This window comes from Streptomyces sp. NPDC005752, from assembly GCF_040630715.1.
Classification (GTDB): Bacteria; Actinomycetota; Actinomycetes; order Streptomycetales; family Streptomycetaceae; genus Streptomyces.
Genome location: NZ_JBEXYB010000025.1, coordinates 1 through 56,414 on the forward strand (window position 1 = coordinate 1; position 56,414 = coordinate 56,414).

At 71.6% G+C, this 56,414-nt stretch carries 53 protein-coding genes and 1 pseudogene (1 of these 54 running past the window's edge); 29 read left to right on the forward strand and 25 right to left on the reverse strand.

Annotation, left to right across the window (positions count from 1 at the left end):
• Together ABZ441_RS21405 and ABZ441_RS21410 are read left to right on the forward strand one after the other, a co-directional pair.
• A partial coding sequence (locus tag ABZ441_RS21405; RefSeq protein ID WP_358976435.1) for an alpha/beta hydrolase occupies positions 1–1,194 on the forward strand: 1,194 nt, incomplete at its 5' end.
• Positions 1,184–1,732 (forward strand): hypothetical protein, encoded by a 549-nt coding sequence (locus ABZ441_RS21410; protein ID WP_358976438.1) that lies wholly within the window; start codon positions 1,184–1,186, stop codon positions 1,730–1,732. The genes ABZ441_RS21405 and ABZ441_RS21410, both read left to right, overlap by 11 nt.
• 241 nt (positions 1,733–1,973) lie before the next feature.
• On the opposite strand, the gene ABZ441_RS21415 is transcribed toward ABZ441_RS21410, so the two are convergent.
• The 3 genes from ABZ441_RS21415 to ABZ441_RS21425 form a co-directional block, all read right to left on the reverse strand.
• Positions 1,974–3,257, reverse strand: coding sequence for a restriction endonuclease (locus ABZ441_RS21415; RefSeq protein WP_358976441.1), 1,284 nt, complete (start codon positions 3,255–3,257; stop codon positions 1,974–1,976).
• Between the two features lie 174 nt (positions 3,258–3,431).
• On the reverse strand, positions 3,432–3,830 hold the full coding sequence (locus tag ABZ441_RS21420; protein ID WP_358976444.1) for a DUF2785 domain-containing protein: 399 nt from the start codon (positions 3,828–3,830) through the stop codon (positions 3,432–3,434).
• A gap of 72 nt (positions 3,831–3,902) precedes the next feature.
• Complete coding sequence (locus ABZ441_RS21425) at positions 3,903–4,268, reverse strand: signal peptidase I (RefSeq protein WP_358976447.1); 366 nt, start codon at positions 4,266–4,268, stop codon at positions 3,903–3,905.
• 42 nt (positions 4,269–4,310) lie between these two features.
• Between ABZ441_RS21425 and ABZ441_RS21430 the strand changes: the two are divergent.
• Positions 4,311–4,409: pseudogene (locus tag ABZ441_RS21430) on the forward strand (VapC toxin family PIN domain ribonuclease); the annotation flags it as partial.
• 13 nt (positions 4,410–4,422) lie between these two features.
• Here ABZ441_RS21430 and ABZ441_RS21435 read toward each other — a convergent pair.
• From ABZ441_RS21435 to ABZ441_RS21445, 3 genes are all read right to left on the reverse strand, one after another.
• The gene (locus ABZ441_RS21435; RefSeq protein ID WP_358976450.1) at positions 4,423–4,593 is read right to left on the reverse strand and encodes a hypothetical protein; all 171 of its coding nucleotides are present in this window, start codon (positions 4,591–4,593) and stop codon (positions 4,423–4,425) included.
• A gap of 122 nt (positions 4,594–4,715) precedes the next feature.
• Positions 4,716–5,234, reverse strand: coding sequence for a DUF664 domain-containing protein (locus ABZ441_RS21440; protein WP_358976755.1), 519 nt, complete (start codon positions 5,232–5,234; stop codon positions 4,716–4,718).
• 93 nt (positions 5,235–5,327) lie between these two features.
• Positions 5,328–6,287: an EamA family transporter gene (locus ABZ441_RS21445; protein WP_358976453.1), complete on the reverse strand. Its 960-nt coding sequence runs from the start codon at positions 6,285–6,287 to the stop codon at positions 5,328–5,330.
• A 141-nt stretch (positions 6,288–6,428) separates the two neighbouring features.
• Here ABZ441_RS21445 and ABZ441_RS21450 point away from each other — a divergent pair, with 141 nt between their 5' ends.
• Positions 6,429–7,352, forward strand: coding sequence for a LysR family transcriptional regulator (locus tag ABZ441_RS21450; RefSeq protein ID WP_358976456.1), 924 nt, complete (start codon positions 6,429–6,431; stop codon positions 7,350–7,352).
• Between the two features lie 36 nt (positions 7,353–7,388).
• On the opposite strand, the gene ABZ441_RS21455 is transcribed toward ABZ441_RS21450, so the two are convergent.
• Positions 7,389–10,160, reverse strand: coding sequence for an FAD-binding and (Fe-S)-binding domain-containing protein (locus tag ABZ441_RS21455; protein ID WP_358976459.1), 2,772 nt, complete (start codon positions 10,158–10,160; stop codon positions 7,389–7,391).
• A 246-nt stretch (positions 10,161–10,406) separates the two neighbouring features.
• Positions 10,407–12,167 (reverse strand): LCP family protein, encoded by a 1,761-nt coding sequence (locus ABZ441_RS21460; RefSeq protein WP_358976462.1) that lies wholly within the window; start codon positions 12,165–12,167, stop codon positions 10,407–10,409.
• A 448-nt stretch (positions 12,168–12,615) separates the two neighbouring features.
• On the opposite strand from ABZ441_RS21460, the gene ABZ441_RS21465 reads away from it, so the two are divergent.
• From ABZ441_RS21465 to serC, 7 genes are all read left to right on the forward strand, one after another.
• Positions 12,616–14,151 carry an ATP-binding protein gene (locus tag ABZ441_RS21465; RefSeq protein ID WP_358976465.1) on the forward strand — a complete coding sequence of 512 codons (1,536 nt, stop codon included), beginning with the start codon at positions 12,616–12,618 and terminating at the stop codon, positions 14,149–14,151.
• Positions 14,148–14,579: a roadblock/LC7 domain-containing protein gene (locus tag ABZ441_RS21470; protein ID WP_358976468.1), complete on the forward strand. Its 432-nt coding sequence runs from the start codon at positions 14,148–14,150 to the stop codon at positions 14,577–14,579. The genes ABZ441_RS21465 and ABZ441_RS21470 overlap by 4 nt, the downstream gene beginning before the upstream one ends.
• Entirely contained in the window at positions 14,576–14,947 is a 372-nt protein-coding gene (locus tag ABZ441_RS21475; RefSeq protein ID WP_205018214.1) for a DUF742 domain-containing protein, read from the forward strand. The genes ABZ441_RS21470 and ABZ441_RS21475 overlap by 4 nt, the downstream gene beginning before the upstream one ends.
• Positions 14,928–15,587, forward strand: a complete 660-nt coding sequence (locus ABZ441_RS21480) for an ATP/GTP-binding protein (RefSeq protein ID WP_358976473.1) — start codon at positions 14,928–14,930, stop codon at positions 15,585–15,587. The genes ABZ441_RS21475 and ABZ441_RS21480 overlap by 20 nt, the downstream gene beginning before the upstream one ends.
• Positions 15,584–16,819, forward strand: coding sequence for a cytochrome P450 (locus ABZ441_RS21485; RefSeq protein WP_358976476.1), 1,236 nt, complete (start codon positions 15,584–15,586; stop codon positions 16,817–16,819). Before ABZ441_RS21480 ends, ABZ441_RS21485 begins: the two co-directional genes overlap by 4 nt.
• A complete protein-coding gene (locus ABZ441_RS21490) occupies positions 16,816–18,024 on the forward strand; it encodes a cytochrome P450 (protein ID WP_358976479.1) in 1,209 nt (402 codons plus the stop codon). Before ABZ441_RS21485 ends, ABZ441_RS21490 begins: the two co-directional genes overlap by 4 nt.
• A 108-nt stretch (positions 18,025–18,132) precedes the next feature.
• The gene (gene serC / locus ABZ441_RS21495) at positions 18,133–19,251 is read left to right on the forward strand and encodes a phosphoserine transaminase (protein ID WP_358976482.1); all 1,119 of its coding nucleotides are present in this window, start codon (positions 18,133–18,135) and stop codon (positions 19,249–19,251) included.
• Between the two features lie 140 nt (positions 19,252–19,391).
• Here serC and ABZ441_RS21500 read toward each other — a convergent pair whose 3' ends face one another.
• Both ABZ441_RS21500 and ABZ441_RS21505 read right to left on the reverse strand, forming a co-directional pair.
• Complete coding sequence (locus tag ABZ441_RS21500) at positions 19,392–21,128, reverse strand: SpoIIE family protein phosphatase (RefSeq protein ID WP_358976485.1); 1,737 nt, start codon at positions 21,126–21,128, stop codon at positions 19,392–19,394.
• Positions 21,129–21,213: 85 nt separating this feature from the next.
• Complete coding sequence (locus ABZ441_RS21505; RefSeq protein ID WP_358976488.1) at positions 21,214–21,774, reverse strand: GNAT family N-acetyltransferase; 561 nt, start codon at positions 21,772–21,774, stop codon at positions 21,214–21,216.
• Positions 21,775–21,889: 115 nt separating this feature from the next.
• Here ABZ441_RS21505 and ABZ441_RS21510 point away from each other — a divergent pair, with 115 nt between their 5' ends.
• Together ABZ441_RS21510 and ABZ441_RS21515 are read left to right on the forward strand one after the other, a co-directional pair.
• Complete coding sequence (locus ABZ441_RS21510) at positions 21,890–22,291, forward strand: PPOX class F420-dependent oxidoreductase (protein ID WP_205018207.1); 402 nt, start codon at positions 21,890–21,892, stop codon at positions 22,289–22,291.
• A gap of 140 nt (positions 22,292–22,431) precedes the next feature.
• Positions 22,432–23,751, forward strand: coding sequence for an LAETG motif-containing sortase-dependent surface protein (locus tag ABZ441_RS21515; protein WP_358976493.1), 1,320 nt, complete (start codon positions 22,432–22,434; stop codon positions 23,749–23,751).
• Positions 23,752–23,891: 140 nt separating this feature from the next.
• Here ABZ441_RS21515 and ABZ441_RS21520 read toward each other — a convergent pair whose 3' ends face one another.
• Positions 23,892–24,884 (reverse strand): WD40 repeat domain-containing protein, encoded by a 993-nt coding sequence (locus ABZ441_RS21520; protein ID WP_358976496.1) that lies wholly within the window; start codon positions 24,882–24,884, stop codon positions 23,892–23,894.
• Here ABZ441_RS21520 and ABZ441_RS21525 point away from each other — a divergent pair.
• On the forward strand, positions 24,883–25,641 hold the full coding sequence (locus tag ABZ441_RS21525) for a GDSL-type esterase/lipase family protein (protein ID WP_358976499.1): 759 nt from the start codon (positions 24,883–24,885) through the stop codon (positions 25,639–25,641). The two genes, ABZ441_RS21520 and ABZ441_RS21525, sit on opposite strands and share 2 nt — an antisense overlap.
• A gap of 18 nt (positions 25,642–25,659) precedes the next feature.
• Here the strand turns inward: ABZ441_RS21525 and ABZ441_RS21530 are convergent, their stop codons facing one another.
• Positions 25,660–26,874, reverse strand: a complete 1,215-nt coding sequence (locus tag ABZ441_RS21530; RefSeq protein WP_358976502.1) for an SUKH-4 family immunity protein — start codon at positions 26,872–26,874, stop codon at positions 25,660–25,662.
• A gap of 167 nt (positions 26,875–27,041) precedes the next feature.
• Between ABZ441_RS21530 and ABZ441_RS21535 the strand changes: the two genes are divergently transcribed.
• On the forward strand, positions 27,042–28,010 hold the full coding sequence (locus tag ABZ441_RS21535; RefSeq protein WP_358976505.1) for an endonuclease/exonuclease/phosphatase family protein: 969 nt from the start codon (positions 27,042–27,044) through the stop codon (positions 28,008–28,010).
• A 33-nt stretch (positions 28,011–28,043) separates the two neighbouring features.
• On the opposite strand, the gene ABZ441_RS21540 is transcribed toward ABZ441_RS21535, so the two are convergent.
• The 3 genes from ABZ441_RS21540 to ABZ441_RS21550 all read right to left on the reverse strand — a co-directional run bounded on the left by ABZ441_RS21540 (position 28,044) and on the right by ABZ441_RS21550 (position 30,905).
• Positions 28,044–28,685 (reverse strand): helix-turn-helix domain-containing protein, encoded by a 642-nt coding sequence (locus tag ABZ441_RS21540; protein ID WP_358976508.1) that lies wholly within the window; start codon positions 28,683–28,685, stop codon positions 28,044–28,046.
• Between the two features lie 267 nt (positions 28,686–28,952).
• Positions 28,953–29,807, reverse strand: coding sequence for a DUF4429 domain-containing protein (locus ABZ441_RS21545; RefSeq protein WP_358976510.1), 855 nt, complete (start codon positions 29,805–29,807; stop codon positions 28,953–28,955).
• A gap of 69 nt (positions 29,808–29,876) precedes the next feature.
• A complete protein-coding gene (locus ABZ441_RS21550) occupies positions 29,877–30,905 on the reverse strand; it encodes an aldo/keto reductase (protein WP_358976513.1) in 1,029 nt (342 codons plus the stop codon).
• Positions 30,906–31,014: 109 nt separating this feature from the next.
• Between ABZ441_RS21550 and ABZ441_RS21555 the strand changes: the two genes are divergently transcribed.
• Complete coding sequence (locus tag ABZ441_RS21555) at positions 31,015–31,626, forward strand: TetR/AcrR family transcriptional regulator (protein WP_358976516.1); 612 nt, start codon at positions 31,015–31,017, stop codon at positions 31,624–31,626.
• On the opposite strand, the gene ABZ441_RS21560 is transcribed toward ABZ441_RS21555, so the two are convergent.
• Positions 31,611–32,624 carry a hypothetical protein gene (locus ABZ441_RS21560; protein WP_358976519.1) on the reverse strand — a complete coding sequence of 338 codons (1,014 nt, stop codon included), beginning with the start codon at positions 32,622–32,624 and terminating at the stop codon, positions 31,611–31,613. The genes ABZ441_RS21555 and ABZ441_RS21560 overlap by 16 nt on opposite strands.
• Positions 32,625–32,783: 159 nt before the next feature.
• Positions 32,784–33,209 (reverse strand): hypothetical protein, encoded by a 426-nt coding sequence (locus ABZ441_RS21565; RefSeq protein WP_358976522.1) that lies wholly within the window; start codon positions 33,207–33,209, stop codon positions 32,784–32,786.
• A 118-nt stretch (positions 33,210–33,327) separates the two neighbouring features.
• On the opposite strand from ABZ441_RS21565, the gene ABZ441_RS21570 reads away from it, so the two are divergent.
• The 4 genes from ABZ441_RS21570 to ABZ441_RS21585 all read left to right on the forward strand — a co-directional run bounded on the left by ABZ441_RS21570 (position 33,328) and on the right by ABZ441_RS21585 (position 36,932).
• On the forward strand, positions 33,328–34,101 hold the full coding sequence (locus ABZ441_RS21570) for a helix-turn-helix transcriptional regulator (RefSeq protein WP_358976757.1): 774 nt from the start codon (positions 33,328–33,330) through the stop codon (positions 34,099–34,101).
• Entirely contained in the window at positions 34,098–34,283 is a 186-nt protein-coding gene (locus tag ABZ441_RS21575) for a DUF397 domain-containing protein (protein ID WP_358976525.1), read from the forward strand. The genes ABZ441_RS21570 and ABZ441_RS21575 overlap by 4 nt, the downstream gene beginning before the upstream one ends.
• Positions 34,284–34,488: 205 nt before the next feature.
• The gene (locus tag ABZ441_RS21580) at positions 34,489–36,183 is read left to right on the forward strand and encodes a histidine kinase (RefSeq protein ID WP_358976760.1); all 1,695 of its coding nucleotides are present in this window, start codon (positions 34,489–34,491) and stop codon (positions 36,181–36,183) included.
• A gap of 95 nt (positions 36,184–36,278) precedes the next feature.
• Complete coding sequence (locus tag ABZ441_RS21585; protein ID WP_358976528.1) at positions 36,279–36,932, forward strand: response regulator transcription factor; 654 nt, start codon at positions 36,279–36,281, stop codon at positions 36,930–36,932.
• Positions 36,933–36,960: 28 nt separating this feature from the next.
• Here the strand turns inward: ABZ441_RS21585 and ABZ441_RS21590 are convergent, their stop codons facing one another.
• Complete coding sequence (locus ABZ441_RS21590; protein ID WP_358976531.1) at positions 36,961–37,458, reverse strand: hypothetical protein; 498 nt, start codon at positions 37,456–37,458, stop codon at positions 36,961–36,963.
• A gap of 243 nt (positions 37,459–37,701) precedes the next feature.
• On the opposite strand from ABZ441_RS21590, the gene ABZ441_RS21595 reads away from it, so the two are divergent.
• From ABZ441_RS21595 to ABZ441_RS21610, 4 genes are all read left to right on the forward strand, one after another.
• Positions 37,702–38,277 (forward strand): hypothetical protein, encoded by a 576-nt coding sequence (locus ABZ441_RS21595; protein ID WP_358976534.1) that lies wholly within the window; start codon positions 37,702–37,704, stop codon positions 38,275–38,277.
• Positions 38,278–38,406: 129 nt separating this feature from the next.
• The gene (nadE, locus tag ABZ441_RS21600; protein ID WP_358976537.1) at positions 38,407–39,237 is read left to right on the forward strand and encodes an ammonia-dependent NAD(+) synthetase; all 831 of its coding nucleotides are present in this window, start codon (positions 38,407–38,409) and stop codon (positions 39,235–39,237) included.
• Between the two features lie 67 nt (positions 39,238–39,304).
• Positions 39,305–40,279: a prolyl aminopeptidase gene (gene pip / locus ABZ441_RS21605; protein WP_358976540.1), complete on the forward strand. Its 975-nt coding sequence runs from the start codon at positions 39,305–39,307 to the stop codon at positions 40,277–40,279.
• A 45-nt stretch (positions 40,280–40,324) separates the two neighbouring features.
• Complete coding sequence (locus tag ABZ441_RS21610) at positions 40,325–41,320, forward strand: aldo/keto reductase (RefSeq protein WP_031093262.1); 996 nt, start codon at positions 40,325–40,327, stop codon at positions 41,318–41,320.
• Between the two features lie 146 nt (positions 41,321–41,466).
• Here the strand turns inward: ABZ441_RS21610 and thpR are convergent, their stop codons facing one another.
• The 3 genes from thpR to ABZ441_RS21625 all read right to left on the reverse strand — a co-directional run bounded on the left by thpR (position 41,467) and on the right by ABZ441_RS21625 (position 44,032).
• On the reverse strand, positions 41,467–42,048 hold the full coding sequence (gene thpR, locus ABZ441_RS21615; RefSeq protein ID WP_358976544.1) for an RNA 2',3'-cyclic phosphodiesterase: 582 nt from the start codon (positions 42,046–42,048) through the stop codon (positions 41,467–41,469).
• 114 nt (positions 42,049–42,162) lie between these two features.
• Positions 42,163–43,497, reverse strand: coding sequence for an MFS transporter (locus tag ABZ441_RS21620; RefSeq protein ID WP_358976547.1), 1,335 nt, complete (start codon positions 43,495–43,497; stop codon positions 42,163–42,165).
• Positions 43,498–43,591: 94 nt separating this feature from the next.
• A complete protein-coding gene (locus ABZ441_RS21625; RefSeq protein WP_205018182.1) occupies positions 43,592–44,032 on the reverse strand; it encodes a MarR family transcriptional regulator in 441 nt (146 codons plus the stop codon).
• Between the two features lie 134 nt (positions 44,033–44,166).
• Here ABZ441_RS21625 and ABZ441_RS21630 point away from each other — a divergent pair, with 134 nt between their 5' ends.
• Entirely contained in the window at positions 44,167–44,382 is a 216-nt protein-coding gene (locus ABZ441_RS21630) for a hypothetical protein (RefSeq protein WP_358976552.1), read from the forward strand.
• A gap of 36 nt (positions 44,383–44,418) precedes the next feature.
• Here the strand turns inward: ABZ441_RS21630 and ABZ441_RS21635 are convergent, their stop codons facing one another.
• Positions 44,419–45,870 (reverse strand): NCS2 family permease, encoded by a 1,452-nt coding sequence (locus tag ABZ441_RS21635; protein WP_358976555.1) that lies wholly within the window; start codon positions 45,868–45,870, stop codon positions 44,419–44,421.
• Positions 45,871–46,058: 188 nt separating this feature from the next.
• On the opposite strand from ABZ441_RS21635, the gene ABZ441_RS21640 reads away from it, so the two are divergent.
• Entirely contained in the window at positions 46,059–46,346 is a 288-nt protein-coding gene (locus ABZ441_RS21640; protein ID WP_358976558.1) for a DUF2530 domain-containing protein, read from the forward strand.
• A 138-nt stretch (positions 46,347–46,484) separates the two neighbouring features.
• Positions 46,485–48,893 (forward strand): HAD-IC family P-type ATPase, encoded by a 2,409-nt coding sequence (locus ABZ441_RS21645; protein ID WP_358976561.1) that lies wholly within the window; start codon positions 46,485–46,487, stop codon positions 48,891–48,893.
• A 23-nt stretch (positions 48,894–48,916) separates the two neighbouring features.
• On the opposite strand, the gene ABZ441_RS21650 is transcribed toward ABZ441_RS21645, so the two are convergent.
• The gene (locus tag ABZ441_RS21650) at positions 48,917–49,780 is read right to left on the reverse strand and encodes a calcium-binding protein (RefSeq protein WP_358976564.1); all 864 of its coding nucleotides are present in this window, start codon (positions 49,778–49,780) and stop codon (positions 48,917–48,919) included.
• Positions 49,781–50,023: 243 nt separating this feature from the next.
• Between ABZ441_RS21650 and ABZ441_RS21655 the strand changes: the two genes are divergently transcribed.
• On the forward strand, positions 50,024–50,287 hold the full coding sequence (locus tag ABZ441_RS21655; RefSeq protein WP_358976567.1) for a hypothetical protein: 264 nt from the start codon (positions 50,024–50,026) through the stop codon (positions 50,285–50,287).
• Positions 50,288–50,305: 18 nt separating this feature from the next.
• Here ABZ441_RS21655 and ABZ441_RS21660 read toward each other — a convergent pair whose 3' ends face one another.
• Entirely contained in the window at positions 50,306–53,497 is a 3,192-nt protein-coding gene (locus ABZ441_RS21660) for a molecular chaperone Hsp90 (protein ID WP_358976570.1), read from the reverse strand.
• Positions 53,498–53,844: 347 nt separating this feature from the next.
• Entirely contained in the window at positions 53,845–54,777 is a 933-nt protein-coding gene (locus ABZ441_RS21665; protein ID WP_358976573.1) for a DUF3027 domain-containing protein, read from the reverse strand.
• 452 nt (positions 54,778–55,229) lie between these two features.
• On the opposite strand from ABZ441_RS21665, the gene ABZ441_RS21670 reads away from it, so the two are divergent.
• On the forward strand, positions 55,230–56,414 hold the 5' portion of the coding sequence (locus ABZ441_RS21670; RefSeq protein WP_358976576.1) for an MFS transporter. The gene runs 249 nt beyond the window's last position; only the first 1,185 of its 1,434 coding nucleotides appear in the window; the start codon lies at positions 55,230–55,232; its stop codon lies off the right edge, out of view.

Below are 56,414 nucleotides of genomic sequence, written 5' to 3' on the forward strand. Positions count from 1 at the left end.
CATGACTGGGCCGACGCGAAATCCGACATGGGCGGGGTCCGCGAGGCGGGTAAGAACTACCTCGACTCCCTGCCGGAACCGCCGAAGGACGGCAGCCCGAAGGACAACGCGGCCTGGTGGAACGGGCTCAGCCCCGAGGAGCAGTCCGCCTACCTCTCCACGAAGCCCGCGTCGGTCGGGGCGCTGGACGGGCTGCCGGCTGAGGACCGGGACGAGGCCAACCGCACGGTGCTGGCAGCGGCCAAGGCCCAGGTGCAGCTTGAGCTCGACAGGATTCCTCCCGAGCCCACGAAGTACTCCCCCAATCCCAACGGCTCCTATCCGGCCGTCATCCAGAACGACAGCTGGAGCAAGTGGAACGAGAAGTACGGCGCCCAGAAGGAACGCGCCGACAGTTCCCTGAAGGGGATGCAGGCGATCGAGGACCGGTTCGACTCCACCGGTGAGAACGGGTTGCCGCCCGCCTACCTCCTGGGTTTCGACACCGAGAAGAACGGCCGGGCGATCGTTGCCAACGGAAACCCCGATACCGCCGATCACACCGCCGTGTACGTCCCCGGCACCACGTCGAACCTCGGTGGCATAGGCGGAGATGTGGAACGAATGACCAACCTCTGGCGGGAATCCGACGCGATGGCCGGAGGGAAAGAGGTGTCCACCGTCACCTGGCTCGGATACGACGCTCCGCAGAGCGTTGTCAAGGATGCACCCTTCCGGCACTACGCCGACGACGGGGCTCCTGCGTTCAACCAGTTCATGGAAGGCCTCAACACGGCCAACACCACGGAGTCGGGCGGCCACCACACGGCAGTCGGCCACTCCTACGGGACGACGCTCATCGGCTCCGCGGCCCGCCAGGGCGACCTGAACGCGGATGACGTGGTGTTCGCGGGGAGCCCCGGTGTGCAGGTGGGCGAGGCGTCGCAGATGGACGTACCCGAGGGGCATGTCTGGAACGAGGAGGCCGAGGACGACCCGGTTCCCGACCTCGGCCGTTTCGGCCACGGCGGCAACCAGTGGCGACTGGGCGGCGGTGTGGCCATCATCCCCAGCGACGAGCTGTTCGGAGCGAACCAGATGGCCACAGGCACCTCGGAGGGACACAGCGAATACTGGGACCCGGGCACGGACAGCCTGAAGAACCAGGCGGCGGTCGTGACGGGCCAGTACGGAAAGGTAACCCTTGAAGAATAAAATCAATGCCGGCGCACTTCTGACCGCCGTCACACTTACCGCACTCACAGGATGCGCCATGACTGACCAGACGGAATCCGGTACGCCGAAGCCGGTCGGAACACGCAGCATCGACGACGTCGATGCCGAAACGAAGGCGATCTCCAGCCAGATCCTCGACGTCATCGCGCTGAAGGGAAAAACGTCCAAGTCAGGCCCGGGCGTGAGCACCTGCGAGGGCGCGGAGCGCGGGAAGCTGTTCCTCATGCGTCACCCGTGGAGCCTCACCGGACCCTCCGACGCTGAACTCATGAAGGCCATGACGCGCCTCAAGGAGGATCTCCCGAAGCACGGCTGGAAGATCACCAACTTCGGCCGGAACAGCAGCAAGGCCAAAAGCCTGGAGTTGACGGCAGATCAAACGGAGAAGAAATTCGCCGTCAATGTCGAATTCTGGGAGAAGGACAGCGGCGGTGACACCAACGAGCCCACCCTGGTCGTCAACGTGGTATCCGCCTGCTACCAGGTACCGGAGGGCGAAGAAGTCGACCGCTACTGACAACACCGCCGGGTAGTGGTTGCTGCCGCTTTCGTCGGGGTCGGCACACCGAACGGGCCGGCACACCGAACGGGTCGCCCCGCCGGGAACAGGGCGGGGCGACCAGGGGCCTGAGAAGGGCGACCGCCACCGGGACGCCGGTCACAGCCGTCGTATGGGCACGGTGTGCCGCACTCGTGGCCCGGCGGTGTGTGCCCCCGCCCCGCTGCGGCCCACGGGACAGCAGACGGCGGCGGACGGTCTACGCGTCGCCGCCGTGCTCGGCGCCGGCCGGCTCGGGCGCCCGTGCGTCCGCTGCCTCCATCAGCCGCAACGCCGGCGGGTTGACGGCTTCGGGCGTCCCCTGGTGGTCGTACCGGAAGAGGGCGATCCCGTGCTGCGAGGCCCAGGCAGAGGCCGGCACGGTGTAGCCGCCCAGTGAGAAGAACAGGGCCTCCCGCTCCTTGGCGGTGGCGACACCGTGGAGTTGCTGGACGGTCGGGCGGCTCGTGGGCCTGCCCTCCATCTTCACCTGGGCCAAGCCCCGTTCGGAGATGACGTCGATCCCCTCGTCGGCGCCGACGGGCGTGGCCACCGCGTCGGCGAAGCCCAGGTAACGCATCCAGTCGACGGCGACGAGTTCGGCATCCCGCGGCGTGCGGATCAGCCGTGGCTCAGGGCGGCCCGTCAGGGGTGCGGCTGGTGCGGACAGGGCCGCCGCCTCCGCTCGGGCGGCGAGGGCGGTCCACAGCTGAGGATTGCCGGGGAAGGAGAAGAGCAGCTCTCCGACCTGGACTCCCCAGCCCTCGGTCACATCACCGGGATCGGGGTCGCACCGGTAGGACGTGCCTCGGTCCGACACGGCCGCCCCGCGGTCGGTGAGGATCAACAGCGCCGGGCGCCTCCTGGGCTCGCCCACCACCGACAGGGCGACGCAGAGGATGCGTTCGTCGACCGCGACATGTCGTCGAGCGAGCCGCTCCGCCTCAGCCTGGACGCGTGGGTCGCGTGCCGCGCCGGTTCGGGAGAGGCAGTAGGTGATCGCCTCCACCTGTGGCGCTCCGCGCTCGGGCAGGCCGTCAAGCAACTCACGTACCGCGCGCCGCTGCGCCTGGGCCGCTTCGGCCGCCTCACGGGCACGGGTCTTCTGCCGCTCCCCCTCGGCGCGCGCGGCCTTCCTCTCGCGGATTCCGGCCTGCCGGGTTGCTTCGGCCTGGTTCCGGGAGGTGTTACGCCGGCCCGCCGGGGTGACGTTGAGTGTCCAGGCGATGATTCCCGCGACAGCGGTAACGGGTAGCGCGAGCAGCGGAACCGTCTCGGAGAACAGCGCACCGATGAACCCGACGAGGAAGGCGACGCCGCCAAGGACCACGAGCAGCAGCTGGATCGTCTCCACCCAGGCATCCACCGGCGGGCGCCGCGTCGCCTTCGCGTCGCCGCCGGCGGCTCGGGCCTCGTCCGGGGTCCGCAGACCCCCGGCCGCCCGGCCGCTTCCCGGGCAGCGCTCGCCTCCCACCTTGTGGGAGGCGATGAGCCCTTTACTCACAGGCAACTGCAGCCTGCAGACCGCGCATGTACCGAGTTGCACTGTTTTCCCCCGTACCCCTTGTTCCGAAGTGAGCAGACTGTAGCGCTCCGGACAGTTGCTGCCGGCGTCTGGCATCACCGGACGGACACCGGCCGTACCGCGGCGACCGGGGCCCCTTGCCGCACGAGTGCGTCACCCCGCGTACGGGGCCACGATCGTGAGCGTTTCGGCGATGGAGTCGAGGACTCCGGCTCGATGGGTGAGCACCCGAGGTGTTCCCGCGGCGGGAGCGCGGAAGCCGCGGTCCGCCAGGACGTAGAGCATGCGCAGGGTGCGCATGGTGTTGGATGCCCAAGCGGGTACCGGCCCTGGCTCACCTGTGCGGAAGGCCTCGGCAATGGGTTCCAGCCACTGCACCGACTGGGCGGTGGTGAGGTCGGGGTGGCTGAGGATCTGAGCGAGGGCGAAGGCCAGGCGGTCGTCTTCCTGCGCATCGAAGACGTGGTCGGTGTCGGCCAGTAGCCGGGAGACCGCCAGTTCTGCCAGCGGGTACGGGTCCAGCCGAGGGTGGCGGGAGAGGGCGGCCAGCAAGTGGGGACCTGCGGGAAGGCCTGGCGGCAGTGCCGGCCGCCGGTCGGTGACGCGGCTCGGCGGACCGGTGGATCAGCCGGCCCGGTAGCCCGGGACGGAGGGCCAGCGCACGGTCAGGACCACGGACTCCTCCTCCGCGTACCAGGAGTGGTCGACGCCCCGGCCCCATACGACGTAGTCGCCCCGGCGTTCCAGAAGGACGTCCCGCCTGGGGAACCGCATCCGGAAGCGACCGCTGATGAGGACGAGCAGCGCCGTACGCTTCTCGCCCCTCACCCACTGCGCGCGTTCGTCACCCCGGGGGTGGACGCCCCACTTGATCTCCAAGGCCTCGCTGTGGCGCGGGTCGGACGGCTCCTTGAAGTGGCCCAGCAGCCATCCGTGATCGAGTGCCGCGTCCTTCTCCGCATGCCCCACGTACACGCCGTCGTCGCTCATGGCCGGGAACGTAACAGGCGGGTCCGGCTGTTACGGCCCGGGACCGACCGCATCTTCACCCTCGACCAGCGGGATTTCAGGGCCGTCACGCCCCTGACGCCCGGCCTCACCGCGTTCCGCATCCTGCCCGTCGACGGCTGAGCCACAGCCCAGGTCACTCCGTGCGGTCGCCCTCGGCCTGCGAGGGTTCGGTCCGGGGGACGTCGGGGTGCGTCTCGGCGGCCTGGCCACGCACGGCCGGCTCGTCGTCGCGTTCGCCCTCGGCCTGCGAGGGGGTGTGCGAGTACAGCCCGTCGTACTCGTCGGTTCCCTTTGCTGATCCCATGCGCGCGCCTTCTTCCTCCGCTCCCTTCCATCGTGCCTCCCGCGCCCGCTCCCGGCACGGTGACGTGGGGAGGGCCGGCACGGCCGCGCCACGGCGTCCGCGCCGGCCCCCGCAATGCGCCGCTACTGCCCCTCCGACGCCGCCTCGGCCATCTTCGCCGTGGTGCTGGCGCCGTCCAGCGCCTCGCGGATGATGTCGGCGTGGCCGCTGTGGTGGGCGATCTCCCGGAAGATGTGCCACAGGACGCGACGGACGGTCCAGACGACCGGCTCCGGGGGCGACCAGGGGTACGCGGGCAGCGTGACCTCGCGGTCGAGGTCGGCCTCCTCGCGCACCGTACGGTCGAACGCGGCCGCCGCCGTGTGGAAGGCATCCAGCAGCCCGGGCACCGTCTCGGCGTCGGTCATCCGGTTGCCGTCGGGGTCGAGGTCAGCCCAGTCGACCTTGGCGGGAGCGGTGCCCTCGACGATGTCGAGCCAGCTGCGCTGCACGAGTCCGAGGTGCTTCAGGAGTCCGCCGAGGGTCAGCTCGCTGACCGTCGTCCGGGCCCGGGCCCCCGCGTCGTCGAGTTCCGCGACGGTGTAGAGAAAGTTGGTGCGCTGATCGGTCACGAGGGCGAGCAGATCGTCGCGTTCGGGCATGTGTTCCTCCAGGTCGGCCATCGCGACCACCCTAGGATCGGACGCCCGGCGCCGCAGCGGAACGGAATGAGTGAGTCACCCGGAGCGACCGGCTCACCGCTTCCCGGGACCCCGCGACTGGCTGCGCACCGCGCCCATGCTCGCCCCGATGACCAAGGCGATGGCCAGGGCGTCCGTCGAGGAGAGAGCCTGGTCGAGTATGAGGAAGCCCGCCGTGGCCGCGATGGCCGGTTCGAGGCTCATCAGGATCGCGAAGGTCGGCGCGGGCAGCCGGCGCAGGGCCATGAGTTCGAGGGTGTACGGGAGGACCGAGCTCAGCAGGGCCACGGCGATGCCCAGGCCCAGCGTGGAGGGGACGACGAGCTTCGAGCCGGCCTCCATGATGCCGAGGGGCAGGGAGAGCACCGCCGCCACCACCATGGCCAGGGCCAGCCCGTCCGCCTGCGGGAAGCGGCGGCCGGTGCGGGCGCTGAAGACGATGTACGTCGCCCACATGACGCCCGCGCCCAGGGCGTACGCCGCCCCGACCGGGTCCAGGCGGTCGAAACCACCGCCGCTGAGCAGGACGACACCGCCCAGCGCCAGCGCCGCCCATACGAGGTTGGCCAGCCTGCGGGAGGCGACGACGGACAGCACCAGCGGGCCGAGGACCTCCAGGGTGACGGCCGCGCCCAGCGGGATGCGGTCGACGGCCTGGTAGAAGAGCGTGTTCATGCCGCCCATCGCGACACCGAAGGCGAGCACGGTGCCCCAGTCGGCACGCGAGTGCCCCCGCAGCTTCGGCCGGCACACGACGAGCAGGACGAGCGCGGCGGCGGCGAGGCGCAGGGTGACGACGCCGAGCGCACCGGCCTTCGGCATCAGCAGGACGGCGACGGCCGCGCCGAACTGGACGGAGAGCCCACCCGCGACGACCAGCGCGACCGGCCCGAGCGCCGCCCCGCGCCCGCCGGGGCGACCCTGCCTGCCGCGCCCCGGCTCGTCGAGCGCGGACACCGCCTCGGGTACGGATACGGCAGCGGCCGGCTCTGCGGCTGCGTGCGGGTCGTTCACCGGAAGCCTTTCATCAAGTCCAATGGAGTGCACCAGGCAGTCTACGATACGACACTGGGATCACGTCGCTCACGCTCTCACCGTAGAGACCGGCGCGCCTCCAGTGAAATGCCGATTGCGCTCCCGTTATGCTCCGGACGCATGAGCACAGGGCAGGCCACCGGGAGCGGCGGTCGCGGCATCGAGGTCCGGCACCTGCGGGCCTTCCTCGCCATCGCCGACGAGGGCAGCGTCACCCGTGCCGCCGCGCGGCTGCGGGTCACGCAGCCCGTCGTATCCCGGACGCTCGCGGCCCTGGAGAGGCACCTGGGCGTCCGGCTCGTCGACCGGTCCACCCACCACCTCGCCCTCACCTCCGAGGGCGTCGCCTTCCGCGACAAGGCCGCCGCCGCGGTCGGCGCCTTCGACGAGGCACTCGACCCCGGCCGGCTGCGCCACTGGCCGCTGCGGCTCGGGCACGCCTGGTCCGCGTTCGGCCCGTACACCACACCGCTCCTGCGGACCTGGCAGCAGCGCCACCCGGAGACCCCGCTCGAGCTGCTGCGCATCGACGACCGGACGGCGGGCCTCACGCGCGGCGAGGTGGACGCGGCGCTGCTCCGGGGGCCGGTGGCCGCCCCGGGGCTCGTCACCGAGGTGCTGTTCAGCGAGGAGCGGGTGGCGGCCGTGGCGGCCGACGGCCCGCTGGCCGCCCGTGACTCGCTGTCCCTGGCCGATCTGACCGGCGACGCGGTCGTCCTGAACACCGTCTCGGGCGCCACCACGCTCGACCTGTGGCCCCCGCACGCACGTCCGGCCGCCACGCTCACCGTCGCCAACACCGACGACTGGCTCACCGCCATCGCGGCCGGACGGGGCAGCGGTGTATCGGGGGCGTCCACCGCCCAGATGCATCCGCACGCCGGGGTCACCTACGTACCGCTGGACGACGCTCCTCAGCTGCCCGTCCTGCTGGCCCGCCGCGACGGGCCCGGCCATCCCGCACTGCCCCGACTGGCGGAGCTGGCCCGGGAGATCGTGGCGCGCGAACGGCCGACGCCGCCCGGAAACGCCCCGTGGCGATGAACGAGCCCGTCGCGAAGATCTGACGCACGTTGCCCTCTACGCGTCCAGTCCCTCCGCCAGCACCTCGGCGAGGTGCCGGGCGCGGCGGCCCGTCAGCTGGTCGAGCTGGGTGCGGCAGGAGAAGCCGTCGGCCAGCAGTTCCGTGCCGTGTCCGGCCGCCCGCACGGAGGGGAGCAGCTGCTCCTCGGCGCAGGCCACCGAGACGTCCCAATGACCCTTCTCGAACCCGAAGTTGCCGGCCAGACCGCAGCAGCCGGCGCTCAGCTCACCGGTCAGGCCCGCCCTCTCGCGGAGCCTGCGCTCGGCCCCGTCGCCGAGCACCGCGTGCTGGTGGCAGTGGGTCTGGCCGGCGACGCGGCGGTCCAGCCGTGGTGGCGCCCAGTCGGGTGCGTACTCCTCCAGGTACTGGGCCAGGGTGCGCACGGAGGCGGCGAGTTCGGCGGCGCGCGGGTCGTCGGGCAGGAGCTCCGGCAGATCCGTGCGGAGGGTGGCGCCGCAGCTCGGTTCCAGGACGACGACCGGGGCGCCGAGGGCCGGGCCCAGCCGGTCCAGCGTGCGGCGCATGACCGCGCGGGCCGCGTCGAGCCGGCCCGTCGACACGTAGGTGAGGCCGCAGCACACACCCCGGCCGGGCAGCACCGGCGTCCGGCCGGCCGACTCCAGGACCCGGACCGCCGCGCGGCCCACCTCCGGCGAGAGGTGGTCGGTGAAGGTGTCCGGCCAGAGGACGACGGCCTCCCCTGCCCCCGGTGTCCGGCGGGCACGCACCCAGGCACGGAACGTCTGCCGGGCCAGGACCGGGAGCGCCCGGCGCGGATCGATGCCGCCGACGCGTCGCGCCAGGGCGGCGAGCGGCCCGCTCCGCGCCAGGGCGTTGAGCAGGCCCGCGAAGGGGGCCGCCATCCGCAGCCATCTGGGGAGGCCGCCCATCGCGTAGTGCGCGGCCGGGCGCGGCCGGCCCCTGTAGTGGTGGTGGAGGAACTCCGCCTTGTACGTGGCCATGTCGACGCCCGCCGGGCAGTCGGTCCGGCAGCCCTTGCAGGACAGGCACAGATCGAGTGCGTCCCGCACCTCGGTGGACCGCCACCCGTCCGTGATCACCTCGCCCGCGAGCATCTCGTGGAGCAGTCTGGCGCGGCCCCGGGTGGAGTGCGCCTCCTCGCCGGTCGCCCGGAAGGAGGGGCACATGACATCCGGACCCGCCTTCGCCGTACGGCACTTGGCGACACCGACGCAGCGCCGTACCGCCGCGGTGAAGTCGCCGCCGTCGTGCGGATAACCGAAGGCCACGTCCACGGGACGCCCGGGGAGCACCGCGAAGCGGAGGTTCTCGTCCAGGCGGGCGGGACGGGCGAGGATGCCCGGGTTCAGGCCGCCGTCGGGATCCCAGAGGTCCTTGAAGCGCGTGAACAGGCGCACCATGTCGTCCCCGTACATCCGGTGCAGGAGCTCGGCCCTCGCCTGCCCGTCGCCGTGTTCGCCGCTGAGTGATCCGCCGTGGGCGACGACGAGGTCGGCCTGTTCCTCGGAGTAGCGGCGGAAGCGGGCCACACCCTGTTCGGTCAGCAGGTCGAAGTCGATGCGTACGTGGATGCAGCCGTCGCCGAAGTGCCCGTACGGGGTGCCGTGCAGGCCGTGTTCGGCGAGCAGGGCCCGGAAGTCGCGGAGGTACGGGCCGAGGCGGGCGGGCGGTACGGCGCAGTCCTCCCAGCCGGGCCAGGCCTCCGTGCCGTCCGGCATCCGGGTCGCCGTGCCGGCGGCGTCCTCGCGGATGCGCCACAGGGTGCGCATGGCGGCGGGCTCGGTGACGACGGTGCCGTCCAGGGCGTCGGCCGCTCGCAGGATCCGGGTCGCGTGGGCGCGGGCCTCGGCGGGGGTCGCGCCGCCCGTCTCCACGAACAGCCAGGCCGTGCCGCGGGGCAGGCCGGCAGGTTCGCGTACGAGGTCGGCGGCCATGCCCTCGACGGTGAGCGGGCCGTACGGGAGCAGGCCGGGGGCGGCTTCGGCGGCGGCCTGCTCGTCGGCGTATCCGAGGACGGCGAGCGCACGGGTGGCGGGCGGCTCGACGAGGCGCAGGGTCGCCTCGGTGACCACGGCGAGGGTTCCCTCGCTGCCGCAGAGGGCGCGGGCGGGGTCCGGGCCGTGCTCGGGAAGCAGGGCGTCGAGGGCGTATCCGGAGATGCGACGCGGGAGTTCGGGGAAGCCGGTGCGCAGGGAGGCGAGGTGGGCGGCGGCGAACTCGTGGAGGCCGGGCGGCGCGTCGGGCAGGTCACGGCCGATGTGCAGGGCCTCGCCGCCGCCGTAGCGCACGACGCGCAGGCTGCGGAGGTTGTCGGCGGTGGTGCCCCAGGCGACGGAGTGGGAGCCGCAGGAGTTGTTGCCGATCATGCCGCCGAGGGTGCAGCGGTTGTGGGTGGAGGGATCGGGGCCGAACGTCAGCCCGTGCGGGGCGGCTGCGGCACGCAGGTCGTCCAGGACGACGCCGGGCTGGACGACGGCGGTGCGGGAGGCGGGGTCCAGCTCGGTGATGCGCCGCATGTGACGGGTGAAGTCCAGGACGACGCCGGTGCCGGTGGCCTGACCGGCGATGGAGGTGCCGGCACCCCGGGGCACGACGGGCGTGGCGTACTCCCGGCAGATGCGCAGGGTCTCGGCGACGTCCGCGGTGTCCCGGGGGGCCACGACCGCGTGCGGGACGCGGCGGTAGTTGGACGCGTCCATGGTCGTCAGGGCGCGGGCGGTCGCGTCGGACTCCACGTCGCCGCGGATCGCCTGGGCCAGGGCTCGGGTGAGGTCGGTGGCGGGCATGGGCCCAGCATGCCGGTCCCGGACGCGAAGGAGGGCCGTCCGGCGCCGGACGGGCTGGAGGCGGATGGCACAGCACCCTGCCGGAGGCGGGCGGTGCGCACGGAGGCGGGCGGTGCGCACGGAGGCGGGCGGTGCGCACGGAGGCGGGCGGTGCGCACGGAGGCGGGCGCCGGGGCGAAGTCGGGCGGCACCCGGCCTGAGGCGTGCTGCCGGCCCCTCCTCGAGGTGGGAGGGGCCGGCTTCGCGCTACTTCGCGCAGACCGCCTTGTCGGCCTCCACGCGCTGGATGTCGTCCGGAGCCTTCTGCGGGGCCGAGAGCGGGCTTCCCGCCTTCTTGAAGTCCGGTCCCAGCGTCAGCTTCATCGGGTCCATCTCGCCCGCGTCCGTCGTCGTCGGCTTGAGGGCCGAGGCCGACAGGCCCATCATGTCGGCCAGCCTGCGTGCCTGGTCAGCCTGGTTGGGGCCGTAGACGAGCTGGGTCTTCTTCACGTCCTCCGGCGCGTTCGCCTGGTTCGTGGACTTCAGCACGCTCTCTTCGTTCTGCAGCCAGTCGAGGGCGTTCTGTGCGGAGCCGGCGGGGGCACCGCCGTTGTAGACGTCGACCCGCACGTCCGCCGCGTCGGCCATCTCGCCCTTGAGCTTGGCGTCCGCCTTGGCCTTCGCCGCGGCCTTCTCCTGCTTCTCCACGGCGGTGAAGGAGACGTCCTCGCGCATCATCGAGAAGACCTGCGGCGCCTTGGACTCGTCGAGTATGACGGTGGCCTTGTCATTCGGGTTGTCCAGCACCGGGACCGTCGTGAACGTGATGTTCTTCGGGTCGACCGAAGCCAGCTCCATGCCCAGCTTGCGGAGCTTGTTGATGTCGTCGATCTGGTCGTCGACGGTGAGCGCCTTGGTGGCCGCCTCCGCGAGGGACCACATCTTCGTGGGGCTGGTCAGGGTGTCGCTGGACTTCAGCTTGCGCATCAGCGAGCCCAGGAACTGCTGCTGGATCTCGATGCGGCTCAGGTCGCTGCCGAAGCCGACCGAGTGCCGGGTGCGCAGGAAGGACAGGGCCTGCTCGCCCTGGAGGGTGTGCTCGCCCTTGGACAGCTTGAGGTGGGAGTCCTTGTCGTTGATGTCCTTGGCCAGGCAGACGTCCACGCCTCCGACGGCGGTCGTCAGGGACTTGACCGCGTTGAAGTCGGCCACCATGAAGTGGTCGGGTGTGATGCCGGTGAGCTCGGTGACGGTCCGCATGGTGCAGCTGGGGGTGCGGTCGGACTGCCCGAGGCTGGTGTTGAAGCGCCCGCCGGGCGTCCCCGGGATGTCCTTCTCCTCGCCGTTCTCCAGCTTCGTCGGACAGTTCGGGATATCGGCTATCAGGTCACGCGGGATGCTCAGCGCGGTCGCGTTCGTACGGTCCTTGGAGACGTGGAAGAGGATGTTGGTGTCGGCGTGGCCGACACTGCCCGCGTCCCCGTAGCCCTCGTTGCCCTCACCGGTCCGCTTGTCCGTACCGATCACCAGGACGTTGATCGCCCGGTCCTTGCTGAAGCCACCGGTTCCGGCACCGTCGGTCGAGATGGCGGTGATGTTGCCGTTGAAGTGCTCGTACACGAAGTAGCCCGTGGTGCCGACGCCCACCAGCAGGAAGGCGAGCACGCCGCCCGTCCACACCAGGGCCTTCTTCTTGCCGGACTTCCTGGGCTTGGCCTTGCGGCGCCCGGTGGCCGGTGCCGCCGCCCTGCCACCCTGCTTGCGCGGCTCGTCCCGGTCCCCGCGTCCGCCGCCGGCACCCCGGCGCCCGCCACGCTGACCGGGCACGGATGCCTTGTCGGCGGGCGGCGTCGTCCGCCCCGGCCTGCGGCGTGTCCCGGGAGTTCTGGCATCGGTCGTACCGGCCGCCGCGGCTGATCGCCCAGAGGAGGGGGTCAGTCGCAGTTCGTAATCACCGGTGTCCGGGTTGAGTACCCACTGGTCTGCGGGGTCGATGCCCTCGTCCCGCCCACGGCCTTGCGCGTCCACGGTTGCCTGCGTCCTCCGTCGGGGCCACGCGGCGCCTCCCCCTTCAAGGCGCGCGGTGTGTCTTACGGCGGTGCCGACCTGGGAGGGCCGACTGCACCGGAGCGCTCACACTAGCTGGCCACCGGCCCACGAGCGACGATCGTGACAAATCAAGCCTCACACAGGGGACATAACGCCGCAATCATCACTACTCACCCGCCCAACCCGTCGATTGACAAGGAAAACACCGATCACAGGGCGCGACAGGAATCGATTCAAGCCAGATTTCAAACAAAAGTGGCCACAAGGAATCCCCAAACAAGTCGCCAATTCTCCTATAGTTGCCGTGACTTGATCAGGAACAATCAGCTCCAGTTGTGACTGTTTCACCGTCACGCACCGAAATACCCCGATTGTCCCTCCACCACTCCCGTCCGTCACTTCGTACCGTCCGCCCCGAGGACTCCGATTGCGCCCTTCACTCCGGCCGACCGCACTCGCCCTGCTGATCTCGGCAGCCGTTACCGGTGCTCTGTGCCTGTGGGCGGTCGCCGCCGCTCCCGCCTCGGTACGGACACCGCTCGCGTGGGGGGCGGGCGCCGCGGCCGTGCTCCTGTGCGTCGCGGTGACCGTCACGGTCCACACACTCGCCACCTCCCGCGGCCTGCGGGCCATGCGGGCCGCCGACTCCGCACGCTTCACCGCCGAGACCTCCCGCCTCGTCTCGAGCTCCGCCGCCGAAGCACAGCGCTTCACCGCCGAGACCGCCCGGATCAGAGCGGCAGCCTCCTCGGAGACGGCCCGGGTCACCATCGAGGCGGAGGACCGGGTCGCACAGGTCACCGCCGAGGCAGCCGAGCAGCACGAGCGGCTCACCACCGAGACCGCGCGGCTCACCGCCCGCGCCCGGCGCAGCGAGACCGAGCGTGCCGCCGCGATCGCCGCCTGCGCCAACGCCGCGGGCCGGATGCAGGCCCTCTCCACGAGCATGCTGGCCGACCTGCGGGAGATGGAGCACCGGCACACCGGCGAGGACGTGCTCCATGACCTGCTGCACCTGGACCACCGCACCGCCCAGGCGGGACGGCTCGCCGACTCCATCGCCGTACTGACCGGCGCGCGCTCCGGGCGCCGTTGGGCCAAGCCGATCGTGATGGAGTCCATCCTGCGCGGCGCGATGGGCCGCATCGGCGGCTACCAGCGCATCCGCCTCCACTCCACCAGCGATGTGGCGATCGCGGGCCACGCCGCCGAGGGTGTCATGCACGCCCTGGCGGAACTCCTTGACAACGCTGCCAACTTCTCCCCGCCCACCGCCGAGGTGCACGTCTACGTCGAGGAGGTCCCGGCGGGCATCGTCGTCACCGTCGAGGACAGCGGTCTGGTGATGAGCGACGTGCAGCTGCGCCGTGCCGAGCGGGCGGTGTCGGCGGACAACCAGGACCTCACCGGCATCTCCGGCACCCGGCTCGGCCTCGCCGTCGTCGGCCGGCTGGCCAGGAAGCACGGTCTCACCGTCTCCTTCCGCCCCTCGGCACGCGGCGGCACGGGCGCGCTGATGATGCTTCCGCAGGAGCTCATCTCCCGTACGCCCATGCCCGCGGCCCGCCCGGCGCCCGCCCGGCGCCCCGAGCCCGAGCCGGACCACGCGACGCCGGACACGGAGCGCCGGACCCCGGCATCGGCATCGGCATCGGCATCGGCGGGCTCCCCCGGCTCCGCGGCACCGACGGACGGCGCGGCACGCGCGGACGACGGCCGGAGCACCGAGTCCGCGTCCGAGTCCACCGGCACCGTGCCGCAGATCGGCGAGAGCGGTCTCCCCCAGCGCCGCCGCGGCCGCACCCTGGCCGCCGCAGAGGCCCGTACAGGCAACGCCGCTCCCGGCGGCGCCGAATCCCCCCGGCCGCGTACCACCGACCCGAAGGTCCAGGCTGCCCGCTTCAGCACCTTCAGCCAGGCGGTACGAGCCAACTCCCCGCACCCGGAAGGCAACACCCGATGAGCGCGACCACCGACGAGAAGCTGAACTGGCTGCTGGAGGGGCTGCTCGACCGCACGCCCGGCGCCCGGCACGCCCTCGTCCTGTCCCGGGACGGCCTGAAGCTGTGCCGCACCCCCGAACTCTCCGTCGACCAGGCCGACCAGCTGGCGGCGATCTCCGCCGGCATCCAGAGCCTGTCGCACGGCGCGTCGATCGAGTTCGGTGACGGCTCCGGCGGCGTGCGGTCCGCGATGACCGAGTTCTACGGCGGCGTGCTGTTCATCGTCGAGGCCGGCGCGGGCGCACACCTCGCGGTCGTGGCGGCGGAGGACTCCGACGTCGGCCTCGTCGGCCACAACATGAGTGAACTCGTCGAGCAGCTCGGCGAATACCTCGTCGCCCCGCCGCGCGGAGCCGCGGCCACCGCCACGGAAACAGCGGACGTATGACCTCCGTCCCGCGCCCCCGCCCCGGACGCGACGACGACCCGGACCGGCTGTACACCCTGACGGGTGGCCGCAGCCGGTCCGACTCGGCCGCGTTCGACCTGGTGACGCTCGTCGTCGCCGAGTGCGAACCGAACCCCGGGATGCAGTCGGAGCACGTCGCGATCCTGCGGATGTGCCACAGCCCCACCGCGGTCGTCGAGATCTCGGCCACCCTGAATCTGCCCGTCAGCATCGTCCGCATCATGCTGTGCGACCTGCTCGACACCGGCCGGATCAGCGCCCGCCACCCCCGTACTGCACGTGTCGAGGACCGGCTCCCCGACACCGACACCCTGGAACAGGTGCTCGTTGGACTCCGCAACCTCTGACCGTGCCGCCCTGCAGGCGACGGCCGACAACGGACTGAAGATCGTCGTCGTCGGCGGCTTCGGGGTCGGCAAGACCACCATGGTCCGATCCGTGAGCGAGATCCGTCCGCTCAACACGGAAGAGACCATGACCCGCGCGGGCGAGGCCGTCGACGACCTCGACGGCGTGCAGTCCAAGTCGTCCACCACGGTCGCCTTCGACTTCGGCCGCATCACGCTGGACGCACGCTCGGTCCTCTACCTCTTCGGCGCGCCCGGACAGGAACGCTTCTGGTTCCTCTGGGACCGGCTCTTCTCCGGAACCCTGGGCGCCGTCGTCCTCGTCGACACCCGGCGGCTCGCCGACTCCTGGTACGCGATCGACCGGCTGGAGCACCACGGCACGCCGTTCATCGTCGCGTGCAACGACTTCGGCGGCTCGTTCCACACCGAGCAGCAGATCCGTGAGGCCCTCGACCTCTCCCCCGACGTCCCGCTCGTCGAGTGCGACGCCCGCGACCGCTCCTCCAGCAAGTACGTCCTGATCACGCTGGTCGAGCACCTCCACGCACTCTCCGTCGCCCGTGCGAAGGCCGCGGACGCGGCCCCGGCAGGAAGCCCTGCCCCGGAGACGGCCAAGACCCCGGAGCCCACGCTGTGACCCAGTGCCCCGTGTCCCACGGTGCCGTTCCCCTGTCCGGGCCACGGTTCCAGACCGACCCCGTGCAGCTGTACCGGGACATGCGCCGCGACCACGGTGCCGTGGCCCCGGTCGTGCTCGACGGCGACATACCCGCCTGGCTGATCGTCGGCTACCGCGAACTGCACCAGGTCACCAACGACCCGGTGCTCTTCAGCCGGGACTCCGACCTGTGGAACCAGTGGGACAACATCCCTGAGGGCTGGCCGCTGCGTCCGATGATCGGCCGCAAGCAGCCGTCGATCCTCTACACCGTCGGTGAGCGGCACAGCGTCCGCGCGGCCATGATCAGCAACGCGCTGGAGGCCGTCGACCCGTTCACGCTGAAGGGGTACGCGGAGGAGTTCGCCGACAGCCTCATCGACCAGTTCTGCGCGACCGGGCGGACCGACATCATCGCCGAGTACGCGATGCGGCTCCCGGCCCGGGTGCTGGCGAAGCTCTACGGGTTCAGCGACGAGGTCGGCGGCCCGCTCGTGGTGGCGCTCAACGACATGATCGACGGCCGTGAGCGGGCGCTGGCCGGCCAGCAGCACCTCGGCGGGGCCATGTACCAGCTCCTGGCCGACAAGCACGCCGAGCCGGGCGACGACGTGGCGACCAGGATGCTGGAGGATCCCGGCGGCTTCACCGACGAAGAAGTCGCCGAGGACCTCATGGTCATGATGGCGGCCGGCCACCAGCCCACCGCCGACTGGATCGGCAACTCGCTGCGGCTGATGCTGATCGACGACCGCTTCGCCGCCTCGCTCTCCGGCGGCCGGCACAGCGTCGCCGAGGCCATGAACGAGGTGCTCTGGGAGGACACCCCCACCCAGAACGTGGCGGGCCGCTGGGCCTCCCGCGACACCCACCTCGGCGGGCGCCACATCCGCGCCGGCGACATGCTGCTCCTCGGTATCGCCGCCGCCAACGGCGACCCGCAGGTACGCACCGACGGCTCCACCCTGACCGGCGGCAACAGTGCCTTCCTCTCCTTCGGCCACGGCGAGCACCGCTGCCCGTTCCCCGCCCAGGAGACCGCCGAGGTCGTCGCCCGTACGGGGATCGAGGTGCTCCTGGACCGGCTCCCGGACATCGACCTCGACATCCCCGAGGACCAGCTGACCCGGCGCCCGTCCCCGTGGCTGCGCGGCCTGACGGAACTGCCGGTGCGCTTCACGCCCACCCCCGCACTTGGAGGCCAGAAATGACACGGATCGCGCTCGATCCCCTCGTCGCCGACCTCGACGCCGAGAGTGCGGCGCTGCGCGCCGCCGGCCCCCTGGCCGAGGTGGAGCTCCCCGGCGGAGTGCACTGCTACGCGGTGACGCACCACGCCGAGGCCCGCCGGCTGCTCACCGACAGCCGGGTGGTCAAGGACATCGACGTCTGGAACGCCTGGCAGCGGGGCGAGATCCCGATGGACTGGCCGCTGATCGGTCTGGTCAACCCGGGCCGCTCCATGCTGACGGTCGACGGCGCCGACCACCGCAGGCTGCGCGGCCTGGTCGCGCAGGCGCTGACGGTGAAGCGGGTGGAGCGGCTGCGTGCCGGTATCGAGGCGCTGACGAACGCCTCCCTGGACCGGCTCGCGGCGCACCCGAAGGGCGAGACGGTCGATCTGAAGGCGGAGTTCGCCTACCCGCTGCCGATGAACGTCATCAGCGAACTGATGGGCGTGGACGCCTCCGACCACCCCCGGCTCAAGGAGCTGTTCGAGAAGTTCTTCTCGACGCAGACCCCGCCCCAGGAGGTCCCGCAGATGATGGCGGACCTCGGCACCCTCTTCACGAAGATCGTCGACGACAAGCGGGCGAACTCGGGCGACGACCTGACCAGTGCGCTGATCGCGGCCTCCGAGGACGGTGACCACCTCACCGACGAGGAGATCGTCAACACGCTGCAGCTGATCATCGCGGCCGGTCACGAGACCACGATCAGCCTGGTCGTCAATGTCGTCGAGGCTCTCCAGACGCATCCCGAGCAGCGCAGGCGCGTGCTGAGCGGCGAGGTGCCGTGGGAGAACGTGATCGAGGAGACCCTGCGCTGGAACACCCCGACCTCGCACGTCCTGATCCGCTTCGCGACCGAGGACATCGAGGTCGGCGACAAGGTCCTGCCGAAGGGCGAGGCCCTGATCGTCTCCTTCGGCGCGCTGGGACGCGACGAGCAGCAGTACGGGCCGACCGCCGGTGAGTTCGACATCACCCGCTCCCCCAACCGCCACATCGCCTTCGGCCACGGCCCGCACGTCTGCCCGGGCGCCGCGCTGTCCCGGCTGGAAGCGGGGGTCGCGCTGCCCGCGCTGTACGAGCGATTCCCGGATCTGGAGCTCGCGGTACCGGCCTCCGAGCTGCGGAACAAGCCGATCGTGACCCAGAACGACCTGCACGAGCTGCCCGTCGATCTGGGCTGATCCCGCACCTCTTCCTCCGGCCGCACAGGTCGCCCGCGTTCCGGAGCGTGTGTCTCATCCGACGGACAAGGTCCTCGACCGCTTCCTGGAGGGACTACGCTCCGGACCGTGGCTGACATCCAGATTCCCGCTGACCTCAAGCCCGCCGACGGACGTTTCGGCGCCGGGCCCTCCAAGGTGCGGACGGAGGCGGTCGACGCGCTGGCCGCGACCGGCACCTCTCTCCTCGGTACGTCCCACCGCCAGGCCCCGGTGAAGAACCTGGTCGGCGAGGTACGTGACGGCGTACGCGGCCTCTTCTCCCTCCCCGAGGGATACGAGGTGATCCTGGGCAACGGCGGCTCCACCGCCTTCTGGGACGTCGCGACGCACGGCCTGATCGAGAACAAGTCCCAGCACCTGAACTTCGGCGAGTTCTCGTCCAAGTTCGCGAAGGCCGCCAAGCTCGCCCCGTGGCTGGCCGACCCGACCGTCATCGCCTCCGACCCGGGCACCCACCCGGACCCGAAGGCCGAGGCGGGCGTCGACGTCTACGCCTTCACGCACAACGAGACCTCGACGGGTGTCGCGGCCCCCGTCAAGCGGGTCGCGGGCGCCGACGAGGGCTCCCTCGTCCTGGTGGACGCCACCTCCGGTGCGGGCGGCCTGCCGGTCGACATCACCGAGACGGACGTCTACTACTTCGCCCCGCAGAAGTCCTTCGCCTCCGACGGCGGTCTCTGGATCGGCGTGTTCTCCCCGGCGGCCCTGGACCGCGCCGCACGCGTCCACGCCTCGGGCCGGCACGTCCCGGAGTTCTTCTCGCTGCCCACGGCGATCGACAACTCCCTGAAGAACCAGACGTACAACACCCCGGCGCTGGCCACCCTCTTCCTGCTGAACGAGCAGCTGAAGTGGATGAACTCGCAGGGTGGCCTGGACTTCACGACCGGCCGCACGGCCGCGTCCTCGCAAGCCCTGTACGGCTGGGCCGAGGAGTCCAAGTACGCCACCCCGTTCGTCACCGACCCGGCGAAGCGCTCGCAGGTCATCGGCACGATCGACTTCGAGGACGGCATCGACGCCGCGGCCGTCGCCAAGGTGCTCCGCGCCAACGGCATCGTCGACACGGAGCCGTACCGCAAGCTGGGCCGCAACCAGCTGCGCGTCGCGATGTTCCCGGCGATCGACCCGGCGGACGTCCAGGCGCTCACGGCCTGCATCGACTACGTGATCGACAAGCTCTGACGACCTCCGTCCGGAACGGCCTTGCTCACCCCGGTGAGCAGGGCCGTTTCTGCTTCTCACCGTGGCCCCACCCCCGGACGGCCCGAAGTCGTCCTGGCCGTCTCGGCGTCCCCGAACTGGTGGAGGCGGACCGCCGCGCGTCACCTCTCGCCCTGCGTGACACGGACGGCGAGTACCGCCACGTCGTCGCGTTGCGGGGAGTCCCTCAGTCCGTGGGACAGCGCGTCCAGGAGCAGCGAAAGGGATTTGTCACCGTGTGCGGCCAGGACGGACGCCTTCTCGCGGATGCCCTCGTCGATGTCGTCGTCACGCCGCTCGACCAGTCCGTCGGTGTACAGCAGCAGCACGCTGTCCCGGGGGAGATCGTGGGTGTGGTCGTGGCGGGCGAGGCCGCTCGACGCACCGAGGAGGAGGAGGTCGTGCTCGCCGAGGGCCGAGACACGGCCGTCGGGTGTGCGCAGCAGCGGCGGCGGGTGTCCGGCGTTGGACCAGGTCAGACACCATCTGCCGCCGTCCGGGTCGAGACGGGCGTGCACCGCGGTGGCGCCGGGACCCAGGGGCAGTACGTCGAAGGACCTGTCGACCGCGTCCAGCGCGGCGGCGGGCGAGTGGGTGGCGTGGTCGAGGCTGGCCTGGCGCAGCATGCTGCGCACCTGGCCCATCACGGCGGCGGCCTGGATGTCGTGTCCGATGATGTCGCCGACGGACAGCATCAGGGCGGGCTGTGTGGAGGGCGGGTGCGGTGGCAGCTGGTAGGCGTCGTACCAGTCGCCGCCCACCATGTCCTGATCGGTGGCCGGCAGGTACAGGGCGGCCATCTCGAGGCCCGGCACGGTCGGCAGGTCCGTCAGCATGGCGGCCTGGAGCTGTTCGGCGGTGCTGAGCCGGTTCGCCACGAACCTGGTGCGCTCCACCGCCTGGCCCACGAATCCGGCCGCCGCGGTGAGGACCGCCTTCTCCGTCAGCGCCAGGACGTGCGGGCGGGACCAGCACCACGTCAGCACCCCGCGGCCGCCGAGCAGCGGGACGCACAGCGCGGACCGGAGTCCCAGCGAGTCGTATCCTGCGACCGCCTCGGTGCTGTAGCCGGCCACGAGTGCCTCGTGGTCCGGCACGAAGACGGTGCGCTGTTCGCGCATGGCCTGAGCGCTGGGGAAACGCGCCTCCAGGTCCAGGCGGTCGATGGCGGCCTCCACCGGCCGCACGTTGTCGGGGTCGAGCACACGCCACAGCCCCTGGCCGTCCGCGAGGAGCAGGCCCACGAAGGTCGGCTCGGCGGGTCCCTGGAACAGGCTGCGCAGACGGCGGATGAGATCCGCCAGGTCGCGGGAGTGCGCGAGTTCGACGGAGGCGCGCAGCAGCAGGCCCGCGTGGTCGCGGTCCTGCCGCATCAGCTGGGTGGCGATCCTCAGCCTCAGCTCCACCGAGCAGGCGGTGGCGAGGTCCTCGAGGTCCTGCAGTTCGTCCGCGGTCCACTCCCGCGGCACGTGGTCGATGGCGCAGAGCGAGCCCAGGACCTGTCCGTCGGCATCGGTCAGCGGCATTCCCGCGTACGCGATGACCCTGAGGTCGGGAATGGCGAGACTGGCGCAGGTGCGCGGATCCGTCCGCGTGTCGCTGAGGACCAGCGGTCTGCCGTCGACGACGACGTGCTGGCAGAAGGAGTGGCTCAGAGGGGTCTCGCGCCGTGCTGCCCAGGGCTCGGCGAGTCCGACCATCCCGGGGAAGACCTGCCGGTCGGCCTCCAGCAGCGAGACCAGCGAGACCGGGACATGGAGGAGACGGGTGACCAGCCTGGCGAACCGGTCCATACCGCGATCGGCCGCCGCTGACAGCCCGGCGAGCCGCATGGCCTCCAGCCTCTTCAGTTCGCCCACCCCAGGGCCTCCGTCGATCGCCTGGCTTGACGCGCGGTGTCCGCACAACCGCGCACTACGAAGGTATAAGACAATTCGCCCGATGTCATGATCGGGGAAGGTCCCGGACGTCCGTCACCCGCCCCGGCGCGGCCTCACGGGACACGTCCCGCAGCCACCGCACCTCACCGTCCTCCCACTCCGCCGTGGGTCGCAGCCCCGCGGCGGAGGCCACGGCGGAGGAGGCCGCGTGGCCCGGGTGGATGTGGGCGACGACGGTACGGACGGCGCTCCGCTCCCGCAGGTGCCGGACCAGGCCCGTCGCCGCCTCCTTCGCGTAGCCCCTGCCCTGCCACGCCGTCCCGACGACCCAGGCCACCTCCGCCCGGGGCCCCCGCACGGTGGCCTGCACGTAGCCGGCCAGGCATCCGTCGGCGCGCAACCGGAGCACCCAGTTCCACCAGAGTTCGGCGGGATCGGGCGAGCCGGCACTCCGGCGCTCGTAGCGGGTGCGCAGGGCTGCGGCGCTCTCCGGGGCGCCTCCCGTGTGGGCGTGCAGGGCGGGGTCGAAGAGGACCACGGCCATCTCCTGCGCATGCGCGACGTCGAGCGGCAGCGCGTCGAGGCGAGGGGTGGAGAAGGGTTCGGGAGCACCGTTGACCTGCATGGGGCGGAGCCTACGCCGGGGATCGGCGGGGCGAGCCGCCAAAATCCGCGTACCGAGAGCGGCGACAGGTGCGCACGAAAAGCCCGGTTTGCAAGCATTTAATACCATGGAATACATGGAGACGATCCGTGAGCTAGAGCCTTTCGTGAAGCAGTACACCGTTCTGCTCAGCAGCCGCAGGCCGGACGGATCAGCTGCCCATACGCCTGTCAGCATCGCCGTCGAGGGCGACCACGCCTTTATCCGTACGTTCTCCTCGGCCTGGAAGGTCGACCGCATGCGCAACCACCCAGTGGTGGAGATCGCCCCGTGCACCGTGCGGGGCGCGCCGACCGGCCCGCCCGTGAAGGCCTGGGCGCGGCTCCTTCAGCAGGACTCGAAGGAGAACACCCACGCCGCCCGGACGCTCTCCCGGAAGTACCCGGCGCTCCAGGGAGTGGCCGTCCCGCTCGCCCACCGGCTGAAGCGTGACCGCACGCTCCACTACGAACTGCGGCCGTTCACCGACGACGTCTGAGCGGAGGGGGCGGTGGTGCGGCCCCGGCCGAATTGCGTGAGTCGCACAACCATTTGACGGCGGGCGGCGTCTGTAGTGGGTGTAACTGTTGAGCCGGAGACGGCACTTCCCCCCACCGCCCGCCATGACGAGGAAGCTCTATGACTCACTCACTTCCCGGCCGCCGTCTCTCACGCACCGCGGTCGGTGTGCTCGCCGCCGCCGCGCTGACCGGGCTCGCGTCCATGCCGTCCGTCGCTTTCGCAGCGGAGCCGGACCTCGGAATCGGGACGCAGAAGCCGATCACGGGTGTGCAGCCCGGCAGCGGTGTCGACGTGCCGCTCTCGGTGCTGAACAAGGGCACCGAGGCGATAGGGAAGGTGTGGGTGACGTATTCCGTCACCTCGGGTCTCGCGGCGGGCGACTCCTACGGGAACTGCTCGTACACGACGTATCCCTCGCACGACGAGGAGCCCGAGCGTGATGTCGCGGTGTGCGCCATCGACCAGCGGCTCGAGCCCGGCGTCGTCTACGAGCCGGAGCAGCCGATCGGGCTCGAGGCGCAGGACAACGCGCTGTACGACAACGTTTTCATGGCCGTCGGGGCCACGGAGCCGTCAGGCTTCGACGGAACCGTTCCCGATCCCGTGCCGGGTACGGGCGCTCCGCTGAAGCTGGTGGAGAAGGCGCCGGCGACCGAGGACGACCTGGCACGCCACGCCGAGGGCTACACCTACACCGACGTCACGGCCGACAACAAGGCCGACTTCTCACTGACCGGCGCCCGGCTCGAGGGCAAGGTGGGCGACAAGGTCACCGCTTCGGTGAAGTTCGCCAACGAAGGCCCGGCCTGGGTATACCGCGAGCCCGGTCACGGTGCCGTGGCCGTGGACGTGCGGATTCCGCCGGGTACCTCGGTCGTGAAGGCGCACGGCTTCTGCAGCCCGGTCACCAAGACCCACTACAGCTGCGGGACCTCGCAGTCGTGGGTGCACCCGGCGGGAGGTGAGACCTACCCCTTCGTCCTGAAGATCGACAAGGTGGTCGAGGGAGCCACCGGGAAGATCTCCTTCGACGACGCGAAGGACCGGTCCTTCGACACGAACGCGGACAACGACACCGCCGAGATCGTGATCAACGCCGGTACCGGCACGACGGGCGGCTCCTCGACGGGCGGTTCGTCGACCGAGGGCTCGTCCACGGGCGGGACGACCACGTCCGGCGGCTCCTCGACCGGCGGTGCGGAGACGTCCTCCGGCGGCTCGGCCTCCACCTCCGGCGGTTCCTCGACCGGCGGTTCCTCGTCCGGTGGCTCCACGTCCGGTGGCTCCGACGCGCAGACGGTGGGCGGCGGCCTGGCGGCGACCGGCTCCGACTCCACGCTCCCGATGGTGGGGGCGTCGGCGGCGGCACTCCTCGCGGGCGGCGGAATCTTCTATGCCGTCCGGAGGCGGGCGGCTGCCGCCTCGGCCGGCGAGTAGCGACCCGGACCCCCCGGGACCGTCCCCGCGACGGGCGACGGTCCCCGGGGTGACCCACCCGGACGACACGTTCGGCGCCCTGCGGGGCCGCCCGCCCGTACGGCGACGTTCAGCGGCCCGCGGTCACGCGGCACCCCTGGCTAACCGCGGCGGCGCCTGGCCGCGATCAGGGCCAGCACGACGACGACGACGGCGACGGCGCCCCCCGTCGCGGTGCCCTTCGTCCCGACGCCGTCCTCCCCGTCGTCCCCGGACGACGTGCCCCCTCCTCCTCCGTTCGGAGAGGCGTCCTTGCCGCCGTCCCCGCCGCCCGGCACCTCCACGCGCACCACTTCGCTGCGCTTCCCCTCGGAGCCGAACATCATGGCCGAGCCGTCAGCCGTGTACGTCACCGACTCGGACTGCCCCTGGAACGGCACGCTCACAGCGTGGTCGGCACCGAGCCGGCCGTTCTCGAAGGCGTAGCCACGGGCGCTGAAGTACGAACGCAGCACCAGGCTCCCGCCGTCCGGCGAGAACGCCCCGTCCGTCACCCACGGCACCTCGCCCACCCGCCGGAAGACGTTGTTCCCGCCGGCCGTCAGCTTCCGAGGGCCCTCGTAGAGCCCGCCGCCGTCCTCGTTCTTCGAGGCGATGTACACCCGCCCCGTCCTGGGGTGGACCATCATCGCCTCGGCGTTGCGCGCCCCGTCCGCGTACGTCACGTCGAACTGCGTCGCCCCCACGGTGGCGTCCGCCAGCTTCCTGGGCTCGGGGAAGCGGTAGATCCAGACGTGGTCCCAGGTGCCGTCGAGGTTGTCGCCGATGTCACCGACGTACAGGTTCCCGTCGGGCCCGAGCGAGATCGCCTCCACGTCACGGGGTTCCCCGACCCCCTTCATCGTGATCGTCGCCACGGTCTTCCCGGTCCTGGAGTCCACGGCATAGACGTACGGCCCGTCATCGCTGTCGTTGTGCGTCCAGTAGACCCCCGGGTGGATCCGGCTGGCGGCGAGACCGCTGGACTCGGTGATCCGGGAGTCCTCGATCGTGAAGGTCCGGTCCGCTCCGCCCCCGTCGTCCGCGACGGCGGGGGCCGTCCCCGTCAGGAGCAGGAGGACGGCGGCGGCGGAGACGGTCAGCAGCGATCTCATGGCACAAGTGTCCACTGTCACATCGCAGGCCGGAGGCGTGATCCGCCATGATGTCGCCATGCGTTTTCTCTTCGTCGGCGACAGCATGACCGTGGGCAAGGCCGGCGACTTCACCTGGCGCTACCGCATGTGGCAGCACCTCGAAGCGACCCTCGGCGACGGCGGGTACGCGATCACGGGCCCACGCACCGAGCTGTACGACACCGAGGCGAACGCCCCGCTCTCCCACGCGTACGGTGACGCGGCCTTCCCCGCGCCCGCGCGCCGGCATCTGGCCGGCTGGGGTGAGGGCTGGCTCCACATGGCCCCCGTCATCGCGGACACGGTCACGGCGACCCGCGCCGACGTCCTGCTCGTCTCGCTCGGACTGATAGACCTCGGCTTCTACACGGACAGCACGCAGACGGCGATGAACGCCCGGGCGTTCATCGCCGCCGCCCGCACCGCGAACCCCCGGATCAAGCTGGTGCTGCTTCCCGTCATACCGAACATCCGGGCGGAGTCCGACGCCCCCTTCGCCGCCGAGTGCGACCGCTTCAACACGCTGCTCGCGAAGGCCGTCGCCGACCTGGACGCCCCCGTGTCCCCGGTCCTGCTGGCCTCCCACCCCACGGGCTACGACATCCACACGGACACCTACGACGGCACCCACCCCGGCCCCACCGGCGAACACCGGCTGGCCGGGGCCTTCGCCGACGCGATGCACCAGGCCTGGGGCGTGGGCGGCCCGTACGCCGGAGCGCTGGCGGCCGCCTGACCCCCGTGGGCCCCGCCGTCACAGCACGCCGCCCGCCTCGTCGTGGAAGACCTCCGGCCAGTAGCGGTAGTCGTCGGGGCCGGTCGCGGGCAGGCAGGCGACGGGGTCGGCCGCGGCGAGCACGGCAATCATGGTCTCGGCGACCTGGTGGTAGAACTCCCCCATACTGCCCGCCAGTTCGTACTCCTCCTCCAGCTTCTGCTGCCGGCTGTGCATCCAGACCGTGAAGGCCAGCGTCGACACGTCACCGTTGACCGGGGTAGGCGTGTCGTCGTCGATGAGCGCGTAGTGGACCAGGCCCGTACGGCCGTCGACGACGGTGTCGAAATCGTGCATCAGGCCGCCGATGACCAGGAACCGGTCCGCGTCCTCCGGCAGCTTTCCGGTGATGCCGAGGTCTCGCAGAGCTGGATCCGCCTGCCGCTCCGCACTGACGACGGTCATCGGCCTCAGGATGTCCTCGCGCGCGTCCAGCCAGAACATCAGCCCGTCCTTGGGCAACCCGACCTCCGACAGGAATCGCCGGGTGGGCTCGTGTTCCAGAGCCGCGGGCAGGTCCGCGGGGTCGAGCCGGACGACCTCATCCGGCCCGAACTCCTCCTCGACGAAGTCGGCCGGCAGATCGAGGAGGAGGCCCCTGCCCGGAGCCGCGATCAGGGCCATGGGCCGGATCAGCGCGGCCATGCGCCAGAAGGACGGCACCTCGCCCTCCCACTCCACGTCTCCCCAGCCTTCCACGCCCCAGTTCTCGTCGGTGAAGACGGAGCGCAGGAGCACCGAGGCCTCCTCTACGACGGGGGCACCGACGCGGCCCTGCAGGTGCGCGAACCGGCCACTCAGCGTGCCGAGTTCCCCGACGGCCGTGAGGAAGCGCCCGAGCGCGTCGAGCGAGGGGGCGAGCGGATGCAGCTCGGCATACTGCGGGGCGGACATGCTCAGGCTGAAGACCCGGCCCGTCTCCCCGTCGACGACGACCGCCTGTGCCTCGTACCCGTCGATCACGAGATGGCCGACGACCACGGTGCCCGCTATGCGCGGATCGAGGACACCCGGATCGTCCCCCTCCTCGACCAGGGCAACCGCCGTGACCATGCGTGACTCGGACAGCTGAGGAAACCGCATGATCTCCTGCCCGCCCGGCAGCACCCCTCGAACGAGAGACCGTCGCGTCCCCCTGTGCGTGATGCCCGGATGAATGGACTCCTCCAGCACCGCGATACCGGTCCCCGTCATGACACCCCGAAGTGCTCAGTCCACCGTGGCCTTGCCGACGCCACCCACACTAGGGACGACCACTGACACCGACCGCGTCCCCGGCACCCGGAACCGGATCGGGCGGCCCCGCGTTCTTCCCAGGTGCGGGGCCTCGCGGGGAGGCGCCCGGACGGGAGCATCGACGAATGGCGGAGAAGCAGGGCGGGCGGGCACCCGGCTGGAGCTGGAGGCGGGGACGTACGGTCGCCCTCCTCTGCCTCCTGCCGGCCGTCCTGCTCGTCTTCCCCCGTCTGGTCCCCGACTCCCCCGGCCACCTGGGCAGCCTGCTGGACACCTTCCTCCCCTGGCTCGGCCTCGCCGTCCCCGTCCTGCTGGTCCCGGCACTCCTGCGCCGCTCGTTCCTGGCGGTGACCGCCCTGCTGCTGCCCGCCGTCGCCTGGGCCGCCCTCTTCGGGGGCCTGTTCTCCGCCGGGAGCCGGGCCCCGGAGGGCGCGTTCACGGTGGTCCAGCACAACGTCAGTGACGTGAACGCCGACCCGGCCGCCACCGCACGGGCACTGGCCGGGACGGACGCGGGCCTCATCGCCCTGGAGGAGCTGACGGCACCGGCGCTGCCCGCCTTCGAGGAAGCACTGGCCGCGGACTACCCCCACCACGCGACGAGGGGCACGGTCGGGCTCTGGTCGAAGTACCCCCTCAGCTCCGCACGCCTGGTGGACATCAGGCCGGAGGGAGTCGGGGACGGCTGGGACCGGGGCCTGCGCGCGACGGCCCGTACCCCCGGGGGTGAGGTGGCCGTGTACGTCGCGCACCTGCCGTCGGTACGGATCGGACCGACGACCGGGCTCACGTCCGGGCGGCGGGACGAGAGTGCCGCCCTCCTCGGCGAGGCGATCGCCGGGGAGCCCCAGGACCGGGTGATCCTCCTCGGGGACCTCAACGGCACGCTGGACGACCGCGGTCTGGAGCCGGTCACTTCGCGGATGACCGCGCCGGGACCGGGCTTCGCGTTCAGCTGGCCGGCGAAGCTCCCGGTGGCCCGCATCGACCAGGTCCTGACCCGGTCGGCGACGGTCACCGAAATCCGGTCGCTGCCCGCCACCGGCAGCGACCACCTGCCCGTGGCGGCGGACGTCGTGCTGGAAGCGGAGTGAGCGGCCGGACCACGGGTACGCGGACGCCCTTGCTCAGCCCACCAGTTCGACCCCGAGCATCGCGAGTCCCAGCTTGGTCAGCTCCTCCGACACCTCGTCCGGCCTGGCCCGGCGCGGGCGGCGGGCGTGGTGGGCCATGAGTTCGTGGACCGTGCCCACCATCACCATCACCACGACCCGGTGGTCCCGCTCCTCCACCTCGCCGCGCACCGCGGCGCGTTCGGCCTCGCCTGTCAGGAAGTCGGTCCACAGGTCACGCCACCGCTTGCAGTGCGCGTCCACCGCCGGGCTCACCCCGAGCACCTCGACGAACGTCACCCGCGCCTCGCGCAGGTCCCGGGTCACCGCCGACACGTAGGCGTCGAAGAGCCGCCGGAAGCGCTGCTCCAGCGGACAGTCGTCCATCCCCTGGGAGAGCAGGGCCACTTCGGACGCCCGCAGTCCGCTGGTCGTGATCTGGTTGTGCAGGGCCATCAACAGGCCCTCCCGGGAGCCGAACTCCTCCCGGAGGACGTCGTCCGGCACCCCGGCCGTCTCGCACAGGGCCTCCTGGGACGTCTGCGCGTAGCCGTACACCCCGAAGAGCTCGAGGCCGGCTTCGAGGAGCTTCCCACGGGCCAGCGCACGCACACCGTCGACTGCGCCGGCCGACCGGTCCACCGGGACATCCACCACGGGTCCTCCTTGGTATGCCCCATGTCCGGTGCGCGCGCCCGTGTCTGAGCGGGTCACGAGGGCCGGAAGGGCTCGGGCGCCTCTGGATGGCGCGTGCGCCATTGTCCTGGTACGTCCAGCCGCACACGCCTCGCGCCGCGCCGTCGGCCGCACAGTGCGCCAGGACCGGTGACACCTCGCACAGTTGTACCGGCCCGCCTGGTCAACGGCCGGTCATGGCGATGGGCCGGACCCGGCGAGGGTCCGGCGAAGAACCGGCGCCCGTCCTCAGAGGCGCTTCAGTACGGCTCGTTTCGCCGTGGCGAACTCCTCGTCGGTGAGGATGCCGGCCTCGTACAGGTCGCCGAGTTCGCGGAGCCGGCGGAGCAGGGCGTCGTGGTCGTCGCCGGGCGGGGCGGCTTCGGGCGGGGCGGCTTCGAGCGGGGCGGCGGACGCCGGCATGCGTACGAGTACGGCGGCGGCGACCAGGACCGCGGTGTACTCCCGCTTCGACAGCCCCCACAGATCGAGGGAGTACGGGTCGAACTTGGGGGGCGCGGCCGAGGCCGTGCCTCCCCGGTCGAAGCGCAGGGAGCCGTTCTCCAGACCGATCGCGGGCATCCAGCGCACCCCGGTGACCTCGGCCAGCGCAAGGGTGACCGCGCCGCTCCCGGTCTTCGACTCGTCCGCCTTCCAGTTCCAGGTGAGCCGGACCGTCTCCCCGTCGAAGGACGCCGTGCCGTCCCCGCCGCCACCCGACACCGGTACGGACGGCCCCGGCAACAGGAAGCGGTCCACCGGCCCGTCGGGCACCTGCTCGATCAGCAGGGCGTTGCGTATCTCGTCGACGAGGTACTCCGCCACGCCCGTGCGGTCCTTCTCCACCGTGAGCTGATACGGGTCCGCGCCGTCCTTCAGCCGGCCGTCCGCGGCCCGCAGGACGGGGCAGGCACCTGCACGCAGACGCAGTCGCAGGCGGCCGCCCTTGCGGTCCGGCTCGAACGCGGCCCCCGCCACCGCCGCCAGCGGCACGGCGAGTTCGCCGAGGTCCTGACGCACCGGGTGCACCTTGCTGCCGGGGACGATGCGCACCGTGTCCCCGTCGAAGCTCCACGTTCCGTCGCGCGAGATGATGTCCGCCATGGGGCGGATTCTGCCAGGCGTACCCGCAGTGCGGGGGTGCCCGAACGGGTCGCGACGTGTCCCCCGAGGTCAGGCGGCCGAACGCTCCTCGGGCAGACGGCGGCGCAGACGGGCCTGTTCGACGGCCGGGGGGTTGTAGGCCATGTCGAGCGTCCCGATGTCGGTGCCGGGCGGCACGACGGCGTCGATCCGGTCGAGGGTCTCGTCACCCAGTTCGGTCCCCGCGCCCGCGATGAGGTCGTCGAGGTGGCCCATGGTGCGCGGCCCGATGATCGCGGAGGTGACGCCCGGGTGGGCGATCGCGAAGGCCGTCGCCATGTGCGTCAGTGACATCCCGGCGTCCTGCGCGACGGGGATCAACTGCTCGACCGCGTCGAGCCGGCGCCCGTCGCTCAGGTGCTTGAAGCCGTACGCCGCCCGGTGGGTGTCGGCCGTCCGGTCCTTGCGGTAGCGGCCGGTGAGCATGCCGCCCGCGAGAGGGCTCCAGACCAGGGCGCCCATGCCGTAGCGCTCGCACGCGGGCAGCACCTCGCGCTCGATTCCCCGGTTGAGGATCGAGTACGGCGGCTGCTCGGTGCGGAACCGCTCCAGCCCCCGCCGCTCGGAGACCCACTGCGCCTCGACGATGTCCGAGGCGGGGAAGGTGGAACCGCCGATGCTCCGCACCTTGCCCGCGCGCACGAGGTCGGTGAGCGCGGAGAGCGTCTCCTCGACGTCGGTGTCCGGGTCGGGCCGGTGGACCTGGAACAGGTCGACGTGGTCGGTGCCCAGGCGGCGCAGCGAGTCCTCCAGTGCGCGGACCAGCCAGCGCCGCGAACTGCCCCGCCGGTTGGGGTCGTCGCCCATCGGGAGATGAGCCTTGGTGGCCAGCACGACGTCGTCCCGTCGGCCCTTGAGCGCCTTCCCGACGATCTCCTCGGACTCCCCGCCCGAGTAGACGTCGGCCGTGTCGACGAAGTTGATGCCCGCGTCGAGCGCCTTGTGGATGATCCTGACGGACTCGTCGTGGTCGGGGTTCCCCATGGCGCCGAACATCATCGCGCCCAGGCAGTACGGGCTGACCTTGATGCCGGTCCGGCCCAGCGTGCGGTACTTCATGAAGCTCCTCGCCCCTCATCGACGCCCGGGTACGGACGTTAGACTGAAAACGGAACAACGTTCAGCAACGACAATACGGAACAGTGTTCCGTTTAGCAAGAGGAGTGCCGTGCGCGAGGACACGACGCCACGAGCCGCCACGAGCCCCACCGCGGAGCAGCCCCCGAAGCGGGTGCGTGCCGACGTGCGGCGCAACACCGACGCCCTGCTCACAGCGGCGGCGGAGGTGTTCCTCACCTCGGGGGTCGACGCGCCCGTACGCCAGATCACCGCCAAGGCGGGCGTGGGGGCGGGCACCCTCTACCGGCACTTCCCGCAACGCTCCGACCTCATCGCCGCCGTCTTCCGGCACGAGGTGGACGCCTGCGCCGACGCCGCACCCGCCCTCGCGGCGGAGTGCGGACCGGCGGAGGCGCTCACCGGGTGGCTGCAGCGCCTGGCGCTCTTCTTCGCCACGAAGCGCGGGCTCAGCGCCGCCCTGCACTCGGGGGACTCGGCCTACGACAGCCTGCCCGCCTACTTCGAGCAGCGCTTCATGCCCGCGCTCACCACGCTCATCGACGCGGCCGTGGAGGCCGGCGAGATCCGCTCCGACACCGACCCCGAGGACCTGCTGATCGCCACGCGCAATCTGGCCGTACCCGCGGGCGAGGACGACAGCGGCCACACGCGGCGGATGATCGCCCTGCTCGTCGACGGGCTGCGCTACCAGGCGGGGTGATCCGCCGCCCCACCACCGGCGTCGGGCACACCGAGCCGCGCGAAACGCTCCCGCCACGGCAGGGGATCAGGCTCGGCCTCGGCCTCGACCTGGCCCCTCCGCCTCTCCCAGTGCTCCCACGCGGCCCGACGGCGGCACGGACCGCACTCGGTCTCGTCGGCGAGCGGCCGGAAGACGTGCGCCTCCTCGTCCGGGCCGACCGCCGTGCAGGTCATCAGCTCCGGGACGCGGGGTGGCGCCGCGGCAGATTGCGGGGAAGCCGTGACGGGAAGCTCCGGCGGCATCTTGTGCAGCAGCCTGAACCGCAGGAATCCCACCGCCGACCGCACCCCGTCACCGGGCAGTTCACTGGTCAGCACGCGCCGCAGTTCACCCGCCGACACCCCGCGCAGCAGCCATCGCGCCGCGAGCTCCGCCAGCCCCCGCGCCTCCTTCACCCCGAGGTACAGCTCCCGCCGCACATGACGCAGCGACAGCAGGACGCGCTCCCCCTCCGCCGCTTCCGGGCTCCGCGCCGCGTCGGGCTCCGGCCCGGCTTCGGGCGCGGCTTCGGAGGGTGGGTGGGGATAGTTCTTCTCTTGTTCTTCGTCTACCGGTAGTTGATGACCGGCCACCCGACCGGCCGGTTCACCGACCGTCGGTTTCGGGACACTCGGAGACGTCTCGGACCGACCCTGGCGCAGCACGGCCGCCTCCTCGGGCGTGAGGGGCACGTTGGACAGAAGCTGCTCCGTCACCCAGCGCCCGCGCTCACCCTGGTCGCGCCACTCGTGGACGTATCCGTGCGCGACCAGCAGTTCCTTGGACTTCTGGTACGCCCGCCCCGTGATGCCGAGCTTCCGCGCATGCTCACTGAGCGGCCGACCGGCCTGTTCGTCGGGGAGCCCCTGTACGGCGAGGAGCAGGATCTTCGCGTCACTGGTCAGCCGCGCATGGCGTACGACGTCGTGCGAAGCCTTCGTGTAGCGCCGGGAGGGCGCGATAGCATGCCGATGCATCTCGGTGGACTCCTGATCCACTCGTGGGTGAAGGCCTCCGGTCGAGTGTTGGTAGCACTCCCGGGGGCCGCCCGCGCACTGCATGTGCACGGAACGTGATGACGCGATTACGGTACCGCACGCCGTGGGCCCCGTTCCGCATATGCCCGGATGCGCCGATTACGCACCAACTCGACCCGTCAGCACGGCCACTGCCACCTCGTGCAGCAACTTCACGGCCACGAACGGCGCCTCCCCGGTGGGCCGCGAGCGCCAGTCCAGGGGCCACGTCCTGCCCTCCAGCGCCGGAATCCCGACGAACGCGTCGCACGGCAGGTCCCGCCCTATCAGCCGCGCCCCGGCCGGCCACCGGTACGCGGCCGCGCTCCGCGGCGGCAACAGGAAGTACGTACTCCTGTCGCCGACCCCCGAACGCACGATCGGGCCGGCCCGGAAGTCGGTGAACTGCATCAGCTCGTACGCCACTTCGTCACCCGCGAACCCGATGACCCGTACGGCGTCGAAGTGGACGCCGACGTGCCGGAGCGCATGCCCGCTCGCGGGAACCCAACTGGGAACCGGGTCCGGTGAACTTCTCTGATCCATGAGCCAATCGTGACGACGAAGACCTAACGTGACCAGCGTCACAGGAGGACTGTGCACTGTTGTGTACTTAGGGGGTGGAGTTGTGCACTCCGGTGAACCTGGAAGTGGTAACGCGGAGATGTTCGGAGCGTTGCTGCGCTTCTACCGGGAACGGGCGGGGCTGTCGCAGGAGGCGCTGGGCACGAAGATCGGTTTCTCCAAGTCCCAGGTGGCGATGGTGGAGAGGGGAGCGAGGCCCCCGAAAGGGGATTTCGTTCCGCGCTCGGACGACGCACTGGGTGCACAAGGTGCACTGCTCGCGGCGGCAGCGAAACTGCGTACGAATGCGTTGCCCCCTTGGTTCGCCGGTTTCGCGGAAGAGGAGTCGCGGGCCATGGCCCGCCACGCCTATGAGACCCACGTGATGCCCGGCCTGCTTCAGACCGAGGCCTACGCGCGAGCTGTACTCACGGGCCAGTACCCGACCTTCGACGACGACGAGGTAGAGGCCAAGGTCGCCGCGCGACTCGCACGGCAGGCTCTGCTGTCGCGGAGGCCCGTCCCGGACATCAGCTTCGTACTCGAGATGGTCCCGCTTGCCCGCCCCATCGGCGGTCCGGGAGTACGGAAGGAACAGTTGCGACACCTGGTCGACGTGGCTCGGCTACGGCACGTGAAGATCCAACTGATGCCACCGAACAGGGAGAGTCACCCCGCGCTCGACGGCCCCTTCGTACTGCTGGAGGACGCCGATCGGCGCCCTCTCGCATATATCGAAGGACAGGGAGGCAGCTTCTTCGTCACCGAGCAACCCGGAGTGAGCGATCTGTTCGGGAAATACGGGCTGCTTCGGGCCCAGGCATACTCTCCGGAGGAATCCCTGGGGTTGATCGAAAGGATGGCGCAGGAATGACGGTCACCAACCTCTGCTGGTTCAAGAGCAGTTACAGCGGAAATCAGGGCGGCGACTGCCTCGAGGTCGCCATCTGCCACCACACCATCCACATCCGCGACTCCAAGGACCTCACCGTCCCGCCCCTCGCCCTCTCCCCCTCCGCCTGGACCGCGTTCCTCGGACACGACTGGCGCCCCTGACCCGCTCAGGCGCCGGCCGCCCCACCGGGGAACGACTTTCGTCGTTCCCGGCCGCGACCAATGGCCACAGCGGGGCCCGGCCCGTGGGCCCTACCGTGGCCGCGTGACTCGTGTGGAAACCATGACCTCTCCAGCGCCCGCCCCCCGGACCACGGTGGTGAGGCCGCTCCGGGTCGTGCCCGGGCGGGCGCTCTTCGCGCCCGGCATGTGGCCCGTCCGGCGCGTCGTCGGCGAACCGCTGCTGAGCCTCGTCCTGGCCCTCCTGGCAGCCGCCGCAGGCGTCGTGGAGAACCACGGTCCGGCAGGGGCCGTCGGCATCGGGATCGGTGCCGCCCTGCTGTCACCACTGCGCAGGGCGCTACCCGCGACGGTGCTGCTCGCGACCGCCGTCGGCTGTGCCGCGCTCAGCGGCTTCACACCGCTCCTCGTCGTCGCGTCCTGGTCGGCCGGGCGCCGGATCGACGGACTCGGGAGGGCGGCCGGCGTCTTCACCCTCGCCTACGGCCTCGTCCTGAGCCTGTCGCTCCTGTGGGACATGCCGCAGTTCTCTCTGTCGCTCGCCGCCTTCGCCGGACTTCTGCTGCTGATTCCGGTCCTGCTGCCGGGACTCGCGGGCCGCTACTGGTCGCAGCGCCGGACACTGACCGACACCCTCGGCGAGTACAACGCCCAACTCCTGCGTGAGCGCGTGATGATCGCCGGGCACGCCCGCATCCGGGAGCGCCAGCGCATCGCCCAGGACATGCACGACAGTCTGGGCCACCAGCTCGCGCTGATCGCGGTCCACACGGGGGCGCTGGAGGTGGACCGCGAACTGACGGGGGCCCAGCGGGAGGCCGTCGGTGTGCTGCGCGAGGCGTCGGTGGCCGCCATGCACGAACTGCGTGACGTGGTGGGTGTGCTGAGGGACGGCGTCGAGGCCCCCCGCCCGGCCGGCCTCCAGGACCCGGCCGCGTACGGCGAGGACCCCGGCAACCCGGCACGCGGGGTGGCCGGCGTCGACAGCCTGGTGGACGCGTCCCGGAGGGCGGGGGCGGCAGTTGAGCTGCGGCGGTCGGGGGACGTCCGTCAGCTCGCCCCGACCACCGGCCAGGCCGCGTACCGCGTGGTCCAGGAGGGCCTGACCAACGCGCACAAGCACGCCCCCGGTGCGTCGATCGTCGTCGGGCTGCGCTACGAACCCGACTCCCTCGTCGTGGAGATCGCCAACGGCCCGGCGGCGGAACCCGTGAACGGCGTGCCGAGCGGGCGCCAGGGACTCACCGGGCTCGGGGAACGGGCCCGCCTCGTGGGCGGCATGGTGCACGTGCGACCCACGCCGGACGGCGGCTTCCGGCTGGCGGCCGTACTGCCGTACACCGCGCAGGGCGGCGACTCCGTGAGCCCTCCGCACGACGACGCCATGACGACGTTCGTCGCTGCCACGGACGACTTTCGGGCGCAGAATCCGGCAGGCCCTCCGGGTGACAGTGATCCGGTCATCGACCGGAACGGTCTACCGAAGGAGTTGGCCAGAGCAATGAGCAGGACCAAGAGGGGCAACGGCATAGCGATCGGCTGCGGGATCGCGGCCCTGGCCGGCGTGGTGGTGGTGGCCGCGGTGGTCGTCGGAGGGATCTTCCTCATGCGTGAGGCGGACAAGGGCATGATCGAGCCCAAGCAGTACGACGCGGTGGAGGTCGGCCAGTCCGAGGCGGAGGTCCGCGCACAACTCCCGAGCGGGGACTCGCTGATGCGCCCCGGTTCGCTGGCGGACGCGCCGGCCGAACCCGAGGGCTCGACCTGCCTCGTCCTCCTCTCCACGGAGCTCGGGAGCAGCTTGGACACCGAACCGGTGTTCCGGTTCTGCTTCAAGGACGGCAAACTGATCGAGAAGCAGACCTTCGAGGTCAAGAGCTGAGGGCCCGGCCCCCTCGGCGTCCGGACCGCCTGCCGGATCGGGGATGATGACCGGATGCCCGCAGGTATGACCGCTCAGGACCGTGCAGGAGAGTCGTGATCAGGGTTCTGGTGACGGATGACGAACCGCTGATCCGGGCGGGCATCAGGATGATCCTGTCCTCGGCCGACGACATGGACGTCGTCGCGGAGGCGGCCAACGGCCGCGAGGCGGTCGACATCGCCCGGTCGCAGCGCGTGGACGTCGCGCTGCTCGACATCCAGATGCCGGTCATGGACGGCCTGACGGCCCTGGCCGAACTGCGCCGGTCCGTCCCCGATGTGCGGGTGCTGATCCTGACGACGTTCGGGGAACGGCACAACGTCCTGCGGGCCCTCGGCTCGGGAAGCGCGGGCTTCCTGCTGAAGGACTCGGCACCCGCGGAACTCATGCGGGCGGTGCGGGCGGCAGCGGCGGGGGACGCGTATCTGTCGCCCGGCGCCACCCGGCACGTCGTGGACTCCCTGGCGTCCGGGGGGACCGCGGACCGCGCCGAGCGGGCACGCCGCAGGCTGGAGAAGCTCACGGCCCGCGAACGGGAGGTCCTGACCCTGCTGGGTGAGGGCCTGTCCAACGCGGACGCCGGCCGGCGGATCCACATGAGCGAGGCCACGGTCAAGACCTACGTCAGCCGCATCCTCGCCAAGCTGGAGTGCGAGAACCGGGTTCAGGCGGCGCTGCTGGCACGGGACGCCGGTCTCGGGACCTGACGGCCGGCGGACCGCACCGCTTCCGCCCTCAGCGTCCCGGGAACGGCTCCCCGCACGCGCTGCAGAACCTCGGCGCCCGGTCCGCCGACAGCCGTCCGCACTCCGGGCACACCAGGTCCAGCATGCAGGGCGCCTCGCCGCCCTCGAACGCGGGAGCGCGCACGGCCGCCGGCTTGACCGCGAGTCCCGGTCGCCGTCGGTGCGCCGTCAGATACGTCAGCCCCTCCGGCCCCGCATCCAGAGCGCGACGCGAGGTGCGCGGCAGCCAGACGACCGTCGTCGGGCCGAGGCGCAGGGTCTCGCCGGCTCCCGTACGCAGGCTGCCCGCGCCCGCGAGGACCACGAGGAGCACGTCCAGGGCGTCCTCCTGGTGCACACCCACCCCTTCACCCGGCGGCAGCCGGACCACGTTGGCGTCCAACTCCCGCCCCTGCTCGGCGAGACGCCAGAGCGCACCGCGCTCACCGGGGGCGGCGGAGGCGAGGACCTCGTCCAGCACCGCCAGCACCTGTGGGGTGGCGTTCACGCCATAGCCTCCTGTCGCATCGCCATATCGCTCACTGCCTCACGGACCCGGTCCGGATGAGGCTCCGCCCAGTTTTCCACGGCGCCCCGGAAGCCGCACGGACCGCACCCGGCTTCGTCCCCGTGCCGCGAAACCCTCAGGTCAGCACGGTACGGGCCGGACGGCGCCCCTCCGTAAGTGGAGGCATTCGCCTCCCCGACGAAAGCCCCCGGACAGCCCTGATGACCGCTGTACTCTCGCCCCATGATCCAGCCGACGCCCTCGACACCCACGGCCGCCGAATGCGTCGTGCTCACGCGGACGCTGCGCCGCCGGGGCACCGTCGTCCTGTCGGTGTTCGCGCTCGTCTGGGCCTTCGCCGGGGCATCAGGACTGGCTTCCCGGGGTGCGGCCCTGGCCGTCGAGATCCTCGCCGTACCGGTCACCGCCGCGGCGATCGTCCTCGCCCACCGCAAGGGTGCCGCTCCCTCGCCCCGCACGGTGAACCTGCCGGAAAACTGGGCGCGTTCGGTCGGCGTCGTCAACGTGGTCGAACTCGCGGCGATCTTCGCGGTGATCGCGGCGTCCAACGCCTCGGGCCACCCCGCGTTCATCCCTCCGGCCATCGCACTGGTCGTGGGCCTGCACTTCATTCCGCTCGCGCGCCTCTACGACCAGTGGCAGTACAAGGGAACGGCCGCGCTGCTGAGCGCCGCCGCGGTCCTCGGTCTCGCGCTCATCGCGGCCGGCCTCTCGGACGAGGGCGTGCGGGCCGTGGTCGGCCTGGCCTGCGCGGCCACCCTGTGGGCGTCCGCGTACCACGTGGCCGTCAAGGGCTGACGGGCACGGACACCGGTTCCTGGGCGTCCGGCGGCCGGCTCCACCCCGGTGTCACCGGCCTCAGGGGTCTCGGGGGCCCTGGGTAGGCTGAGCGCGACACACCATCGTGAACCGGACCCAGGAGCACACGTGAGCGAGCCGGCGAACATCGCCCTGCAGCAGGAGATCGCCCGGGAGCTGGAGGTCTCGGAGACCTTCGCCGCCACGCAGGAGATCGAGCGCCGCGTGGCCTTCCTCGCCGAGCGGCTGACGTCGACGGGCCTGCGCTCCCTGGTGCTCGGCATCAGCGGCGGCGTGGACTCCACCACCGCCGGCCGGCTGTGCCAGCTCGCCGTCGAGCGCGCACGGGAAGGGGGCCACGCGGCGCGGTTCTACGCGATGCGGCTCCCCTACGGTGTCCAGGCCGACGAGCACGACGCCCAGCTCGCGCTCTCCTTCATCCAGGCCGACCACGTGCTCACCGTGGACATCAAGCCCGCGAGCGACGCCACGCAGGGGTCCCTGCTCACCGGCGACGTGACCTTCCGCGACCCCCACCACCAGGACTTCGTGCTCGGCAACGTCAAGGCCCGCCAGCGCATGATCGCGCAGTACGCGGTGGCCGGGGCGCACAACGGCCTCGTCGTCGGCACGGACCACGCGGCCGAGGCGGTCTCAGGTTTCTTCACCAAGTTCGGTGACGGCGCCGCCGACCTCGTCCCGCTGACCGGTCTGACCAAGCGCCGGGTGCGCGCCGTAGCGGAGGCGCTGGGCGCACCCACCGAGCTGGTGTGGAAGGTGCCGACGGCCGACCTCGAGACGCTCGCCCCGGGCAAGGCGGACGAGCACGCGCTCGGGGTGACCTACGACGCCATCGACGACTTCCTGGAGGGCAAGCCGGTGGACGAGCGGACCTTCGACACGATCGTCGGCCGCTACCGCCTCACCGAACACAAGCGCCGGCTGCCGATCGCCCCCTGAACTCCTGAAGTCCGGCCTGTGTGAACCCGGCCACCCGTGGACCGCGCAAACCGTGAGGAGTGCCGCAGTGGACCGGAAGCCCGGCGAGAAGTACCCGCCCATCGAGCCGTACGACCAGGGAATGCTGGACGTCGGAGACGGCAACCTCGTGTACTGGGAGGTCTGCGGCAACCCGGACGGGAAGCCCGCTGTCGTCGTCCACGGCGGTCCGGGCTCGGGGTGCAACGACCGGGGCCGCCAGTACTTCGACCCGGACCTCTACCGCATCGTGCAGTTCGACCAGCGCAACTGCGGCCGCTCCACCCCGCACGCGAGCGACCCCGCCGCCCACCTGCGGCACAACACGACGGCGCACCTGATCGCCGACATGGAGCTGCTGCGCGCACACCTCCGCATCGGCACATGGCTACTGCACGGGGGTTCCTGGGGCTCCACGCTGATCCTCGCGTACGCCGAACAGCACCCGGAGCGGGTCTCGGAGATCGTGATCCAGGCCGTGACGACGACCCGGCGCAGCGAGATCGACTGGCTGTACCGGGGCGCCGGGCAGCTCTTCCCCGAGGCCTGGGACCTGTTCCGGGCGGGTGTCCCCGAGGCCGAGGGGCCCGGGGACGTCGTCGCCGCGTACGCCCGGCGGATGGAGAGCCCCGACGCCGACGTACGGGCGAGGGCGACCGCCGACTGGTGCGCCTGGGAGGACGTGGTGGTGTCCATGGAGGCGCACACCGGTCCGTCTCCGTACGGCGGGCGGCCCGGCCGTGACCGGCAGGCGCTCGTCCGGCTCTGCGCGCACTACTTCTCGCACGGTGCCTGGCTGGAGGAGGGGCAGCTGATCCGCGACGCCGGCCGCCTCGCGGGCATCCCCGGCGTCCTGGTGCACGGCCGCTTCGACCTGGACAGCCCGCTGGTCACCGCGTGGGAACTGGCCAAAGCCTGGCCGGACGCCGAACTGACGGTGATCGACGGCGCGGGCCACCTGGGCGGCCCGGCGACCAGGCGGGCGGTACTGGCCGCGATCGACCGCTTCGCGCGACGCGCCTGAGACCCCTCTTGCTTCGAGCACGCTCGAAGGAGTTGGCTGGGGACCATGAAGTACACGCAGCTCGGACGCACCGGACTCAAGGTCAGCCGCCTCGTCCTCGGGACGATGAACTTCGGCCCCCAGACCAACGAGAGCGACAGCCACGCACTCATGGACGCCGCCCTGGAGGCGGGCGTCAACTTCTTCGACACCGCGAACGTCTACGGCTGGGGCGAGAACAAGGGCCGCACCGAGGAGATCCTCGGCACCTGGTTCGCGCAGGGCGGCGACCGCCGTGACAAGGTCGTCCTCGCCACCAAGGTCTACGCCAACATGGCGGCGGACGGCGAGGCGTGGCCCAACCACGACAAGCTGTCCGCCCTCAATATCCGCCGCGCCGTCGACGCCAGCCTCAAGCGGCTGCAGACGGACCACATCGACCTGTACCAGTTCCACCACGTCGACCGGGACACCCCGATCGACGAGATCTGGCAGGCCATCGACGTACTGATCCAGCAGGGCAAGATCCTCTACGCGGGCTCGTCCAACTTCTCGGGCTACAAGATCGCCCAGGCGAACGAGCGGGCCGCCCGGCGGGGCAGCTACGGGCTGGTCAGCGAGCAGTGCATCTACAACCTGATGGAGCGCGGCGCCGAGATGGAGGTCATCCCGGCCGCCCAGGAGTACGGCCTCGGGGTCATCCCGTGGTCGCCGCTGCACGGGGGGCTGCTCGGCGGCGCGATCCGCAAGGAGCGCGACGGCGGCGGCGCCCGGTCCACCTCCGGCCGGTCCGGCGACGCGCTGGCCGACCCGAAGGTGCGGGCGCAGGTCCAGGCGTACGAGGACCTGCTGGAGAAGCACGGTCTGGAGCCCGGCGAGGCGGGCCTGGCCTGGCTGCTGACCCGGCCCGGTGTCACCGGACCGATCTCGGGCCCGCGCACCCGCGAGCAGCTCGACTCGGCGCTGCGCGCGGTGGAGCTGGAGCTGTCGGACGAGGTGCTGACCGCTCTGGACGAGATCTTCCCGGGCCCGGGACCGTCGCCGGAGAACTTCGCCTGGTAGGAACGCGGCGCGCGTGCGGCCTCCGCCCCGGGGTTCAGCCTCCGAGGGCGGAGGCCGCCGCCACGACGACGAACATCAGCACGAGCACGGCGGCCATGATGCGGTTTCTGGTCTTCGGGTCCACCCCACGAGCGTAACCGCCCCGCTCACCGGCCGAGCGGCCAGGCCCGCACGACCTCGTACCGCGGCTGCTCCCCCGGCACCCCGTCCACCGGCAGGTCGCTGCGTACGAGAGCCATTTCGGCGGCCTCCCACTCCGTGCCCTCGAAGCCCTCCAGCGCCGCCGTGTACGGCGTCAGGTCGGCCGGGACCCTGCTGCGGGCCAGGGTGAGGTGCGGGGTGTAGCGGCGATGCGCCTCCATCGGCACCCCGGACCTGCGCGCCGCGGCGTGGGCGCGCTCCGCCAGCAGCCTCAGGGTGACGAGGTCGCCGCCCGCCCCCGCCCACAGCGCCCGCCCGTCGAAACGGCCGCCGCCGCGGATCCGGAGCGGGAAGGGCTCGGTCCGGTGGGCGCCCCGCTCCAGACGGGAGTACAGCTCGGGGAGCAGCTCCTCGTCGACGTTCCCGAGGAAGGCCAGCGTGTAGTGCCAGCCCGCCCGGGCGGTCCAGCGGAGGTTCACCGCGCCGGGCAGCTCGAGCAGCGGGGCGACGGCCCCGGCCAGCTCCTCGGCGGCGGGCTCCGGCGGCAGGACGGCGGCGAAGAGTCTCTGGCTGCGGCGGCTGCTCATGCGGCGAGTGTCCCAGCGTCCCCGCGTGCCCGGAGGGCCGGGCCGTGCCTCGATGCCGGCGGAACGAGAACGCCGCCCCCCTCGGCGAGAAGGGGGCGGCGCACGCGGGGCGGCTCAGGCCGCCGTCGCCAGTTGCTCGCGCGGGACGAACCGCACGTGCGGGCGGCCCGGGCGCAGGTCGAGCTTGAGGCGCAGGCCCCCGACGCGGGTCAGGGCGAAGCCGACACCGAGCGCGGCGAGCATGGAGATCGCGCCTCCGGCCGCCATGCCGGTCCTGGCGCCGTAGACGTCGCTGATCCAGCCGACGATCGGAGCGCCCACCGGCGTCCCCCCGGCGAAGACCATCATGTAGAGGCTCATCACCCGGCCCCGCATCTCCGGGTCCGCGGCCATCTGGACGCTCGTGTTGGCGCTGATGTTGGTCGTCAGGCCGATCATGCCGATCGGGACGAGCAGCAGCGAGAAGAGCCAGACGGACGGCGACAGCGACGCGACGATCTCCAGGGCACCGAACAGGGTGCCCGCGGCCACCAGCATCCGCAGCCGCGAGGAGCGGCGGCGGGCCGCGAGGAGCGCTCCGGCGAGGGAGCCGGCCGCCATGAGGATGTTGAAGAACGAGTACATCCCGGCGCCGCCGTCGAAGATCTCGTCCGCGAAGGCCGTCAGGAAGATCGGGAAGTTGAAGCCGAACGTGCCGACGAAGCCGACCAGGACGATCGGCCAGATCAGCTCGGGCTTGCCGGACACGTAGCGCAGGCCCTCGCGCAGCTGTCCCTTGGCCCGCTTCACGGTCACGGACGCGTGGAGCTCGCTCGTACGCATCATGAGCAGGCAGACGAGCGGGGCGATGAACGACAGCCCGTTGAACATGAAGGCCCAGCCGCTGCCGACCGTCGTGATCAGGACACCCGCGACGGCGGGGCCGATGAGCCGGGCCGACTGGAAGTTCGCCGAGTTCAGACTGACCGCGTTGCGCAGTTGCGCGGGGCCGACCATCTCGGAGACGAACGACTGGCGCGCCGGGTTGTCGACGACGGTGACCATGCCGAGCAGGAAGGCGATCAGGTAGACATGCCAGACCTCGACGGCGCCGGAGAGGGTCAGGACGGCGAGAGCGACGCCGCACAGGCCGAGTGCCGCCTGGCTGATGAGCAGCAGACGCCGCTTCGGGAGCCGGTCGGCGATGACCCCGCCGTACAGGCCGAAGAGCAGCATCGGGAGGAACTGGAGGGCCGTGGTGATGCCGACGGCGGCGGCGGACCCGGTGAGGCTCAGGACGAGCCAGTCCTGCGTGATGCGGGACATCCAGGTACCGGTGTTGGAGATCACGGCGCCCGTGGCGAACAGGCGGTAGTTACGGATCTTCAGCGACGAGAAGGTCCCGCCGGTCTTGCTCTCGTGGGTGGAAGTCGGTGCGGGGGCGGAGTCTGCTCCGGATCCCGTACTCAAAAGGGTTCGCCTCCTCGGGCGTATACGACGTACGTGCTGACGAGGACGTGACGGCGGGGGGCGGAGCCGCGTTCTGCGGGCCCGCCCGCCCGGATCAGAGGTGGGCGAGCTTCTCCAGCACGGGCGCCGCGGCCCGTAGCTTCTCCCACTCGTCCTCGTCCAGACCCTCGGCGAGATCGGCCAGCCAGGCGTTCCGCTTGGAGCGGCTCTCGGCGAGCATGGCTTCCGCCTGCTCGGTCCGGCTGACCATCTTCTGCCGACGGTCATCGGGGTGCGGGTCCAGTCTGACCAGCCCCTTGGCTTCCAGCAGCGCGACGATGCGGGTCATCGACGGCGGCTGTACGTGCTCCTTGCGGGCCAGCTCACCGGGAGTGGCGGAGCCGCAACGGGCGAGGGTGCCGAGCACCGACATCTCGGTGGGGCTCAGCGACTCGTCGACGCGCTGGTGCTTCAGGCGCCGGCCCAGCAGCATCACGGCGGAGCGAAGGGAGCTCACGGCGGCCGCACTGTCGCCGTCGTGGATCAGGTCAGGCATGTTCCTTAGCGTAACTCATTAGCTGTGCTAAATACCAGCTGGTGGTACACGCGCGAGAAACTGATCACCCGAACGAGTGAGTATGAGGCGGAAAGAGCCGCGAGAGGGCCATGGGTGCCGCGACCCTGCTTGGCATGGGATCGACAGTGCTAAGCCTGCGCATGGACGGTGAGCTGCTCGAGCGGCTCCGCCGGCACGCCGCCAGACGCGGCATGACCGTCCAGGACTACGTGGTCCGAACGCTCGTCCGCGACGACTTCGACGAGCGCTTCCACGCGGCAGTCGACGAGACGGAGAAGTTCTACGGGGCGGACTCCCGCCGCGGTGACCCGGCCGACCGGGTCACCTGACGGGAGTCCGCCCCGCAGGGGTGGAGGCGTACGCGCCTACGTGAGGCCGAGCGCCGGCATCGCGTAGTAGAAGACGAAGACCGCGGACACCACGTACATGGCCGCCGGGACCTCCCTGCCGCGGCCGGCCGCCAGGCGCATCGCGCTGAAGGCGATGCAGCCGATGCCGATGCCGTTGGTGATCGAGTACGTGAGCGGCATCATCAGCATGGCCAGGAAGGCCGGGATGGCGAGCGTGAAGTCGCTCCAGTCGACGTCCCGCACATTGCCCGCGAGGATCAGGAACCCGACCGCGATCAGTGCCGGGGTGGCCGCCTGCGAGGGGACCATCGTCGCCAGCGGCGTCAGGAACAGCGCCACCGTGAAGAGCAGCCCGCTCACCACGCTGGCGAGTCCGGTTCGGGCACCCTCGCCGACGCCCGCCGTGGACTCCACGAAGCAGGTCGAGGCCGAGGAGGAGGTGATGCCCCCGGCGGCGACGGCGACACCGTCGACGAGCAGGACCTTGTTGATGCCCGGGAAGTTGCCGTTCCTGTCCATCAGCTTCGCCTCGTCGCCGACGCCGAGGATGGTGCCCATCGCGTCGAAGAAGCAGGACAGCAGCACGGTGAAGACGAAGAGGACGCCGGTCAGATAACCGACCTTGCTGAAGCCGCCGAGCAGGCTGACCTCACCGACCAGGCCGAAGTCCGGGGACGAGACGGGATTGCCCGGCCACTGAGGGACGGTCAGACCCCAGGCGCCGGCGGGCAGGTCCGCGACCGCGTCGATGACCAGTGCGACCACCGTCATGACGACGATCGAGAGCAGGATCGCTCCCGGTACCTTGCGGACGATCAGCGCGAGGGTCAGCAGCGTGCCGAGGACGAAGACCAGGACGGGCCAGCCGTTGAGGTGGCCGTCGCTGCCGAGCTGGAGCGGCACCGTGGTGTGCGCGGCGTCCGGGATGCGGGAGACGAAGCCCGAGTCGACCAGGCCGACCAGCAGCACGAAGAGGCCGATGCCCATCGCGATGCCCTTGCGGAGCGAGCGCGGCACGGCGTTCATCACGCGCTCGCGCAGCCCGGTCGCGACCAGCAGCATCACGACGATGCCCGCGAGGACGACCATGCCCATCGCGTCCGGCCAGCTCATCCGGGGGGCGAGCTGGAGGGCGACGACGGTGTTGACGCCGAGGCCGGCGGCGAGCGCGATCGGTACGTTGCCGATGACGCCCATCAGGAGCGTGGAGAACGCGGCCGTCAGCACGGTGGCCGTGACGAGCTGGCCCCCGTCGAGCTGGTTCCCGTACATGTCCTTCGCGCTGCCGAGGATGATCGGGTTGAGCACGATGATGTACGCCATCGCGAAGAACGTGGCGAAACCACCACGGACCTCTCGCGCGACCGTCGACCCCCGCTCGGAGATCTTGAAGTAACGGTCAAGGACGCCGTGGGGCTGCTGCGGCGCCGGAGGCTGATCGACCGGAGCGGTGGCCGAGGAGGACATGTAGGACCTTCAGTCGTGCATCGAGGGGATGAAAATCAGACAGATTTAGATGTTCACACGAATAAATCGAGTCACCCGTAAGCAGATTCAGTATGAATACATGAGCGAAAGATCGCTATCTCCGCGCGTAGACCCCTGGGCCGACTGGCCCGCGGCACCCCGGCCGAGGACAGCTCTAGACTGACGGCATGGAGAAGTGGAAACCGAAGCACGAGGCGCCCGAGCCCCTGGAGGGCCCCGTCGTCGCCACCATCACCGGCGGCACGATCCTCTGGTTCGTCCTCTTCCTCGTGCAGGTCCCCTTCTACGGCTGGTTCGACGACCGCGGTCACGCCTGGTGGATCTGGGTCTGCCTGGCCGGCGCCGGACTGGGCCTCATCGGTGTCTGGCTGGTCCGCGGCCGGGACGCGGCGATCAAGCGGGCCGCCGCGCAGGCCGCCGCCGAGGAGTCCACGCCCGGCACCGCGCGCCACTGACGCACTCCCGCTCCCGTACGGCCGCCTGCTCCGGAGGGTCGCCCCGTACGACCGGGGGACCGTTCCGCGCTCCTCCCCGGGTCGGATCTTCCGGCGCCCGGGGGGTGAACCGTCCCGTCCGCCCGTACGGTCGGAATCATGACGCAGCGGGCACTCGACTCCTCCGGTGAGCGACCGGACCCCGTACGGACCTCCCCCGCCCCCGTGCCACCGGGGGGCCTGACCACCGCGGAGGTCGCCGAACGGGTCGCACGGGGCGAGGTCAACGACGTACCGGTCCGCTCGTCCCGCTCCGTCACCGAGATCGTCCGCGCGAACGTCCTCACCCGGTTCAACCTGATCATCGGGGTGCTCTGGGTGATCATGCTGTTCGTCGCGCCGATCCAGGACAGCCTCTTCGGCTTCGTGATCATCGCCAACACGGGCATCGGCATCGTCCAGGAATGGCGCGCCAAGAAGACCCTGGACAGCCTCGCCGTCATCGGCGAGGCGAAACCGACCGTGCGGCGCGACGGGGCCGCCGCCGAGGTCTCCGTCTCCGAGATCGTCCTCGGTGATCTGGTCGAGCTCGGCCCCGGGGACAAGGCCGTCGTCGACGGCACCGTCGTCGAGGCCGACAGCCTGGAGATCGACGAGTCACTGCTGACCGGTGAGGCCGACCCCGTCGTCAAGCGGCCCGGCGACCCGGTGATGTCCGGCAGCTTCGTCGTCGCGGGCGGCGGGGCGTTCACCGCCACCAAGGTCGGCCGCGAGGCGTACGCCGCGCAGCTCGCCGAGGAGGCGTCCCGCTTCACCCTCGTCCAGTCCGAACTGCGCAGCGGGATCAGCACGATCCTCAAGTACGTGACGTGGATGATGGTGCCGACGGCGATCGGACTGATCATCAGCCAGCTGGTCGTCAAGGACGACAACTTCAAGGACTCCGTCGCCCGCACGGTCGGCGGCATCGTCCCGATGATCCCCGAGGGCCTGGTCCTGCTCACCTCGGTGGCCTTCGCGATCGGTGTCATCCGGCTCGGCCGCAAGCAGTGCCTGGTGCAGGAGCTTCCCGCCATCGAGGGCCTGGCACGGGTCGACATCGTCTGCCTGGACAAGACGGGGACCCTCACCGAGGGCGGCATGGACGTCACCGAGGTCCGCCCGCTGAACGGCTCCGACGAGGACTACGTACACCGGGTTCTGGGGGCCCTCGGCGCCTCCGACCGACGGCCCAACGCGAGCCTCCAGGCCATCATCGACGCCTACCCGGACGACGAGGGCTGGGACGTCACGCGGACCGTGCCCTTCTCCTCGGCCCGCAAGTACAGCGGCGCCGCCTTCGCCGAGGGGAGCGGCGACGCGTCCGCCTGGCTGCTCGGCGCCCCCGACGTGCTGCTGCCCCCGGACGACCCCGCCCTGGCCGAGACCGTGCACCTCAACGAGCAGGGGCTGCGGGTCCTGCTCCTCACCCGGGTGCAGGGCGAGCTGGACGCCCCGGACGCCGCCTCCGAGGCCGTACCCACCGCGCTCGTCGTCCTGGAGCAGCGGCTGCGCCCCGACGCCGGGGAGACCCTGGCCTACTTCGACGACCAGAACGTCGCGGCGAAGGTCGTCTCCGGCGACAACGCCGTCTCGGTCGGCGCGGTGGCCCGGAAGCTGGGGATGCCGGGCGCCGAGCACGCCCTGGACGCCCGCCGCCTCCCCGGGGACCGCGACGAGATGGCGACGGAGATCGAGCGCAACGCGGTCTTCGGCCGCGTCACCCCGCAGCAGAAGCGGGACATGGTCGGGGCCCTCCAGTCACGGGGGCACACGGTCGCGATGACCGGTGACGGCGTCAACGACGTGCTGGCGCTCAAGGACGCCGACATCGGGGTGTCGATGGGCTCGGGCTCCGAGGCGACCCGCGCGGTGGCCCAGATCGTGCTGCTGAACAACAGCTTCGCGACGCTGCCGTCGGTCGTGGCCGAGGGCCGCCGGGTCATCGGCAACATCACCAGGGTCGCGACCCTGTTCCTGACGAAGACCGTCTACTCGGTGCTGCTGGCGATCCTGGTGGTGTGCTTCCAGGTGGAGTACCCGTTCCTGCCGCGCCACCTGACGCTGCTGTCCACGCTGACGATCGGCGTCCCGGCGTTCTTCCTCGCACTCGCCCCCAACAAGGAGCGGGCCCGGCCGCACTTCGTACGCCGCGTCATGCGCTACGCGATCCCGTCAGGGACCATCGCGGCGGCGGCCACCTTCGCCACCTATCTGCTGGCCCGCCACCACTACGCCGGGACGGGGGCGCTGGACGCGGAGACGAGCGCGGCGACGCTCACGCTGTTCCTGGTCTCCATGTGGGTCCTGGCGATCATCGCCCGCCCGTACACATGGTGGCGGATCGCCCTGGTCGCGACGATGGGCCTGTGCTTCCTCATCGTGCTCGCCGTGCCGTGGCTCCAGCACTTCTTCGCGCTGAAGCTGGTGGGGACGACCATGCCGTGGGCCGCGGTGGGGATCGCGGCGGTCGCGGCGGCCGTCCTTGAACTGGCCTGGAGGCTGGTCGGCCGCCGCTTTCCCACATAGATCGTGAAGGGCTTGCCCTGGTGCTACTTCACGTCGACGAAGTCACCCGCGGCCGTGACGGTCGGGGTGGTGGACGTACCGGCGAAGCTGTAACGCCAGTAGCCGTCCACGGATGCCGTGGTGGTGGTCTTCAGCTCACCGGTGCTGTTCGACTTGATGGTCTTGACCGTGGTGTAGGTGCTGCTGGTCTTCTTGCGGAACTGCAGCTTGACGGACTGCCCGGTGTAGCCCTTGTAGGTGCCGGTCTCCCAGTTGGCGCGCGAGAGCTTGCCGGTGACCGTGATGGTCTTGCCCTTCTTGACGGGCTCCGGGGAGGCGTTGACGGTCACCTTCGAGAGGCGCTGGACACGGGCCTTGGAGAAGTAGTCGTCGTACGCGAACGAGTTGTCACCGGCGAGCGCACCGGCGGTGACGTGCCAGGTGCCGGCCAGCGCGTTCATGTACAGGTCCGCGCCGGGGACGATCGTGATCGTCAACTTGCAGGTGGCGGTGGTGGCGCTGGAGTTCGTGCAGGTCGCGAATTCCTCGTTCGGCGCCACCCAGCCGTCCACGTCCGTCTCGACGTCCGAGCCGTGCCACAGGTCGATGTAGGCGTCGGTGATGCCGGAGGGGTGCGAGGCGGTCAGCGAGACGGTGATCTTCTTCGAGGCCGTCGTGCCGAGGACGATGTCCTTGCCACCGTTGATGACGACCTTGGAGATCACGGGCTCCGACACGGCGGCGCGCGACCTCGCGAGCGGGGCCTTGGTCCCGAGGCCGAACACCTCGGCAGCGGTGGGCTTGTCCAGGCTCGGAACGGCCTGGTCGCCCGCCTGCGCCGCCGGAACGGCGAGAGCGGACAGAGCCAGGGCGCCGGAAACGGCGGCGACAGTGGCACGAATACGCATGTGTTCCCCAAGTGGAGAAGGGGGCCCGTGGCAAGTCCCGCGGCCGACGGTCCCCATGTGGTCTGTGAGTCTGCTGACTCCACAGACCAAGACAGGTCACACACGTGAAAGGTTGTGCCCACTCGGCGACTTTCCTGTGAAGATCACATCAACTGTGCGGCTCCTTGCTGAGCTACAACCGCACGCCTTCGCACCGACGCCGGCATCAGGCGCATGATCTCCTGGACGCAGAGGAGGACACCGATGATCGACCCGCTCACCGGAGTGGTCGTGGTCGCGGCCGTGGGAGCGGCGCTGGCGTTCGTCAGCGACCGGGCCCTCCGCAGACGGAAGCGCGCCTTCGTGGACCGCTACGGAACCTACGACGGATTCCGGACGCAGGTGGACGCGGACGAGGTCCGCACCGTACGCGGCGCGCGAGGAGACGTCGCGGCGGTCAAGTTCGTCCGTGACCGCCACCCCCTCGCCTCGCTCGCCCACGCGCACCGGTACGTCAAGGAGCTGTGAGCCCCGGCGCCGGGCCGCTCAGTCGAACCAGCGGTCCCGGGCCAGCTCCTCCGTACGCGACGGGTCCTCCAGCAGCGCGGCCACCTCGAAACGGCGCGGCCACTGACCGGCGGCCCAGGCGAGACCGGCCGCTACGCCCTCCAGGGTGGACGCGTGGACCACCCCGTCCGGGGTGCGGCGCCAGTCCAGTTCCACACCGCCCGCGCGCAGTTCACCGTGCTCGACGTAGGTGTCGGGGGTCCCGGCGCCGAGCAGGATGCGGACCGAGTCCGGCACCCGGTGCTCCTCGCCCTCCGTCGTCACCACGGCCTCGACACTCTCGCCGAGCCGCCGCACCTGGAGCAGGTCCGCCAGCTCCGCCGCCCGCGCCGGGGCCACCGGCAGCAGCGGGAGGCCGCCGGTCAGCGGCAGCAGGTCGGGGGCGTCGGCGATCACGACGTCCGCCGCGTCGGCGACCCGCACCTCGTCGTCCACGACGGCCCGCAACTCGTCGGGCAGCGTGACCTGGTCGGGGTCCAGCTCGGCCAGCGCCGTGTAGAGGGAGTGCAGCTGCACCGGCCCGACGGGACGCTCCTCGTCCGCGAGCCGCCCCAGCAGCTCGGCCGCCCCGCCCGGCTCGTCCAGGAGCGCGGCCACCGAGGTCCGTACGCCGAGTGCGCGCAGCACCTGCGCGTCGTCGAAGCCCGTCGCGTCGGCGGAGTCGTACAGGCCCTCCAGCCGCGGGTCTCCGCCGGCCGCCCGCAGACCGGCCGGGCGGCGGCCGTCGAGCACGGGGTGGTCGCGCAGCCACCACGCGGTGTAGGGCCGTACCGACTGGGTCGTACCGTCCGGGAGCAGCACCCGCACCGGCTGGGTCAGCGCGTCGCGCAGCGGTGGCCTGGCCAGCATCGCCAGCGCCTGCGGCCAGGCGTCGTCGTCGACGAGGTCCAGGTCGCGCACGGCGACGAGTTCGGTGGCGACCGGCGGTACCGGGGTGTCCGGGAGCTGGTCCAGGACGTCCTCGCACCACACGTCCACGGCGTCGAGCAGACCGGCGTCGTCGGGCTCGGCGAAGTCGCTGTCGCGGGGATCCAGTTCGTCCGGGTCCAGGACGACGTCGGTGGCCCGTACGAGGGCGAAGGTGGCCAGAACCCCGCAGGCGGTCAGGGGCTGTTCGCCCCAGCGCCCGGTCAGCTCCGCGTCGCACAGGGCGAGTTCACCCTCACGCATCACCTCGGCGAAGGGGCTGCCCGGAAGCACCAGTTCACCGGCGGGTGCCGGCTCCCCGTCCTCGTCGGGCAGGGCCAGCGCGCCCAGCCAGGGCTCGTCACCGGGTGCCAGGTCGGCGTCGCGTACGAGCGTGAGGACGGTGTCGGCGAGCTCGTCCCCGTCCAGGGCGTCCTCGTCCCAGATCTCACCCGCGTCCAGCGAACCCGCGACGGCGGCCCGGACCTGCGGCGTCGTCAGGACGGCCCGGGGGGTGGCGGGCAGGGCGCCGAGCTTCTCCAGCAGCGGGTGGGCGGCGTCCGGGTGGGCCACCTTCAGCCCGAGCCTGGCCAGCCTCGCGAGGACCGGTGCGGTCAGTGCGTCGGGCAGCGGCAGGAGTACCTGACGGGGCCCGATGGTGGTGCGCGGCGGCGCATCCGCGGCGCCCGCGAGGGGGACGGGAAGGCCGGAGAGCCGGTCGGGGTCGACACCGGCCAGGCTGTCGTACAGCCGCCGCCACCAGTCGGGGTCCCGTTCCAGACCGGCCAGCCGGTCGACAGCCTCGGTCAGGGGGACACGGGCGACACCGAGCGTGCGCAGCTCGGTGCGGCGCTCCAGCCCGGCGGGCAGCAGACAGGGCAGGACCTCGGCGAGCACCCGTACGGTCTCCGCGCCCACACCCTCGACGACCTCGGCCTCGACCGGCCGGAGCGCGGTGGTCTCCGGGCGCGGGGCCCCGGAACCGTCCCAGTCGTCCCACTGCGCCGTCGCCTCGGCAGGGTCGCGGGGCACGGCGGCTTCGAGGAAGGCGACCCGGGGCAGCCGCTCCAGGATCGCGGCCCGCAGAGCGCCGTCGAGCCGCCCCTTGCCGAGCACCCCCGGCACCAGCGCGATCGTGAGGGCGGACACGGGCTCCCACCCGGCGAGGAGCTCCGCGTACGCGTCGGCCGCACGCTGCACCAGGAAGTCGGTGAGCGGGCCCGGCGCCGGGTGCCGCCGGGTGGTGTCGAGGGGCAGCGAGGCGATCAGCAGCGCGGGGACGCCCAGCGGCTCGTCGGTGGGCGTCGGGGCGTGCACCACGGGGGCGGTGCGGGGGTGCTGAGGCGCCCCCTCCTCGTCGACGGGCACGGCCCACGTCACCGACCAGTGCGGACGCAGCCGCTCCTCGACGGGCCGGTCGGCGAGCAGCGCGGGTTCGACGGGTCCCTCGCCCGAGACGGTGCGCCAGCGGTGGAGACCGTGCACGGAGTCGTCGACGTGCGTGTACGGGCCGTGCTGCGAGCGGCGCAGCGTGCGTGCGTCGCCGGGGGTGCCCCCGGGGGTCTCGATCACCACCTCGTCGAGGCCGGACAGTGTGAGGAGCAGGGCGTCGTCGACACCGTCGAGGAGCCTGCCCACGAGGTCCTCGGCGACGCCGTCGCGCAGCGGCAGGACGACGACCGTGTCGTAACCGTCCGGCGCGGTCCCCTCGGCGGGCAGCGGGAGCCGGAGCAGCGGTACGTGCCCGTCGCGGCGGCGCAGCTCGTCACCGAGGCCGGGGCTGCCGACGGCGGCCTGCCGCGCGAGGTCACGTGCCTCCGCGAGGGACCAGCGGACGCCGCCGTGACGCCCGATCACGGCGGGCTCGTCGCTGACGGCCAGCACGGCGGCGAAGCCGACACCGAACCGGCCGACGGCCGACTCGTGCCCCTCGCGCTTGGCGGAGGCGCGCAGCGTGCTGAGCGACTCGACGCCGGTCGCGTCCAGGGGGGCTCCGGTGTTGGCCGCCGCCAAGACGGCGGGACCACCGTCGGACGCCGGGTGCAGGGTGAGGCGGAGCCGGCCGGGGACGCCCGCGCGGGCTGCGGCGTCGGCTGCGTTCTGGGCGAGTTCGACGACGAGCCGGTCGCGGTATCCGCCGAGTGCCAGGTCCTCCTCGGCGTTGGCGTCCTCCCGGAAGCGGGCGGGGCCGGCGCCCCAGGCGTCGAGCACGCCGCGCCGCAGTCGCGCCGTCCCGAACGGATCGGCCCCCTCGGTCGCATTCATGCCCACGCTCGTACTCCGCTCTTCCGGTGACCCGTGTGACGCCCAGTGTGCGCCCGAAGGTACCGCGACCGGGAAGCCGGTGATCGCCGCCCGCGTCCGGACCAGGTCAGCGCGGCACACAAAGCGGGCGTGGCCGGATCGGGCCCGTCCGGCGACCGGGGTGAATCCGGCGACCGGGCCTGCCCGGGCACGCGGGGCCGACCAGGCACCGCAGCGGCGGGGGCCGCCGGCGAAGGCCCGGGCCCACCGACGGGCCGCCCCACCGAACCGGAGTCCTCAGCGGGGAACCGCGCCCGTCCGGCACCCGCCGGCCGCCGCGAACGCCCGGGGTGCCGCGGCAGGGAGCGTCAGGAGTGACCCAGGTCCTCCGTCGAGCCGTCCGGCAGGACCGGGACCGAGCCGGAGTCCTCGGCCGGACGCAGCGGATAGTCGTCGACCTGGAGTGTGTCCAGCGCGTGCGGCGTCGGCTTCGGCGGCTTCGGCATGACCGCCGCCTCGGAGTGCCCCCCACAGCCGTACGACAGGGAGACGACCCGGCCGTCCGCGGGGGCGAACTCGTTCGCGCAGACCCCGAAGGCCTGCTTCAGCGAGCCCGCCATCGGCACCAGGAACGCACAGGTGACGCAGGACGCCGGCGCGGCCTGCGCCATGGGTGTCTTCGCGCCGAACTCCTCGTCCCACCGGTCGGCGGCCTGCCGCAGCCCGTACCTGGACAGCACCCGCGCCCGGCGCGTTCCCAGCTCGTCCGCGACCGCGGCGATCGAACCGCGGCTCGTCCCGGGCGGCGGCGTCAGCTCCGCGTCCTCCGCGTCGGCGAGGGCGGCGAGCTCCTGCGACACCTCGGAGACGGCGGAGTTCGGCAGAGGCTCGTCCTCGCCCGTCCAGCCGGGCTCCAGGCGCGGGTCCTCCGCCTCGGTGGGCAGCAGGTCGCCGGGGCCCATGTCGCCGGGCCGCAGCCGTTCGCTCCAGGGCAGCCACTCGGGGGCGAGGAGCGCGTCGGATCCGGGCAGCAGCACCGTTTCGTCAAGGGTGACGTTCTTGGCGCGGGAGGCCCTGGCGACCGTCACCGCCCAGCGCCAGCCCCGGTAGCCGGGCTCCTTGGCCTCGAAGTAGTGCGTGACGACCCGGTCCCCCTCGGAGACCAGCGCCACGTGCTCACCCACCACTCCGGGCGCGGCGGCCTCCTCGGCCGCAGCGCGTGCGAGGTCTACCGCCTCGGCGCACAGACGGTCAGGGGCGGGGGTACGGGCCGTACGGCTTCGCGTCGTCGCAGCACTCACAGGTCTCGCTTCTCTCCATACGCCGTCTCACGAGCGCGCCAGCAGCTCCATCGATGTCCGATTTCGGCCATGACAGTCGTGGGCGGAGCGGACCTGGGGGCCGCGTCGACGTCCACACCCGTTGTGCCTGCCTCGGGCGCGCCTTCTGCCACCCATTCTGCGGGATCGCGGAGAGGCGCGCGGCCAAGAACAACCGCCGGTGGCGCGTGAGTGCACGCTACCCTCTCCGCCGCCCCGCGCCCACCTGCCCGTCCCAAACTGGACCGGAACCCTTGTGGATCAGCTCACGGAGCACCGGCGGGCCGAGCCCGGTTCGTCCGGGATAGGCGGTGTGTCCCGGACGTATCCCGGCCGTTCCCCCGCCGTGGGCGACTCACCCGACGGAGCGGCGGCCGCCACGCCCCGGCCCGATCATGGGTTCATGACGGCGGGGGGTGGGGCACTATGACCACGTGGCTGCCGCCAGGTCGTCCGACGGATCCGGTCCGCTCCGCAGGGCGGGCCGGGCGATGGGCCGTGCCCTGCGCGCCCCCTTCACCGGCACCGCGCGCGGCATCCGCAAGGCGACCCACGCCCACGGCGCGGGCGAGTCGGGGCTCGGCAAGCTGATCGAGCTCCACGCGGTCAACGGCGCCGGTGACGTCATGATCACCGTCGCGCTCGCCTCGACGGTGTTCTTCTCCGTACCGACGGACGAGGCCCGCGGACGCGTCGCCCTCTACCTGGCCGTCACGATGGCCCCCTTCACCCTGCTCGCCCCGGTGGTCGGCCCCCTCCTGGACCGCCTGCCGCACGGCCGCCGCGCCGCGATGGCCGGCGCGATGTTCGCCCGGGCGGTGCTCGCGATCACGATGTCGGGTGCGGTGGCCACGGGCGGCCTGGAGCTCTATCCGGCGGCGCTCGGCGTCCTGGTCTGCTCGAAGGCGTACGGAGTGGTGCGCAGCGCCGTCGTGCCCCGTCTCCTGCCACCCCGCTTCTCCCTGGTGAAGGCCAATTCGCGGGTCACCCTGGCCGGGCTGCTCGCCACGGGCGTGGCGGCACCGATCGGGGCGGGGCTGCAGAGCATCGGATCGGCCTGGCCGCTCTACGGCGCCTGTGCGATCTTCCTCGGCGGGACGGTCCTCGCCTTCACGCTGCCGCACAAGGTCGACTCCGCGAAGGGCGAGCGCAAGGCCCGTCTCGTCGTCCCCCACGAGGAGACGGCCCGCCCGGTCGTCACCGGTGCCAGGACCAAGGGCGGCCGGAGCGGCAGCACGCGGATCGGCAGGAGGGGCGGGCGGGAGAAGCCACCGGGGCTGCGGTCCGTCGGGCCGTCCGTCCTGCACGGCCTCCAGGCCAACGCCGCGCACCGCGCGCTCTCCGGCTTCCTCATCTTCTTCCTGGCGTTCCTGCTGCGCGAGCACCCCCTGGCCGGGCAGAGCGCCGCGGTCTCCCTCGGCATCGTCGGCGTCGCGGCCGGAACCGGCAACGCCTGCGGCACGGCGGTGGGCTCATGGCTCAGGGCACGCGGCCCCGAGGTGATCGTGGCGACGGTGCTGGGACTCGCCCTGGGGGTGGCGGTGCTGGCCGCGGTCTTCTTCAGCACGCTGATGGTCGCGGCGCTCGCCGCGGTCGCCGGTTTCACCCAGGCGCTGTCG

Bases quoted from the DNA above. Each gene is read 5' to 3' on its own strand.
- ABZ441_RS21515 (WP_358976493.1), top strand. From the start codon at position 22,432: ATGACTCACTCACTTCCCGGCCGCCGTCTCTCACGCACCGCGGTCGGT.
- ABZ441_RS21490 (WP_358976479.1), top strand. From the start codon at position 16,816: ATGACACGGATCGCGCTCGATCCCCTCGTCGCCGACCTCGACGCCGAG.
- ABZ441_RS21435 (WP_358976450.1), bottom strand. From the start codon at position 4,593: ATGGGATCAGCAAAGGGAACCGACGAGTACGACGGGCTGTACTCGCAC.
- ABZ441_RS21610 (WP_031093262.1), top strand. From the start codon at position 40,325: ATGAAGTACACGCAGCTCGGACGCACCGGACTCAAGGTCAGCCGCCTC.
- ABZ441_RS21565 (WP_358976522.1), bottom strand. From the start codon at position 33,209: ATGGATCAGAGAAGTTCACCGGACCCGGTTCCCAGTTGGGTTCCCGCG.
- ABZ441_RS21425 (WP_358976447.1), bottom strand. From the start codon at position 4,268: ATGAGCGACGACGGCGTGTACGTGGGGCATGCGGAGAAGGACGCGGCA.
- ABZ441_RS21505 (WP_358976488.1), bottom strand. From the start codon at position 21,774: ATGCAGGTCAACGGTGCTCCCGAACCCTTCTCCACCCCTCGCCTCGAC.
- ABZ441_RS21475 (WP_205018214.1), top strand. From the start codon at position 14,576: ATGACCTCCGTCCCGCGCCCCCGCCCCGGACGCGACGACGACCCGGAC.
- ABZ441_RS21455 (WP_358976459.1), bottom strand. From the start codon at position 10,160: ATGCCCGCCACCGACCTCACCCGAGCCCTGGCCCAGGCGATCCGCGGC.
- ABZ441_RS21595 (WP_358976534.1), top strand. From the start codon at position 37,702: ATGATCCAGCCGACGCCCTCGACACCCACGGCCGCCGAATGCGTCGTG.
- ABZ441_RS21655 (WP_358976567.1), top strand. From the start codon at position 50,024: ATGATCGACCCGCTCACCGGAGTGGTCGTGGTCGCGGCCGTGGGAGCG.
- ABZ441_RS21625 (WP_205018182.1), bottom strand. From the start codon at position 44,032: ATGCCTGACCTGATCCACGACGGCGACAGTGCGGCCGCCGTGAGCTCC.
- ABZ441_RS21470 (WP_358976468.1), top strand. From the start codon at position 14,148: ATGAGCGCGACCACCGACGAGAAGCTGAACTGGCTGCTGGAGGGGCTG.
- ABZ441_RS21660 (WP_358976570.1), bottom strand. From the start codon at position 53,497: ATGAATGCGACCGAGGGGGCCGATCCGTTCGGGACGGCGCGACTGCGG.
- ABZ441_RS21560 (WP_358976519.1), bottom strand. From the start codon at position 32,624: ATGCATCGGCATGCTATCGCGCCCTCCCGGCGCTACACGAAGGCTTCG.
- ABZ441_RS21525 (WP_358976499.1), top strand. From the start codon at position 24,883: ATGGCACAAGTGTCCACTGTCACATCGCAGGCCGGAGGCGTGATCCGC.
- ABZ441_RS21640 (WP_358976558.1), top strand. From the start codon at position 46,059: ATGGAGAAGTGGAAACCGAAGCACGAGGCGCCCGAGCCCCTGGAGGGC.
- ABZ441_RS21550 (WP_358976513.1), bottom strand. From the start codon at position 30,905: ATGAAGTACCGCACGCTGGGCCGGACCGGCATCAAGGTCAGCCCGTAC.
- ABZ441_RS21575 (WP_358976525.1), top strand. From the start codon at position 34,098: ATGACGGTCACCAACCTCTGCTGGTTCAAGAGCAGTTACAGCGGAAAT.
- ABZ441_RS21510 (WP_205018207.1), top strand. From the start codon at position 21,890: ATGGAGACGATCCGTGAGCTAGAGCCTTTCGTGAAGCAGTACACCGTT.
- ABZ441_RS21645 (WP_358976561.1), top strand. From the start codon at position 46,485: ATGACGCAGCGGGCACTCGACTCCTCCGGTGAGCGACCGGACCCCGTA.
- ABZ441_RS21440 (WP_358976755.1), bottom strand. From the start codon at position 5,234: ATGCCCGAACGCGACGATCTGCTCGCCCTCGTGACCGATCAGCGCACC.
- ABZ441_RS21635 (WP_358976555.1), bottom strand. From the start codon at position 45,870: ATGTCCTCCTCGGCCACCGCTCCGGTCGATCAGCCTCCGGCGCCGCAG.
- thpR (WP_358976544.1), bottom strand. From the start codon at position 42,048: ATGAGCAGCCGCCGCAGCCAGAGACTCTTCGCCGCCGTCCTGCCGCCG.
- ABZ441_RS21580 (WP_358976760.1), top strand. From the start codon at position 34,489: ATGTGGCCCGTCCGGCGCGTCGTCGGCGAACCGCTGCTGAGCCTCGTC.
- ABZ441_RS21650 (WP_358976564.1), bottom strand. From the start codon at position 49,780: ATGCGTATTCGTGCCACTGTCGCCGCCGTTTCCGGCGCCCTGGCTCTG.
- ABZ441_RS21570 (WP_358976757.1), top strand. From the start codon at position 33,328: ATGTTCGGAGCGTTGCTGCGCTTCTACCGGGAACGGGCGGGGCTGTCG.
- ABZ441_RS21520 (WP_358976496.1), bottom strand. From the start codon at position 24,884: ATGAGATCGCTGCTGACCGTCTCCGCCGCCGCCGTCCTCCTGCTCCTG.
- ABZ441_RS21450 (WP_358976456.1), top strand. From the start codon at position 6,429: ATGAGCACAGGGCAGGCCACCGGGAGCGGCGGTCGCGGCATCGAGGTC.
- ABZ441_RS21545 (WP_358976510.1), bottom strand. From the start codon at position 29,807: ATGGCGGACATCATCTCGCGCGACGGAACGTGGAGCTTCGACGGGGAC.
- ABZ441_RS21630 (WP_358976552.1), top strand. From the start codon at position 44,167: ATGGGATCGACAGTGCTAAGCCTGCGCATGGACGGTGAGCTGCTCGAG.
- ABZ441_RS21535 (WP_358976505.1), top strand. From the start codon at position 27,042: ATGGCGGAGAAGCAGGGCGGGCGGGCACCCGGCTGGAGCTGGAGGCGG.
- ABZ441_RS21530 (WP_358976502.1), bottom strand. From the start codon at position 26,874: ATGACGGGGACCGGTATCGCGGTGCTGGAGGAGTCCATTCATCCGGGC.